We start from the raw sequence: 49,842 nt of genomic DNA, 5'->3' as shown, positions 1-49,842 counted from the left end.
AATAATGTGAACACGAAAGAATCAAAAGCATGAATCGAATCTAGATCAAAAAAGTTAGTAGAATTGAGATCTAGAACTGTAGCTTATTCACTATCTATTTTTTGTCCAACCCTACGGGTCCATCTCACTCATGTGCCCAGGCTACGGCATACCAGTAGTTGGGGTTGATGCCAATCTCGCGCACTTGCCCTTTGAGTCTGTGTTCTGACAGTGCAGGTGTAAGCTCTATCATGCTCTTGTTAAGAATACGATTGTTTGTCTGTGGTAGTCAGGTCGTCTATCAGGACTATCCTGCAATAAAATCTAATGCAATTCCGTTGATGCAATAGCGTTTACCTGTAGGTCGAGGCCCGTCTTGAAATACATGCCCCAGATGCCCACCACAGCGACGACAATGAACTTCTGTGCGAGCAATAGAAATCGTATAATCAGGTGATGTCGCGATCGCATTTGCAATCGGCGTGTGAAAACTGGGCCACCCTGTTCCACTATTGAATTTTGTTTCTGAAGTAAAGAGCGGAAGTTTACAGGCAGCACAGACATAGCTTCCCTTGCTGTACTGTTTATCAAGTGGGCTTGTTCCTGCTCGTTCTGTGCCATGCTTGCGGAGGACATAAAACTGCTCTGGTGTTAGCAGATTGCGCCACTCTGTTTCAGTTTTGATGATTTCAAATGAACGTTCTGGCATATTTTTTGGATTCTGGCGGAGGGTATGGGATACCCAAACGGTTCCTGCAAGCGCTAAACCTGCTTGCACAAAATATCGTCTCTTCATCGTTCGGTCGTTCGGGGATTCGTACATTGAACTATTCAGGACTGAGAAACTTCTGAAGTGAAGGTTTAAATTCGATAAAGCTTGCCTGAGAAAACAATGAGAATAAATATTTGAGCGTAAAAAGCGGCGACAGAGTTCAGATTAATTAGAGCTTCTCAGCTTGTTTTCAGAATTCTTTCAGATATAGCTCAGGCTTATATTCTATGCTCAATTCCTAGTGATAGCAGCTTATTGTTTACCGCTATGGCGCATATTCTTTTAGTCGAAGATGAAGTTGCACTTGCACAATTTATTTCACTTGAGCTAAGTAATGAAGGATATCAGGTTAGTACAGCCTACGATGGGATGACTGGACTTGCTATTGCACGGCAATCTCTGCCAGATCTTGCCATTCTGGATTGGATGCTACCGGGACTGTCTGGGATAGAACTTTGCCGCCGATTGAGAACCACAGGAATCAAGATTCCAATCATCATGATGACAGCAAAAAATGAAGTAGAAGACCGAGTTGATGGACTAGATGCTGGAGCAGATGATTATATTACAAAGCCGTTTAGTGTAGAAGAACTGTTCGCACGAATTCGTGCTCATCTTCGCCGAACTCAAGAAGTGTATGAAAATATCTTGCAAGTAGGTGAGCTAAAATTGGATCGACTGACTCATCAAGTGTTACGGGGAGATCGCTTAATCGATTTAACGGTCAAAGAATTTGATCTTCTCGCTTACTTAATGCAGAATCCTCAACAGGTTTTTACGAAAGAGCAGATTTTGGAAAACGTCTGGGGATACAATTTTGGCGGGGATTCAAACGTGATTGAAGTCTACATTCGGTACTTGCGATTAAAACTCGAGCAGCAAGGTGAAACACGCATCATTCATACCGTACGTGGAGTGGGCTATGTTATCCGAGAATCATAATCAATCCTCTTTGCTCAACTTCGTAGCATGGGTAACGTAACAATGAAGGTCGTACCTATGCCGGGTTCAGAATCAAGGGAAAGCGTTCCACCCATTTTCTCAACTAAAATTTTGACGATCGCCAGTCCTAATCCGGTTCCTCCTGTGGCTCGACTGCGCGAAGGATCAATGCGATGAAAAGGTTCAAAGATCAACACTTGATCAGACTGGGGAATTCCTTCGCCACGATCGCTCACCTGAATGACAGCACAACCATTCTCTTGAGTTAACTGGATCACAATTGGTAAATCGGGTTGAGAATATCGAATCGCATTCTCAATCAGGTGATCTAGCACTTGCATGAGGTGATCCCGACGTGCTTGAACGCGAATCGGAATCGGCGAAATTTCAAGCTGAATATTCGGATGATCAAACTTACCCCGCATATTTGCGATATTGCGCACAAACTCATTGAGAATCAGAGGCTCTTGAGGAAGCGAAACATCTAAGCTCTCTGCTCTTGCAAGATCGATCAAGTCTTGTAGAATCAGGGTCATTCGCTCTGCTTCTTCGGTTACCATTTTCAGGCTCTCTTCCTGACTGGGAGACATAGGAATACGCTTGACGGTGCGCTGAAGGTATCCATAAATCACACTGAGAGGAGAGCGCAGTTCATGAGCAACATTGCTAATAAATTGCCGCTGCTGCTGCTTGATGGCGGCTTTCTGACTGAGCGTCTCGCTCCATGCTTGAGCAACGGCTCGAATCTCGCTTGGCATTGCTCTAGTTGTAAAGGGATTGGATTGGGAATTTGTTGCTGTGGTCTGTATCCAGTGCTGCAATTGATTGACGGGACGCAACAAGAGCCAGGTTACTGCTAAAGTTGCGATCGTCATTCCAATCATCACAATCAAGCTCAGGTTGACCAACTGACTAGAGATCGTCAGAAATTGTGCTTCAGTCAACTGATCGGAGTACATCATCAGTACAGTCTGAATGCTCCAATGACTCAATTGCTGATAGATCGCAATCGCGATCGCACAAATTCCAATTACAGTGACAGCAAGCCGAAACTGCAATGAAGCGAAATCAAATCTTTTCCGCCTGTTCTGCCCATTTGAAACCTGCCCTAGCCGATTCATTAACTTTACTCATATGTAGAGGGAGTTCGTTTTAGATTAGAGAGCGTTTGAAAAGTTGATTACCTCACCCGTCCCGACTTGCAAATCCAGGTCTAACTGTGCGAAGTCTGTTGCAATAAACCGAAGAAATAATGATAGTCGGCTTCTAAGTCTTTCAGTAGACTTCGTTCTACTAGCATCAGACTGGAAGATGGCAACCAGAGTGAAGAGATTTCTGAGACTTTTCAAACATCTTCTTAAATTGAAATTCTAAATATATATTTTTATTGATCTCACAGTCCTCCAAACCACTCGTATCCTTGATCTTCCCAATATCCTTTTTGAGGCATCAGTTGCGCTGTGAGGATAATTTGAGTCACCCATTTACTTTGCTTGTATCCTAACTTGACCGGAGAAGCTAAACGTAAAGGAGCACCATGCTCGACTGAGAGCAGGTTTCCATTATGCTGATATGCCATCAAGGTTTGAGGATGCATTGCTGAGGCAAAATCCCAACTTTCGTAGTAGCCATCAGCCGACTTAAAGTAAACATAGCGGGCGTTTAATTTTGGTTGTGCTAGCTTCAACAAATCCTGAAGCCGCACTCCACCCCATTGGACAATTGCAGCCCATCCTTCTACACAGACATGCTGAATCACCATTGAGGTAAAAGGTAATGACCGGAGATTAGCAAGGCTCAACTGCATCGGATGGTTTACTTCCCCTGAAATTTCTAATCGATATTGGGCTGGATCGATTTTTGGCGTTTGATCAAAGGTATTGATGAGTAATTTATCAGGTTCAACTTGACGGATAGAAAATTCAGGCACAGGCTTTTGGCTGAGCAGCAAAGATTGTGTCGCTTGGTTCAAAGGTTCAATGACCTGTCCGATTTCTTGTGTCCCAAAATTTGAACCGCAACTGCTGAGCAATAAACCTGCTCCGGATAATCCAGACCACTGGAGTAATTGACGACGAGAAATCGGTTTAGACATCGTTCGATCACTCCTAGATAAACATCGATTTCACAAGCCGAATTGTGCCAACTTTGAGTGCCAAAATTGAATGCACAGCTGTGAATACAACAACAATTGGAACAGTAATAAAATGAATTGTTCGCAGTGTTTGCCAATTGATAAATAAACTGTACAAACCGTGAAACTGAGCAGGCTTATACATCGCTAAACCCGATGAGATCGACAAAATGAGAATGGGAACGATCGCAGTGTAAACTACTCGATGCAGCGCATAATTTTTACGTTTTGCATTTTGACTAACGCGCAGTGCTTTAACATCACTACTGCTAGCATATCGACGCTGCCAACGGCGAGACAAACCAACATAGATCCCGTATCCCAAAAGATTGAGTGAGTAAATCCACATCGCTGCAAAATGCCAATTCCGTCCCCCTGCTAGCCATCCACCTAGCGTCAAAAAACTAGGAAAATGCCACCCGCCTCGTCCCCCAAACACCGGATTCGCGTTATAGATCTGTAATCCACTGAACAGCATAATGAATAGGCTAATCAAATTTGTCCAGTGGAATATCTTAGCGAGTAAAGCTTGAGAAGGAGTCGGAGGAGATTTTTGGCGTTTTACAGCATCCATGATCGCAGTGCCTCACAGTGAAGTTTTCGGGAAAAATGGTGCGAGCCAGAGTTGAACTTGCACATCCCAACCTAGTAGGATTGCGATCGCACTCAAAATCACAATGCTTCCACCAATTTTTTGCAAGGTCATACTCTGCGATCGTAAGTTCAACAAGTGCTGAGTCAACTTTCGCCCACCATAAGCAATCATCAGCAAGGGTAGAGCAGCTCCCAATCCATATGCCAACAACAACCAAAAGGCACTCATGGCTTGATGTTGTACAGCCGCCAACACTAAAATCCCGCCGAGTACGGGACCAGCACAAGGTGTCCACAACAATCCTAACTGAGTCCCCAACCAAAATTCGCCCCACAATCCAATGCGTGGGGAATTCTGAACCCATTTCAGATTGGGGAAATAGCTCAAAAGAGTATAGCTCCATCTTGGGCATAGGGTGAGAAGTCCAAGCCCTAATAAGATTGCGATCGCAGTGTATCTCAAGAAGTTCGCAATTCCTGTTAGCCAGCTTGTACTGATTCCCAGTAAACTTCCAGCTACAGCGAATCCTCCAACTAAACCGAAAATTAGAGCAATTGGACCATAGCGATGAGATTGCAGCGATCGACCAATAAGCACTGGAAGAATTGGCAATATGCAAGGAGAGAGGATCGTGAGGATCCCTGCCAAAATTGCAATCTGAATAGAAAGGGTCGATGGATTCATAACACTCTCTCTTTAAGGAGGGTTTGAATCATCTGCTCGGTCGTGTCATATGCACCTTCGCCGATATGGTCGTACCGCATTAACCCACGTCGATCAGCTAAAAACAGATGAGGCCAGTACTCATTTTGATAAGCTTTCCAGGTTTTGTACTCATTATCAACTGGAACTGGATAGGTAATTTGATGCTTTTCGATAGCTTTCCGAATATTGTTAGGCTCACGCTCAAATGCGAATTCTGGGGTATGAATCCCAATGACTTTTAAGCCTTGTGCTGCATACTGGCGATGCCATCGAGTAATGTATGGGAGAGTTCGTTGGCAATTGATACAGGCAAATGTCCAGAATTGAATCAGAACCACATTGCCCTTGAGATCTGCGATCGAGAGTGGAGTTGAATTTAGCCACTGCTGAATTCCCTGGAAGTCGGGTAATGGATTGCCAGATGCTTGCACACTGACAAGATCTTGCTTGGGATCTAGGATGGGTTGTGCAATGAAAGATTGCTTATCTTGGCTAGGCTTGAGTTTTAGGGCAGTAGCTCCAGCACCGACCACACCCAATCCTAAGTAAAGAAGAAGCTGACGACGCTGACGGAAAATTCTGCCCATAAAACTTACCAAAAGTGAGAATTGATCGCTCTGATAACACTATGGCTTTGTCGCATCACCTTGTTTCATGGCATCACCATCTTTCTTCATGGCATCGCCATCTTTCTTCATGGCATCACCTTGTTTCATCGCATCGCCCTGTTTCATCGCATCGCCATCTTTCTTCATGGCATCACCTTGTTTCATCGCATCGCCATCTTTCTTCATGGCATCACCTTGTTTCATCGCATCGCCCTGTTTCATCGCATCAGGCTGAACTGGGTTAGTTGTAGCGGGCTTTTGACTGTTGGGAGTAGAGCAAGCGACAAGCATACCCACTGAAGCTAGAATAATCAGAGAAGCAATTGTTTTCATGGTTTTCACTACCCATATGATATAAGTTCTAAACTGTGCTATTCACTCGAATGGCAAACACTCAAGCACCTGCTACTCTTTGGAGTATGGGGGACTAAACTAAGCTGTGCATGAATATAGCCCTAAAATTTGCTGAGTTTAGTCTGAGAATTGGCTGAGAATAGAGGACTTATTCTCAATATAATCTCGCCATAGTTGTGCAAGGTCTTGTGCTTTCTGTTGTTTTTCTGAAACAACTTGGTAGATTCGTCGAGGACGACCGCGTTTTGCTGGCTTCTTCCAATAGCTTACGACCATTCCTTCACGTTCTAGAAATCGTATTGAACTTTGTAAGATTGTGTCAGACAGTCGGTAGCCTACATGGTCATCCCTAAGTTTCTGGACAAGCTCAGCCCCGTAAGATTCCCCTTTTGACAGTAACACTGACAGCACATAGCAAACTGTTAGCTCCTGATTGAGAAAGATGACTGGCGGAGCCTGAAAAAATTGATAAATATCTTGCAAGGTCAGGGATTGCTGAGTGTTTGACATTTGGAGATCAATACGAATGTTACTGCTTAAGTACTGTTGTTGCTGCATTACTTTGGCGATTAGCAGAATGAGTCGCGGTGCTGCTGTAAATCTCTGTGATTGAATCAAGTAATTTTAAGGCTTCAGGATACGATCGCTGAAATGAATTTCGCCCAATGATCGAACCAAATCCATTTCCTGCATAAATAGCATGAATTTCATCGAGTAAGGCACGATCGCTGTCGAACGCACCACCTGAGAAAATCACAATGCGCCGTCCGTTAAACGTGCATTGCACCACATGCCTGACTCGCTCTTCCAGCGTTGTAATAGGAATGTTTTGTGCTTGATAGATTTTACGCGCTTCATCTTGCTCGATATGCTCTGAAGGGAGCTTAACTTTAATAATGTGTGCGCCAAGTTGAGCCGCAATATGAGCAGCGTAGGCAGTCACATCGATCGCAGTTTCTCCAGCCTTACTCAGTCCTGCTCCACGCGGATAAGACCAGATAATAACAACTAAGCCGTAGCGCTTTGCTTCTTCAGCTAAAGCACGGATTTGTCCATACATCTCTAAACGATGAGATGAGCCTGGGTAAATAGTAAATCCGATTCCAACACAGCCCAATCTCAAGGCATCTTGAACACTGCCTGTTATGGCTTGATCAGGATCAGTTTCATTCAGAAGCAAATCGTGATCGTTGACTTTGAGAATCAATGGAATTTGACCCGCAAATTCGCGCGCACCTGCTTCTAAAAAACCAAGGGGTGCAGCATAAGCATTACAGCCAGAATCGATCGCGAGCTGAAAATGATAAAGCGGATCATAAGCAGGTGGATTGAGCGCGAAGCTGCGAGCAGGTCCATGTTCAAAGCCCTGATCAACAGGTAAAATTACGAGTCTCCCTGTCCCTGTAAGCTTACCGTGATTGAGCAAACGAGCGAGATTGGTTAGTGTTCCAGGATTGTCACTACCATACCAACTCAGAATCTCTTGGATGCGTTGAGTCATTGGAAGTTCCTTAGTAGGTTTGAGGTATTACAGTCTATGCTTGCAGCATTTGTTCGTAAAGTGTCAGAGTTGCCTTGCTGCCAATGATTAACGGCGATCGCTGATGAATTGATAGAGGTTGAAGCTCTAAAACACGCTTTGTCTCGGTCATTGCCATTCCCCCAGCTTGTTCGACAATAAAAGCAAGGGGCGCACATTCATAGAGCAACCGGAGTTTGCCATCAGGATAGTCAGGAGTTGATGGATAGAGATAAACCCCGCCCTCAATCAAGCTCCGATGGACATCTGCAACCAGCGCACCGCTATATCTCAATGAGGTATGTTGCTGATTGAGATGAACAATAAGTTTCTGAATGTGCGGTTGCCATTCTTGGGCATAGCTGAGATTTGCGCTGTAGTATTTACTTTCACTTGGGCATTGAAGGTTCAGGTGAGAGAGTAAAAATTCGCCCAAGCTTGTATCGAGTGTAAATCCATTGACCCCATGACCACAGGTGCAAACCAAAACTGTACTCGTACCATAAAGAATATAGCCTGCTGCAACCATCTCTGTGCCTGAGCGCAAAATATCTTGCTCTACGCTACAGCATCCATTGTAAGTTTTGCGCTGATAAACACCAAAAATGGTTCCCAAGGCTCCACTACTATCGATATTAGAGGAGCCATCCAGCGGATCAATACACAGAACATAAGGCGTATGATTGCGACAATCCATAAATTTTGCCATTTCAAGCTCTTCAGAAGCTAGAGCCGCTACTAGCCCTGTGTCTGAGAAGGCTTCAATGATAGTTTGATTGCTGAAAACATCGAGTTTTTTTTGAGCGTCCCCGGTTGCATTCTTATCTCCGACTAACCCTAGCTGTCCAACCAAGGCGGCACGGCTAATTTCACGAGTTAGAATCTTTGCAGTATAACCGATCTGGCTGATTAGAATCGAGAGTTCTACTGGAATATTGAAGGCTTTTTGCTGCTGCCAAAGATATCGATCAAGGGTCATTGCTTGTGTAATCATGTCCCTATCTCCCACCAATGTCGCTGATCCTGTTGCAGTAGAGCGTCTGATTCCTGTGGTCCCCAGCTGCCTGCTGTGTAGTTCGGGAAATTGCGTGGGGGCAATGATTGCCACACATCCAGGATTGGTGTGATCACATCCCAACTAATTTCAACCGTATCAGCACGCTGAAAGAGTGTTGCATCTCCAATCATGCAATCATAAAGTAAAGTTTCATAGCCTGTACTTGGAGAGGTTCCAAAATGCTTGGCATAGCAAAAATCCATTTCAACCGCGCTCGTTTTCATTACAGGGCCAGGAACTTTAGCACCAAACTGGACATGAATCCCTTCATTCGGTTGAATTCTAAGTCGAATTAGGTTAGGTGTAGGTTGTTCCATTGAAGTTTGGCGAAAAAATACTTGAGGAACTTGCTTGAACTGAACGACTATCTCACTAACTCTTTTTGCCATTGCTTTCCCTGTACGAAGATAGAAAGGGACTCCTGTCCAACGCCAGTTATCAATGAATAATTTCAGAGCGACAAACGTTTCGGTGACTGAATCTGAAGCAACTTTAGGGTCATCCTGATAGGCAGTTAGAGATTTGTTTTGCACAGTTCCTGCTTGGTACTGACCTCGGACAGTATCGGTAAGAACTTGCTCTGGTTGAAGTGGACGAATCGATCGCAGAAGCTTAGTCTTTTCATCTCGGACTGCATCTGCTTCAAAAGAAATCGGCGGCTCCATTGCAATCATTGCGAGTAACTGAAAGAGATGGTTTTGAACCATGTCTCGCAATGCCCCTGTCACATCATAGTAACCCCCTCGATTCTCGACTCCAACTTGTTCAGCTACGGTAATTTGTACATGATCGATGTAGCGATGATTCCACAGCGGATCAAATAAGCCATTACCGAACCGAAAGACGAGAATGTTTTGAACCGTTTCTTTGCCTAGATAGTGATCAATGCGATAAATCTGATGTTCTTTTAGAGCCTTGCTCAAAGTTTGGTTGAGCACGCGGGCTGAGATGAGATCATGCCCGAATGGTTTCTCGATAATTGCACGTCGCCATTGACCTACTGTTTCGTCAACAAGTCCTAAGGAGTGAAGTTGCCAGATGATTTCGCAGAAAAACTCAGGAGCAGTCGCAAGATAATAGAGATAGTTACCCTGAGTATGATGGGTGTGGTCAATTTGATCTAGGAGTTGTTGTAGTCGATCGTAGGTTTCAGCCTGCTTGAATTCGCCTGAGAGATAGTAGAGTCGCTTGCATAACCAATCTCGCTGCTCAGATTCAAGGTAAGGAGCAAGCTCTTGCATTGCAGAGTTCATCGCTTGACGGAATTCTTCATGATTCATGGAAGCGCGCGCGACTCCAACGATCGCAAAGTTTTCCGGTAGTAGATGACCCTTTGCTAAATTCCCCAAAGCAGGAATAAGCTTGCGTTTGGTCAAGTCTCCGGCGGCTCCAAAAATGACGATCGTACAAGACGGAATAGATGGAGGAGATTTCGTCATGGCGATAGCTCCACAACTGGCTCAACATGCCCTCCAAACTGCTGACGCATAGCAGACAGCATCTTTTCAGCAAAGGTATGATCTTGTCTGGAGCGAAATCGAGCATACAATGCAGCAGACAAAACTTCTGCTGGAACGGCAGATTCGATCGCTGCCATAATCGTCCAACGTCCCTCTCCAGAGTCTTGGACATACCCAGTGTAATTAGAGAGCGATGGATTTTCAGTTAATGCGATCGCAGCAAGATCTAACAGCCACGATCCCACCACACTGCCGCGTCTCCAAACCTCTGCAATCTCAGAAACATTGAAATCATAGCTATGAGATTCAGAGATTTCTGGAGAATTTGCATTTCGTAGAATGTCAAAACCTTCGGCATAAGATTGCATCAAGGCATATTCAATACCGTTGTGAACCATTTTTACAAAATGTCCTGCTCCATGCGAACCGCAATGTAAATACCCTAACTCTGCTGTAGAATTTAGCTGCGCTTGTCCAGGAGTCCGAGGAATACTACCGATTCCAGGTGCAAGAGATGCAAAAATTGGATCGAGCTTCTGAACGATAGAGGTTTCTCCACCAATCATCAGGCAGTAGCCTCGCTCTAGCCCCCAAATGCCGCCACTTGTGCCAACATCAATATAGTGAATACTACGATCGTGAAGCCATTTTGCTCGACGCACATCATCCTTGTAGTAAGAGTTGCCTCCATCAATGATGATGTCTCCAGGAGACAACCTTGCGGCGACCTCTAAAAGGCTTTCTTCAGTCACAATGCCTGATGGCAACATCAACCAGATCACGCGCGGAGTTGCTAATTGCTCAACGAATTCGTCAAGCGTATTTGCTCTTTTCGCCCCTTCAGTAACAAGCTGCTTCACTTTGTCCAAACTGCGATTAAACACCACACATTCATGCCCATGTTTGAGCAAGCGGCGGACAATATTTGCGCCCATGCGTCCCAGCCCGAAAACACCAATTTGCATTCTGTTCTCCTATCAAAGACTTCAATATCAACTAAATTAATGCGATACGTACTGCGGTCTGTAAAAGCTCTAAATCTGCCTGTGTATTCTGGCTCAGATGCAACCTAAGTAATCGACGATTGCGTTCTGCTAAAACCTGAAAATCACCCTGTGCTTGAGCTGCTTTGACGACTCCAAAGCTATAGTTCTGTCCAGGAATGTCAAGATCATTCTCAGGCTCGTTCGTAATTTGTAGAAATACCCCTGTATTTGGGCCACCCTTGTAGACTTGCCCTGTGGAATGGAGAAATCTTGGTCCAAAGCCTAGACAAGTTGCGACTTGTTTAGCATCCCGAATTGCATGGCGAATCGCTTGCAAACACTCGTAATACACAGGATTCATTTCGATGTAAGCCAAGAGCGCAAAATAATCTCCAGGTTTCAGCCGATTCAAATGCGATCTCAGATAGCTTGTTAAAGAGTTCTCGATCGCTGCTTTTGCGAAGGCATCCTTGTCATGTGGAGCCGAATATATCTGAATTTCTAGTTGCGTAGTGAGCGGCTCTGCTGTAGAAAGAATCCTAGTTTTTTCATAGTCTAGCATGAGCTGCTTTGTTGCAATTTTACTCGCTTCTACATCAGGCTGGTCAAAAGGATTGATCTCTAGAATTGCTCCTGCTACTGCGGTTGCGATTTCCCATCGGAAAAATTCTTGTCCTAAATGCTCAGGAGTCGCGACTGCGATTCTGACCACTGGAAATCCTGATTGTTCTAAAAGAGCGATCGCAGCATCTTGAGCTAAATTGGGTGCAGATTCCAAGCGAATGTAGATGAATAATCGATCTCTACCATACTTTTCAGGTGTAGAGAGTGCCTCTTGATCGATTGGAATGATTCCTTTCCCAATCTTGCCGGTTGATTCTGCTAGAAGTTGCTCTAACCAAGCCCCCAAACTTCCAATGCTGGGAGAGGTCGTCAAAGTAACTTTATCGTATCCTTGATTAGCAAGCACCCCTAAAATTGTTCCAAGAACGACACCTGGATTATCTTCAGCAGGAACAGAAGGCGCACAAGAATGTACCATTTCTTCCGTTAGGCGTAAAAATCTTGCAATATCGACTCCCATGAGTGCAGCAGGAACCATACCAAAGTTAGACAGCACAGAATAGCGTCCACCAATGCAAGGTAATCCCAGGAATGTTTGATAGAAGCGATCGTTGATTGCAATCTGCTGAAGTTGAGAACTAGGATCAGTAATGGCAATGAACTGTTGTCCTGCTGCTTCTACTCCAACAATTTGTTGCACTCGGTCGAAAAAATACTGCTTGAAAATATGAGGTTCCAAAGTACTGCCAGATTTACTAGAGACAATAAACAGTGTTCGCGGCAGGTTAATTCTGCTTTCAATTGCTCGAATTTGGGCAGGATCAGTCGAGTCGAGTATATGCAATTCTGGGAAGTTTGGAGTCTTGCCAAATGTCTGCTTCATCACTTCAGGACCAAGAGAAGAACCGCCCATTCCCAACAGTACAACATGGGTAAAATCGCGCGATCGCACAGCCTGAACAACTTGCTTCAGAGGATCCAGATGAGCCAGTTGATCATCTGTAATTCCAAGCCAGCCGAGCCAGTAATTTTCATCCGTATCTGTCCAGAGTGACGCGTCTTGCGCCCACAAACGGCGAATTTTTCCACTCTGCCGCCATTCAAATAGATGCATTTGAACCGCTTCATCAAGTGCAGGAGGCAGACGATAGGTCATGCGATCAATTTGATCTCCTAGTATCGTCTCGCGCTTTCGAGCGACAGCACTAAGAAGTGCATCAAATGCGTCTTGAAAAAGCTTTATGCCTTGCTGGAGCAGGTGATCTGCAATTTGTGAGAGTGAGATTCCCACCTGTTCTAACTTCAATAAAACAGCTTCTGCTGCTTCAATCTGTTCTGGCAGACTCAAGCGAGGCTGACCATGATCTAGAAATGCTGCCAATGTAACAGGTGGTACTGTATTGACTGTATCTGCTCCGATCAGTTCTTCAACATAGACCACATCTCGATAATGTGGATTTTTACTGCCTGTACTGGCCCACAGCAGTCTTTGAGGATGAGCGCCTTTCTCTGCTAGTTTTTGCCAACGAAGACTGGTGTATAACTGCTGATACTTGCGATAAGTCAATTTTGCATTCGCGATCGCGCTTTTTCCTAATAGACCTCTTAGGAAATTGCAGGTATGAGAATCTGAATTCGCGCTGAGTTGAGCATTGAGTAACCCATCGATCGCGGTATCGATTCGACTAATAAAAAAGCTGGCAACACTCGCAACCTGGCTGACATTTCCTCCTTGCGCTGCAAATCTCTCTAATCCTGCCAGATAAGCATCAGCGACTTTTTCATAAGCCGATTGAGAAAATAGCAAGGTTACGTTAACATTTATGCCATTCCCAATCAGTGCTTCGATCGCAGCAATTCCCTCAGGAGTCGCCGGAACTTTGATCATCAAATTAGGACGTGCAACCGCTTGCCATAGTCGATGCGCTTCTGCAATTGTTTCAGCAGTCTTGTCAGCAAGATAGGGAGAAACTTCCAAGCTCACGTAGCCATCTTGCTTTTGAGTACGAATGTAGGTTGGAAGTAAAATATCAGCCGCCGCTTGAATGTCAGCAATCGCAAGTTCTTCGTAGATTGATAATGCATCGCGATCCTGAACCTTTTCGAGCACATTCAAAACTTGATCATAATCAGTGCTTCCAGCGATCGCCGTTTGAAAGATAGCAGGATTAGAAGTCACACCCTGAACTTTACCAGAATCAACTAATTCTTGAAGTTCGCCACTGTTAATGAGACTGCGACGAATGTAATCTAGCCAAATCGATTGTCCATAATAATGTAGAGACTGGAGCGAGGTGATGGGCTGATTGTCAGACTGTACGAGAGAGCGAGTCATACTTAAAATTCCTCTTAGCTTAGATCAATAAGCGAACAATGATTGTTTGAATTAGCCTGAAGTATTGTTTCCTTGAGGTATCGTGTGGCCCCTATCAAACCAACATAGGGATTTAAGACGATGTGGATAGGAATTTGCTCTAGTAGTGCACTCACTCTGCCTTTTGCAAGAAATGCTTTAAGGAAAGTTCCCTCTTGCATGAGGGGCAAAATCTTAGCGGCAATCCCCCCTGCAATATAGATACCTCCATATGGCAAAAGCTTTAGCGCCAAATTTCCTGCTTCTGCACCATAGGCTTTGACAAATATCTGTAATGCTTTCTCTGCTAACGGGTCTTGTGCATTCAGCGCTGCTTCAGTAATCTTAGAGGTTAAGTCGATATCTTCTTCAGGGAGAAGTTGGTCTAGCCCAGTGTGATATCGCAGAAATTGATAGATTGCTAAAATTCCATTTCCAGAAACGACCTGCTCAACAGAAACATGCTGAGTTGGAGATCGCTTGAGTAAATATTGCAACATTTGACATTCTAGTTCAGTTTGTGGAGCAAAGTCTGCATGTCCACCCTCTGACGCATAGACTTGACGGTTGCTCCTAGTATGATGGAGCAAAAAGCCTTCTCCTAAGCCAGTACCTGCACCAATGACTGCAATTGGTGCGCAAGGTCTTGATTGCCCGACTTGAATCGTAGATAAATCAGCCTGAGTAAGCTCAAGTAATCCATAGCTGACGGCTTCAAAATCGTTGATCAACGCAATATTTGGAATGCCCGTTTCTTGAGTCAGGCGAGACACCTCCAGAATCCAACCGAGGTTTGTGAGATGTGACGTATTGTTGATCACAGGTCCTGCGATCGCAAAACAAGCTGCATCCGCTCTGATCGGTCGATTCAGCTTTGCGATCGCTTCTGCTGAGAATTTGGAAATCACTTCAGTCAAATCTGAAAAATCTCGACTGCGATATCGACCTTCACATAAAATTTGGGACGATTGTGAAGTAACTTCTGAGAAGCGCAGAATTGTCTTTGTCCCTCCGATATCTCCGGTTAGGATGATCACGGCATTTACCTCGAATAAAAGCTGGATAGCTTGATTTGATCTCGATAGAGTTCAGGAAACTGCTTCTCAAGTCGTTTAAGCTTGGGCAAATCATGAACTACGACATAGGGATAGTTCGGATTATGCTGGACGAAATCCTGATGATAAGTTTCAGCCGCATAGAATTTCTGCAAAGGCACAACTTGAGTTACAATCGGTTTTTGAAAGCGCTGTGCTTGATCAAGTTGCCGAATGTAAGCCTGTGCAACCTGTTGCTGCTCATGAGTTGTGAAAAAGATTGCGGATCGGTATTGAGATCCACGATCGGGCAATTGCTGGTTCAGTTGAGTCGGATCATGTGCGACAGCAAAGTAAACTTTCAGCAGTTGACCATAGGAGATTTGAGTCGGATCGTAGGTGATGTTTACAACCTCTGCGTGTTGCGTTTTACCTAAACTAACTTGGCTGTAAGTTGCAGTTTCAGCACTTCCTCCTGAATAGCCAGACACGACCTGAGAAACTCCCTTTAACTGCTCAAAGATTGCTTCTATTCCCCAGAAGCATCCACCTGCTAGCACGATCGTCTGCTGATTTAGGTTGCTTGGAACAGCAATATCGATCTCTGGATCAGGAAGTGCAACAAAGTTGGTGTCGGATGGAAGACTTGAATTGAAAGACGGCGTTCGGAGCGTTATTCGGCTACTGAGTGAGATCGCGATCGCGGCAAGCAACACGACAGAGGAAGCAAGTATTAAAGGGCGAATCCACGAAAGCGGTTGATATCTCATATCATTAACATTCTCTGTCAGGTATGTTCGGGATAGTGTTTATCTTGCACGACTTGCCTGAGAATTAGATGAATATGACCTGATAATTTCTACAGATTTTCCTGAGATGTTTCAATCTACTTTCAGGTTATTTCTTACGCTATTCTGCCACCAAAAATCAGTAAAAAATATGCTTTACAAATGAAATTGATCGTCTACTATTATATTGGTCTGTTCAACGGTAATGTCCTCAGACAGCGCTTACTCGAAAGTTTCAAAATTGCACTATAGTCACTCTAAAACAGACTGCAAGAACTGAGAAGTTAGAGGTAAGAGAGTATGACTCTTCTCTGTGACATTGGAGTTAGAGATCGAATATTGGAAATCCCATTGGAACATAGAAAACTAGGAGAGAATGTATGTCAAATTTTTGGCGAAACTGGATGACCGTCTGGTGCATCGGAATCGGTTTATTTGGAGTCACTTTAGCAGCAGGTGCTTTAGAAGCAACTAGCGAACCGACTCGGATCGTATTTCAACTGCTGAATGGTCCTGGAGAACTCAATCTTGATTCACATATGCGCTTTAGTTTAGCAGTACTCGGAGCCGTGTCAATCGGTTGGAGCATCACTTTGTTTGCCGCAATACAAGCCGTAAACCAACTTGACAAAGCTGCGAGCAAGCCAATCTGGATATTAGTCATCGTTTCAGTGTTGACCTGGGCAGCGATCGACACCGCTTTATCGATCTCCACAGGGTTCTGGCGCAATGCGATTCCTAACCTTGCATATGTGCTGACTTTTTTATTGCCAGTGTCGCAGAGCGGTGTACTGAAAGACTGAAAAAACTGTACAAAAGCAGTAGTGTAGATTACACGACTGTTTGCTAGGTTAAATCGATTTGAGCAAGAACTATGAACAACCGATTTTCATTTGTTGGGGGTAAGCAGGGCGGATGGCGCGTTACTGGAATGCAAGGAATGATCGGGAACAGCTTAGCTCCTGTTGAACGGATCAATGTTGTAAACGATGCCATTACAGAACTTCCCTTAGATAGCGTGTGGGTGCTACAGAGCTTTACTAGCAATGTCCGGTATGCAAAGCGCGACGAGCTTACTATGCTTCAAGCGGTACAGCCCGGATTGAATCGAGCAGAAGCTGCGATCGCAGTACTCATTCCCATTAAGAAATCGGCTCAGTGGTGGGAAATGGCACAGGATGAACGACGTGCCATTTTCGAGGAAGAATCTCATCACACAGCAGTTGGATTGGAGTATCTTCCGGGGGTTGCTCGTCGGTTAATGCACTGCCGAGACTTAGGAGAACCGTTTGATTTTTTAACTTGGTTTGAGTTCGCGCCAGAACATACTCAGGCATTTGATGAGTTACTGGTGCGGATGCGGGCAAGCAAAGAATGGGAGTATGTAGAACGCGAAGTTGAAATTCGTCTAGAACGTGATCTGGAGTGAAATGGAAGCAGAGATTAAGATCGCGACGATCGCGGATTTAGAAATTTTGCTGCCACTGGTTCAAGAGTTTCACGCAGTTGCAGATTTGCATCTTGCAGACTATCAAAGAGAGAATTCCGTCAAGATGCTGCTTACACATGCGGAACTTGGCGGAATTTGGTTGATTTGTTGTAGAAGTCAAGTTGTCGGTTACATTGCACTCTGTACTAGTTATAGTATTGAATTTGGCGGAAAAGATGCCTTTATTGATGAGTTTTATATTAAACCTCTTTTTCAAGGTAAAGGACTTGGCAAACAGACCTTAGAGCAAATCAAAACGATTGCAAAAGCGCTTGGTATTTATGCAATTCACCTTGAAGTCTTGAAATCGAATCTGAGCGCTCAGAAGCTCTATAATCAGTCAAAATTTGAGAATCGCGAGCAATATGTTTTGATGTCAGTTAGCTTGTAGCCAATTCATAGGTTCATCGGGAGATACACACTTACTTTGGTTCCTGATACAGATGATTCAATTATTAGTTCCCCTCCATGTGCTGCGATAATTCGCTTTGAAATTGCTAGTCCTAGTCCTGTTCCAGAAGGCTTTGTCGAGCAAAATGGAGTTCCAATTTGAGACAATAGCTCTGGTGGAATCGGAGCGCCACCGTTGTGAATCTCAATGCAAATCGAATTTACATTGATGCCTGGACGAATTGAGCAATCGACGGCTTCCTGGGGAGCGATCGCTTCAAATGCGTTCCGAAATAAATTCAAGAATACTTGCTTTAACTTATCAAGGTCTGCCATCACTGCAACTTCTGGAAGGCTGTTAGTATATTTGATTCGGCGGTCAACTGCTTCGGGTACATCTTGAACCTGAAGCAGAAATTCATCTAGAAACAGACTGAGATTGAGTCTTGAGAGTTTTAAAACTTGCGGCTTTGCGTAATACAGAATGTCATTGAGAAGATGCTTCAGTCGTTCAGATTCCTTTAAAGCAAGGTTAAGACGCTGTTGGTCAGAATCAGGCTGCAATACTTTTTGAGCGTATCTCAAGCCCAGTTCGATCGTAGTCAGTGGATTTCGCACTTCATGGACAATCATTGTTGTAAACTCACCAATTGCGGCTAACCGTTCTTGCTCAATCAGTTGACCTTGCGATCGCTTCAAGTCAATTGAGCAAGCTGCTGCCTCTTGAGAGAGTTGATGATTAACTTGTAGCTGATGTTGATAGAGCCAAAAATTCTCGATCGCGGTTGCTGCTCGCTCAGCAAATAATTCAACCATCTTTACTTCAGCTTCTGTAAATGAGCGGGGGTGACATAAAAACGAGCAAATCGTGCCAATTGCTGCTTGGTTCCTCATTTTTAGCGGCACTCCCAGATAGGCGTGATACTCACTTGCAAGATTGTGATCCCGCATATCTTGGCGGTTTTCGATGACCAGAGATCGCACGGATTGAACCACTTCTGCTGCCAGGGTGCGATGAACGCTGAAGCTAGCACTTTCCCGCCGCATCTCAAGATTGCTTGCAATGATTTGCCCGGTCTCCCCTTGGCAAAGCGTCACGATCGTCCAATCCGACTGAATCAATCGACTCACGCTCCGTGAAATTTCAGTTAAATAGGCAGCCAAATCGCCCGATCGATAATTTAACGTCGTCAAATACTCCATTTCTAATTCGGGAGAGACAGTAGACATAAAACTAGCAGAATTCACGGGTGGCTGAGACTTAGACATCATCTGTTACCTCAATTTGAATAGAGCAAGTGCGCTTCAACAGTTGCGCTCAGCTTTTACAACTGCCTCTAACAGCGTTTCCAAGCGATCATCATCTCCATGCTTTATCCCATTAATAAAGAAAGTCGGAGTTTTGATCACGCTACTTTGGATGCCACTTTTAATATCTTCCTGAACGCGCGCCATATGGCAATCACTAGTCATTTCTGCCAGAAATTGATCGACATTGAGGCAAAGCGCGATCGCATACCTGACTAAATCACTATCTGCCAATTGCGCTTGATGATGAAATAAATAGCTGTGCATTTCCCAAAACTTACTTTGTGATGCAGCGGCTTCGGCAGCTTCGGCAGCATGGTAGGCTTCTGGATGCAGACTCGATCTCGGAAAATGACGAAACACAAATCGAATCTGTTCTCCCAACTGCTGCTGAATCAACGGAATAATCTGCTGCGCTGCCCAACAGTGAGGACATTGATAATCGCCATACTCGACCAAGGTGACTTTTGCGATCGAGCTGCCTTGGCAATGATCGCGATCGCTCACAGGGAGGGTAAGACAATTAGGTTCTCTGGATGATGCCATTAGATAAAGACTCACAATATCTTAAATTCAAGTTGTGGCTTCGCCATCGCTAAACATCATCACTTGAGCCAGCAGCGAATTGTTTCTCAATCGCTTTGTGATCTTGTCTCCAAGCTGCATAGAATTGAGCAGACATAGGATCTGGAAAAATATCCTCGTGACCTGCTTCAATCCCTGCTAGCACAGCCACTGCAACATCCGCAGGGCTTGTTTTGCTAAATTCAATGCCCGCAGCCATATCAGTATCTACAGGACCAGGAAAAACAGCATGAACCATAATCCTTTTTTCTGCAACACTAGCTCGTAGAGATTGAGTCATTGACCAAGCTGCCGATTTAGAAGCATTATAAGCAGCTAATGCAGGCATACTTACAAGCGATACGACCGACAACAGATTCACGATCGCTCCTCCATTGTTCTGCTCAATCACTGGAACCAGCGCACGAGCTACATTTAGCGAGCCGTAAAAATTAGTATTGAACTGACTAGCGATTACCTCCATTGGCACATCAAGGATACTTCCAAAAGCGAGAATCCCAGCGTTATTGATTAAGAGGTTAACATCAGGTGATTGTGCAGGCAGGGTATTGATTAGGCAGGAGTCTGTGACATCAAGTTGGAGAGGGATGACTCGGCTAGTATCCAAACTCGTAACATCTTTGAGCGTATTGATATCACGGGCAGTGGTATAGACTTTCTGAGCGCCTGCCTGTAGCAGAGCGTTGACGAATGCGTAGCCAATACCACGATTTGCGCCTGTTACCAATGCCGTTGCATTTTGGATTTGCATGATCCTATTCCTGTATATAGGTATTCTGAGTCATCACGGTTGAGACAATGATGATGAACTAATTGACGCGATAAACTACTGGACAATTGACAATGAATCCAACGGCTCGAAGGCTGCCACCGTCGAGAGATCGAATATAGCCTTTAGCACCCATATCTTCGATGTGGATGGCATCGCTCATGCGAGCACGGTAGCCTTTTTTGATCGCTTCTTCTGTCCAGACTGCCGGAAAAATCCGCCACATCGGACTGTAATCTAAGTTAATCGTCGGAATGCCACCTAATACATTCAACGGCCCTCGTCTGTCAGTTAATGCACTGTACAAACCTTGTCGATGCGGATTGTCTAAGCCAGTTGCTCCATTGACAAAGACATAAATGCGTTCAGCAGATTCACCAGGAAGTGCATCTTCATGGGCAAAGGGTAAGTCTTCCATGGCAGGGGCGTAGGTTGCAGTCTCCAGCGTAGCGACGACTGAATCGTTGGCTTCAGTAGAGAGATAGAGAATCGGTTTGCTGAAGGTAAATCCGATCGTTAGCTCTAAAGTCACCGTTCCTTCACGCGGACAGATTGCAACCACTTTGTCATGAACTAAATCATGATTCGGCTTGCCATTACAAAAGGCATTAAGCTGATCTTCCGTCTGATTGAATGCCACCATTGGAGCATTGAACAACACATCTTTCGTCGCATTCGTAACTTTGACTAAAGGCGTGTAATTGTTATCGCCTACTGATCCAGGTTGAGCCGCTTGAGGTGGAAAAGGAGCGTTAGCAGCACCTGGTGTAATGCTCAGTTTTGGCTTGAAGTCTACTTTGCCTCGGTTGAATACCCAAGTGCCATCTTTACTGATCGTTGCCGTTCGTTGATTGCGTCCTGTAAACCCGTAGGCAAGTTTGGGTGAATAGTTTACCCCATGCAGGTTAGACAGATTTTCATCAGTTGCATCGGTGATGATAAACCAGGCTGTTTCACCTGAAGCGAGTTTTCCCTTGTGTAAGGGGAGTTTAGCAGTTCCTTTGACCAAATCAACCTGAGCAGATTTCATGAGCAGCACAGGACCTAGAAACGAAGGATTCACTTCAGATGGAGAAGGCTGCCCAACGACAATCTTGACATCAGGTTGGAGAAAATCGGGCGCGGGGCGTGCTTCGTGGTAGGGACCAGATTCAATGCCTCGATTAATCACTTCAGCCTGAATTGGAGCAGCATTCAGAGTGACTAAACTTCCGAGTAGTAGAGCAATGCGGTTAGCCCATCTTTGTTTTGACATGATTGGGTTTCCTCAATTTGTGTAATGCTGAGATAACATTTGAAGATAATTCATACTCTACAGAAACTGTTCTGATTCTTTACTACGCCAGACAATGATTGTTTCCCCCCTCAGGCGTTGAGTATTTTCCCCACCCAAATGGGTAGTTGACAGACCAAAGGACTATCCTTCAAGAATTTTTGGAGTTTTTTATGAATCATGAAACCCTCGTTAAAACGATTAACCTGATCATTGCTCCCGTCGTCATGATTACCACTTGTGGGATTATCTTGAATGGGATTATTGCGCGGTATACCTGGCTAAGCGATCGCATTCGTTCTATTCATGAGGAACAGCTTAGCTTGCTAGAGTTGGATCTGACTCAACATCAAGCAAAAGCTGAAAAACTTCACCATCTTGACCATTTGCTACCCAATCTACTCAAGCACCATCATCAGGTTCATCATGTTTTGGTGCTCGTTTATCTTGCGATTCTGGTCTTTATGCTGGATATGTTGGTGATTGCTTTCGCGATCGCTAACAATAGCGAATGGCTCCAGCAAATCGTCGTGATTGTTTTTTTACTTGGAATTAGCGTTTTGCTCTTGGGGATGGCTCTGATTGCTGATGAGCTAAGATCCTCTCATCAGTTGATTCAGTTGGAAGTTCATCATCAATGTCAGTCCTGCAAAATTAACTTTCGCAAGTAACTACAATTTGATCAATCCTTGCTGAAGAGCATTGACGACTGCGTGAGTTCGATCGCTAGCACCCAGTTTGAGCAGAACATTTGTCACATGGAATTTGACCGTGTTTTCAGTAATCGATAGTTCAGATGAGATCGCCTTGTTATTTTTACCTTGTGCCATCAGCTTCAACACCTCAAACTCACGATCGCTCAAATTTGGGCGTTCCATCCGCGCTGCTAACTTCGTCCCAATTCCTGCTGGCACATACCGCTGTCCATCGTTCACCGCTCGAATCACCTCTAAAATTTCAGGACAAGGGGTGTCTTTGAGCAAATAGGCTTTTGCTCCAGCCCGAAGTCCCTGATAGATATCTTCATCCGTTTCATAGATCGAAAACATGATGATTGCAGCATTGGGAAATTCCGATCGAATCGTCGCGATCGCTTCTACTCCCCCGACTTGTGGCATCCGTAAATCGAGCAGCGTGACATCGGGCTGATGCAATCGGAACTGTTCGATCGCTTCTTTCCCGTTGGTTGCTTCAGCAACGACCTTCATATCCGGTTGGTCATTCAAAATTGCAACTAAACCTTGACTCACAATGGGATGATCATCGGCAATCAGAATTCGGATGGTTTTGGTCAGCATAGGTGAAATAGAGCGTAGATTTAGAATTTATGGAATCACAGGATTGCTCAGAGTGACGGTAATCGTCGTTCCTTCGCTAGGGCGACTGACAAGATGCCAGGATGCACCCATTCGGGCTGCTCTTTGCTGCATCCCCAGTAACCCAAATCCAGCGGTAGACGATTGGGGATCAAAGCCACAGCCGTCATCTTGGATCGTGAGTTGTAAAGTCTGAGGGCAATAGCTGAGGTAAATTTGCACCCTTTGAGCATGGGCATGTCGCAGAGCATTTGTGAGCGATTCTTGGGCAATACGGAGCAAATTTAGTCCTGGATCAGGATGGAGACGATAAGGTATACCATCGATTGTCAGATTAATTGATACGGATGGATCAGAGGGAGTTTGTTCAATAAATTTAGCGATCGCTTGAGCGAGATCCTCATATTCAGTGGTTTCGAGGTAAAGTGTCCAAACCGATCGGCGTGCCTCAGCCAGCCCTTCTTGAGCGATTTTTTGAGCAACCAGCAAATGTGACTGAGCTTTTTCAGGCTGACTGACCGCAAAGTACTGAGCGGCTTGTAACTGCATCAAAATCCCGCCAAAGGCTTGCGCCAAAGTGTCGTGAATTTCCTGTGCCATGCGAGTCCGTTCTTGTAATAGAGCGGTCTGCTGAGCTTCCTGTGCAAGACGGGTCAGTTCTAGAGCGAGGGTGAGCTGTTGTGCTAAAGCATGAGCGAGTTCAATGGTTTGTCCAGGAAAGTGACGATGGGCAAGCAAGTAAATCGACAGCGCTCCAATATTGCTATCTCCGACACTGAGGGGAATATCGAGAAATGGAATCAATCCTGATGAAGTGACATTCAAGATGGAAGCATTGGCAGCACTAAGCACTTGACCTTGCCAGTATGTCAGATGAACTGAAGCTGGCTCTTCTGACTGAGAATAAACCCAGTATTCAATCAAGGGAGAATCGAACTGCTGAGCAATCGCTTTGAGTGTATTTCCAATGAAGCGATCGAGATCTGAATCAGCAGCAAAAGTATCGAGAGATTGCTTCAGGGCTGTATTTGCCTGAGCTAACTCAGTCACTCGTGTTTGTTCAGCTTGCAACATTGTTTTCTGAGTGCGATCGCGTTGAATCGCGCTACCGATACAATCTGCGATCGCCATCAGCACTGAAATTTCAGCAGTACTCACCTGTATCGGCGCTCGATAATAATCCAAACTCAATGCTCCCCACCACTGCCCATTCACGCGAATCGGAACCGCGTAGGTAGACTGGACTTGAACAGAGGCTAACGCGCTGCGTAAAGGCTCGTCCCAGACTTCAGTGAGTCCCCCAAAGCCATCCCCCTCCAGAAAGTACTGTCTCATGAAGTCCAATCCTAGCAAGTCAGCCGGGAGCGAGGTTGAACCAAAAGCAACGCTAATAGGCAGAAACCCAGGGGCAGCCCATTCGTAAATGAATTCGCAGGAATTCGGCAAGGGAGATGAGGACTCAAATCTATTTTCCAGAACTACGACACAATCACAGTCAGTGCCTTCTCCAATAAACTGAAGGGCTGCGTTAACAGCTTGGTCAAAGTCTTCCAATGTCAGTAAAACATTTGCGGCTTTCGCTGTCGCTTTAAACAGGCGATCTCGTTCTCGCTGAGTGAGATTGCGCTGAATTGCACTACCAAGACAGTCAGCGATCGTTCTCAAAACCGCAACTTCACCAGGGCTGAATTGAATGGGGGCGTGGCAGTAATCAAAACACAATATGCCCCACCAATGACCATTAACCCGAATGGGAACCGCATAAGTAGACTGAATTTGAAGCGTCGCTAACCAGCTTCTCAGCGGTTCATCCCACTCCGCCAACACTCCACCAAAGCCATCCATCTCCAGGAAATACTTCTGAAAGAGATCCTTTAGCTCGAGGGCTTCGACAGATTCAATGTTGAAGGAGCTAATTTCAAATCTGGAGTCGAGGCACTTATGAGCTGTACTGAGGTAACGAATCGGCATCGGAGATGAGGCTTCGTAGACATTTTCGAGAATCTCCAAGCGATCGCAACCGATTCCCTCAATCAAAACTGTGAGTGCAGAATCAATCGCCACGTCAATGTTATCTAGCGTTAGCAACACATTGGCTGCTCTGGCAGTCACCTCCAATAGTCGATCGCGCCCTTGTAGCATTCGATTGTATCCTTCTAGGTCAGCAACTCTTTGTTGAGAAGTTTGTTGGTGTTCGTGCTTCAGGCGATTTTGTTGAATCGCGCTGCCAATACAATCTGCGATCGTCATTAAAACTGAAATTTCGGCACTACTCACCTGAATGGGCGAGCGACAATAATCAAGACATAAAGTTCCCCACCACTCGCCATTCACGCGAATCGGAACCGCATAAGCTGACTGGATTTGAACAGAAGCTAAGAGACTGCGAAAGGGTTCATTCCAGACTTCAAGCAGCCCTCCAAAGCCGTTTCCTTTGAGAAGATATTTCTCTAAAAATTCTATTCCTAGCAATCCCACCGGAAGAACCGTTGCTCCAAAGGTCTTGCTGAGCAGTAGAAAGCCAGGGGAAGCCCACTCGTAGATGAAATTGCAGATTTCAGGGAATGGAGATGAAGACTCATAAACATTTTCTAAAACAATGGCGAAATCGCAACCGATCCCTTCTCCGATGATGCTCAGCGCAGTATTCACCGCTTCGTCAAAATTATCTAGAGTGAGTAGAACATGAGTCGCTCTAACAGTGGTTTCCAGAAGGTGATCGCTTCTTTGCGTCATTGAACTAAAAAGGATCGATTAAATCTTAAAGGTACTAAATTCCATCTTAGTTCAATTTTGTAGCTGAAGATGAAAGCGATCGCGCCTAAATTTCAAGCGAGATCGCAATCCCTGTCCCATATCTCTAAAGTTCGCCCGATTTTTCTCGACGTGCGACAAGATAGTGATCATAGGCGGCACAGATCCAAGCCCCGATCAGCATAAACACATTCTTATCCCAGTTCCCCTGATTATTAGGGATCAACCCATCCGGTCCAATCAAACCAAAAGCAATAATAAAGCTGAAGAGCATGAGCATCATCACGATGCCTGTCCAGCGAACAAATCGATTGATCATGAATGATACGCCCACAATCATTTCAACGAGCGGAAGTAGGTACGCATAGGGCAAAGCAATAATCAGAGGTAGAGGGCCAATTCCTTCAAATCCCCATCCCCAGAGCTTGAGCTTGAGTTGTGTCACTGTTTCAAAGAAGCCACCCGGCGCATTGAAGTAAAGATAGTTCGCGATGCCCGACAGCACAAAGAAAAGCCCTAGCAAAAATCGCATTGTCGTCACCGATTGTCGAAATAAACGCTGTTCGCTGCGTAAGCCAGGTTGAGTATGAGTGTCTAAAATCATGAGAGTTCTCCAAAATTTGAGAGTACAAAAGTTTCGTCTCTATCCCTGTTTTTGCTGAAGTCGATCGAGCAATGCGGGCAACTGTGTCGATCGCAAAGTCTGCTCGAACTGGGTCGGTTGAGCAGCACGCCACAGCAAAAGCCCACTACTCATGACCACGATCGCAGCCGCAACATCTCCAACGCGCTGAAGCAATCGCATCGAGGTCAAAGGTTTCGAGCTAGTTCGACTCGGACGCTGAAAGATCTCATCTGTCAGCCAACCTACCGTCGCTTTGAAATTGTGAACATACACGGGGAGTAGTTCTAAATAGGTTCCATGTCGTACTAGATGCCCTGCCCGCCCTGTAATTGGTACTCGATCGAAGAGATTCGCAACGCTCTCGCCTAAACCCAATTTCATCAGTGTTCCTCGTAGCGCGACTGTTGCGGGTTTTGGGGGCTGCCCTTGTGCGATCGCATATAAATTATGTGCGATCGCGGCTCCTTGTTGGTAGGCAACTTGCGCCGTTGCGGGTAGAGGCTTCTCTAACACGGCGCAATCTCCACCAACAAAAACCTCCGGGAAGTCAGGCAGTTGTAGTGTGGGGACAACTCGCAACCGACCTGTGCGATCGCGATTTTCATCCGAAATTGCTAACTGTTGAACTAGAGGATGAAGTCCATTGCCCGCTGTCCAGATCACAGTCGCAGTTTGAAGTACTTTAATCTCATGATTTTGCTCATACTTCAAAGCATCCGGCAATACAGCTTTAACAGCAACGCCTTGAATAATTTCAACAGAAACCTTACGGGTTTGAAGGGCAGTTTGGACAATTTCTCGCAGATGTCCGTTAATGTCATCTTTGAGAATTTCATGGCTACGATTCAACACAACAATCCGAATATCTTTGGGATCACCGTGCAGTCGGTCGTACCATTTGGGCAACAAGTCTGCTAATGTTGCTGCCATTTCTAGTCCAGCAGGTCCTGCTCCTACGATCGCAATCGTCAATAATGTCTGTCGCTGTTCAACGTCTGCTTGAGTTGCCCTTTGCAGACAATCTCGCAACTGTCGCCGCAATGCGAGCGCATCCTCACCTGTGCGAAATGCAAAAGTATGAGCTTCTGCTCCTAAAATGTCAAAGTAAGTCGGAACACTACCAAGTCCTAAAACCAAATTGCCATATCGATAGCAAAGTCCTGAAGTGAGCTTAACCGTTCGCGTTTCTAAATCGATCGTTGCAATATCATCCTGCACAAACGTCACACTATCACACTCAAATAACTCGGCATAACGAGGCTGTACTTGAGTATCGGTCATTTCGCCACTCAGGAGTTCATAGAGCAGAGGCTTAAACACAAACCGTTCTGCTCGATCAATCAGTACAATATGATGAGGGTAGCGGCGATGACACAGGTGCAAGGTTGCAAATAGTCCCGTAAAACCAGCGCCCAAAATTACAGTTGGCAGAGTCGTTTCATCCATCTCGATATCCTGCTGCTGTAGGGTGAAGCAATCTTGTTAGAAAGTCCTTTTTACGAGTTTCATTGAGAGAGACAAGTTCTGAATGATGAGTCGTTAAGAAGTTTTGTAGAACAAGCTGAAAATTTGATAAGTAAATCCTCAGCCGATTCTCAGCATCCTCTCAGGTTGAGGTGAATTAACAAATAATGGCGTGTGGCGAACTTGATCAATGGCTTTGAACAAGTCAGACATACAAAAGGGTTTCATCAGCCAAACCATTTCATTGAGTTCAGGCGATAAGACATGACGAGGTTTGGTATCAACTGTCATTACCACAATTGGAACCTTATTCCCGATCGATCTAAGCTGGTGATACGCTCTTGAAGCAGTTTCTCCAGGTAGATCCCAACTCATGATGATGATGTCAGGACATAGCACCTGAGCCGCGATTAATCCGATTTTGGCATGATGTTCGACAATCACCTGATATCCCTCAGCCCTCAGTTCTAGGGCAATGAAGTGAGCGAGATTGATTTGGTCTTCGATAAGAAGCAGGCGCGTTTTCATACTACATTCGCAAATATTGATTCAGTTTCAATCATCTTGTCTCATCAGCCTTCAGAAGTCCTGAGAAGAAGCTTAAAACTGCCTGAATTTAGAGAACTAAATGATGAGAATAAGCTTTGTTTGCAGATCAACGAGTGACTTTCCTTTTCCTCAGCAAATCATTCAGAAATTCTCAGGTTGCGATCAGCAAGTTCTCAGCTTGAACGGTCAAGATAGTGAGCAAGCTTCCTTGAAGCCTTTCGAGAACTTTGATTCTTAGTACTCAACGAGAAACTTATGAGACGATTCATCTATAGCAGCTTATCTGCATTGCTTCTTTCGGCTTCAATCCTCTCTCCAGCTTTAGCATCTGCTCCCAAAATTGAACTGAGTGCATCGGGTAGTATGGTTTTCGATTTTACTGCTCCTTTTATCAGTAGTTCTGGGTTACTCAACGATAGTCATATCATCCAAGTCATGGTGCTTGGGATGTCTCTAGAAGACTTGACGATTTCGATTCCGCCACAAATGGGCAAATTTAGTCAGGTTCAAGTCACTGATGGAACTGGGAAAGCAGTTGCCGCAAAAATTACCACGAACAAGAAGCAAGTTGCGATCGCATTTGATCAGCCTGTCAATCCAGGGCAACTGCTACAAATCAACATTGTCGGCATCCAGACTGACCAAGAAGAGGGATCTATCTTACTCTACGGATTGACTGGACACCGTGCAGGGATCCGAGACGAAATTCCGATCGGCACTGCCAGAATTCAAGTTCCGGGACGAGGTTAAGACTCAATCTGATCGCATCTCAAAGATACTCAAATTGATTCCTACTCTGAATTTGAACTCATAGACCGCTATCTCCTTGAACGAATCGAGTGTGCAATCAGAACTGCATCAAAGTCTCATGATAGAAGCGTTTTCACCGCTTCTATTGGGGATGGGTGAAAATCCCGATCGAGAACGGCTACTCAAAACGCCGAAACGAGTGGCAAAAGCCATGCAATTTCTGACAAGCGGCTATCAGCAATCTTTGGAAGAACTGATCAACGGGGCAATTTTTGATGAAGGGCACAGCGAAATGGTCTTAGTTCGAGACATTAATATGTTTAGTCTGTGTGAACATCATCTCTTGCCTTTTGTGGGTCGGGCACATATCGCCTACATTCCAAATCAGAGGGTTGTTGGCTTGAGCAAGTTAGCACGAATTGTCGAAATGTATTCACGCCACTTGCAGGTACAAGAACGCCTGACTCATCAGATTGCCGATGCGATTCAAACCGTTCTTGAACCGCAGGGGGTCGCGGTTGTTATCGAAGTAACACATCTTTGTATGACAATGCGTGGTGTACAAAAGTCAGGAGCTTGGACTGTGACCAGTGCGATGGTGGGTGCATTTCAAGATCATGAGAAAACTCGTGAAGAGTTCCTTAGCTTGATTCGTCATCAACCCGCATTTTGGTAATGAAGAGTGAATTCGGTTCAATGTCCATTCTGCGCAAATTTGGTTCTGCGCCATGTTAATAAGCATGGTATCTACTGGTTTTGTCGGCGTTGTTATCAAGAAGTACCGATCCTGAACTTGAATTGTTCTATACAGATGCAAGAGAGAGCAGTATCAGACTCTAAGCCGTTGAAGACCCTTTTTTAATCTTCCAATTCATTAGGTATGGTCAAAATCGCGGCAGAAGAACAGCGACTAGAAGAAGCACGATCTTGCAGGTGCATTGGTGCAGATGGGATTCGTATCTCAGCGATCGTAGTTTTTAGAGTCCTTTAAATCCGATTCCATTCTCAACTTCCATCGGTTCCACCTGCGCTAAATTTCTGCGGTGAGCCATCTGTAAGCTTCCAATTTGACTCAGCAATAACCCAAGCAAAATCACACTCCCACCAATATACTGAGCTTGAGTCGGAGCCTCATCGAGAATCCAGTAAGCCGCAAAAACTCCTACAATCGGTGTAAATGAACTGATCAGTGAGGCAGTCGAAACAGTAGATGCTCTCAAGCCACGAACCCAAAATGATTGTCCTAGAACAACAATAATCACACCATAGATCAGCATCCATCGCCACAAAAATGGAGAGAAGATCTCGACAAAATGATGGCTGCCATATAAAACTAAGGCTGCAAAGAAAAAGACGATCGTGCCTAATGCAGTCCGGAAGATTCCATAAATTGCTGTCGGAACTTCACTCAGCCACTTTTTACTAATAATCGTTGAGATTGCCAGCGAGCTCGCACCCATCACTGCCAAGCTTTCACCTACTCCTGCGAGTCTAAAACTCATCCCCTGTAAGGATGGCTGCAAAAAAATCGTCAAAAGAACACCCATTAATGCCAGGGTTGTTCCGATCACCTCCCAGCGAGTTGAGCGTTCCCGCAGCAGCCATATTGAAAGTGCTAAAGTTAATGGCGGTTCCAATCGCCCAATCAGCACAACATTGTTTACCTGCGTCAAGGCCAAGGCTTGAAAAAATAAAGCGGGCGCGATCGCGCCTGACAGAATCGCAACAAGTGTCAGATTTAACCAGTTTCGCTGCGATAATTGTCTTAGGTTTGCTCGATTCCACTGCCGCCCGTACAGGATCAATAAAACGAGTAGCGCACAGAGATTTCCAACAAACAAGACATTGCACAATGAGATTGGATTGTGCCCATCCATGAAGTGTTGAGCGCCAAGTTCAGTCAGCTTACGAGTCACAGCACTAGAAGCTCCGAAGATCAGCACAGCTAGCCAGAGATAAAGTTGCCCTGGGATTTTACGCTGAGATGGAGTCCTGTTTAAATTTGTCACGATCGTAGTTCCGAATAAAGCACATACTAAAAATCCGGACTAGCGATAAAGCCTCCTACTAGGGATTTTATCACCAGTCCAGACGATGTTCTAGCGACAAGCGGATCATTGGTGCAACGCAACAGAGTGACCCAACATAAAATGCAATTATTTGACTTCGCTAGCCGGAAACTGTGCAACTCTACCTGTTTTTACAGCGACAACCACATCATAAGTTGCACAATAGGAAAAGGTAGTATTGTTTGCCTTGTTGTAGAGATTGACAACCATTCCTGCACCTCCAGGCTGCACTCCCAGGGGTTCTAGATCGCCAAAAAAGTATCGTCTCAGTTCATCGCCACCCCCAAACTGCCCTTTATGCTGGGTCACCCTAGCAATTTTTTGTTGAGCAGTTAACCCAGTACTATCTTTCATTTCTGCGGCAGATGCTTGTACCAATTGAGGACTCAATGTTTTTAGCGGAGCATCCCATAGCGTAACCATACTCATCAAGGTTGCTGTTGTTAACAAAGCGGGAAATTTCATCTTGGTCATTTTGGTGAGTTCCTTATACGTCCACTCAACCTCAGCATAAGTAGCAATCCTGAGTAGAAGCTGAGATTTGCTTAAAAACTCTCTGAGTTTTTCTGTAGAAAAGATTCAACGTTTTTTCTAAGTCCTCAGTCAATTCTCATGGTCTTATCAGACCTCATTCAGGTAGATTTGTCATGCTGATCTGATATCAACCCGTTGAGGATGTCACACAATGAAACGTTTTCTACAAATATCATTCCTGCTGATGCTGTTCTCTAGTTTCTCAGGAGCAAGCGCGATCGCTCAAACTAAGGAAGCGATGAACATGACAATCGCTCAAGAAGTCATTAGACTTACACCCGCCGATCTTGCTACCTTTGCTTATCGAGGATATTTCAAAAGTCAGGGAATCAGTGGTTATGGGGGACTGATTCAAGATCACTCTTCAGGGAAGGTCTCAAACAAAGATATCGTACAAGCTGCGATCGCAATGCATCTACTCCCCGATTCCACGTTAAACAATCGTGGCTACTTGAATGCTTTGGATAATCAACTGCGAGAAATCAATCTGCATTGAGAATGAGTTAGGATGATTTTCAATCTCTCAGCCAACTTTAAGCTGACTCTCAGACTCTCTAAAGCTTCGTACTTCATCCTAGGAAAATGCAATCTTATTACTCTACAGTCCGTTGCATTCAGCCATCCTTTGTATCTGGGAGAATCCTATGAAACGGTTTGCCTTAGTTAGCTTCTCTACGATCGCGTTAACCATTGCAGCAAGCCTTCCTGCTACTGCAACGGCTCCTGTAATTTTGCCTCAGTCTGCGATGTCATTTAGCTTCAATGCTCCTTTTGTTAGTAGCTCTGGGCTTCAGGGTGAACATCACCTGATTCGTGTTATGGTACTTGGAATGTCTCTCGAAGATTTGATGGTGCTGATTCCTCCACAAATGGCAAAATTCAGTAGCATCATTGTCAAAGACGAATCAGGTAAAACGATCCCTGCAAAGATCAGCCGGGCTGAAAGCAGAGTGGCAGTCGTCTTCGATCAACCTGTGGCTCCAGGGCGTACGATCGAGCTTGATTTTACCAATGGAGATACTGCAATGGAACAAGGCGAAATCTTGCTCTACCGTATCACAGCGAAACAGGCTGGCATTAATACGGAAATTCCAATTGGCACAGCCCGAATTCAAGTTCCAAGCCATCAATAATTGAGTTGTTTCCACGTTTGCACCAATATTGGACAAAGCCCTAGACTTATGGCTTTGTCCATTTTTTGAAAATTAGTTCGACACTTTCCGCGGCTCTTTGTATGACTACAACTTTTGTATGATTACAACTTTTCAAGAGCCTGGGCAAGACTTCTGTCATTAGATCTCACTCACCCAGTCTCACACTTAGAATCGTATAGATGATGAGCTAAGCTCATCCATCCTCCCAAAACGTTAGCTCTATCCATTAGAAAAATTACAATATCACTACATTCTAGATGTTTTCAGGAAATTCTCAGGAAACACTCATTTTTGCGCTGCATACTCTGACATATCGCAATCTAAGAGTGAAGTAGAAAGATGAAGCAGTATGCTCGATCGATGTTTCTAGGGTTTAATCGGAACAATCTACAACTCCCCCAATCCGCCACTTTGATCATGCTAAGCGTTGTTGCGATCTCAGCACTCATCGTTACTGCTTGGTTTGCTGGGCAGGGGACAATTCCGACGTTATTTGAGCGGCTAAATCAGATTCAGCAGACTCCGCCGGGTTGGTTGATGGTTCCGATGGTAGCTGGCGAGTATCTTTTGGCTTGGGCAGTACTCTTAACGTTCCTAGTCTTCGCGATTACAAAGATTTCGCCACGTCCTCAGCCCTGGTCGAGAGTGCTTGTAGTGGCTGTTTTGGGGATTTTGATGATTCGCTATTTTGTTTGGCGATCGCTGTCTACGCTCAATTTTAGTAATCCGTTGGATGGTGTTTTTAGCCTGGGGTTATTCTTGTTAGAACTCCTTATCCTGAGTGGCAGCATGATTCAGCTTATCCTGTTGCTAAGAGTCAGAGATAGAAAGCCAGAAGCAGATCAACTGTCGATCGCAGTTCTAAACCAGAGCTATGTGCCTCATGTCGATATCTTGATTCCCACTTATAACGAGCCAGCGTTTATCTTGAGACGCACAATCATAGGGTGTCAAGCATTAAAGTATCCTGCTAAAAGTGTGTATTTGCTCGACGATCGTAGACGACCTGCAATCAGAGATCTCTGTCTCGAACTTGGCTGTCACTACCTCACTCGACCAGATAATCGGCATGCAAAAGCAGGGAACCTAAATCATGCCATTCCTCAAACAAGTGGTGAACTGATCGCCGTCTTTGATGCTGATTTTATTCCGACTCAGAACTTTCTCACTCGTACAGTCGGTTTTTTTCAAGATTCAACAGTCGGCCTAGTCCAAACCCCACAGACATTTTACAATGCTGATCCAATCGCTCGAAACCTTGGATTAGAAGATATTCTGACACCAGAAGAGGAAGTCTTTTATCGGCAAATTCAACCTATTCGGGATGCTGCTGGGGGCGTTATCTGTGCTGGAACTTCGTTTGTAGTGCGGCGCTCTGCTTTGATTGAAGCAGGATATTTTTTTACAGGAGCCTTGAGCGAAGACTACTATACCGGAATTCGATTAGCTGCGAAAGGCTATCGATTGATCTATCTCAATGAAAAATTGAGCGCAGGTCTTGCAGCAGAGAGTATTGCAGCCCAAGCACTTCAGAGATTACGGTGGGCACGAGGGACGCTGCAAGCTTTTTTTGTCGATGCAAATCCACTCACAATTAAAGGATTGCGTCCGATGCAACGGCTTGCTCATTTAGAGGGAATTTTGCATTGGTTTACCAGTCTTTCGCGCGTTGGATTTCTCTTGTTTCCCATTGCTTATGCGTTTTTGCACATCATTCCAGTCAGAGCGACAAATGCTGAAATTTTGTATTACTTTCTGCCGTTTTACCTCGTTCAGATCACAACTTTCTCTTGGCTCAATCATCGATCTCGGTCTGCTTTTCTAGCAGATCTTTATGCTTTGGTACTCGCGTTTCCACTGGCTTTGACTGTGATTCAAGTGATGCTTAATCCTTTTGGGCAAGAATTTCGGGTGACTCCTAAAGGAACGAGTCGCGATCGCTTTCAGTTTAACTGGAGATTGGCTGCACCTTTGATCATCTTTTTCATCGCAACTGCAATGAGTTTGTGGATGAACTTAGGCTATGCGATTCTAATGGGAGCATGGCAGCCGATGACAGACGATATTGCGAATCAGATGAAAGGGGTCGATCTCGGTTGGATCTGGAGCGTTTTTAATCTACTCACGCTCAGCATTGCATTGCTGATTCTAATTGATGTGCCTCGACCTCACGCTTATGATGAGTTCGATCTGCGTCGTACTCTCAAGGTACAGATTGGGGATCAAGTCAGATGGGGCTTTACGACAGGAATTTCAGAAGTTGGAGCAACGATCGCGATAACTCAACAAATAACTCCAAAAGATTCTCGAATTCAAGTAGACTTTCTAGAAGAGGATCTTACACTGCCAGCACAGGTCACTCAAGTAGAAGATCGCCCTTCAAACAGTGAGTTTCCGCTCTTGCACATTCACTTTGAACCCCTTTCACTTGAACAGGAGCGATGTTTGATCCAAATGCTATATTGTCGTCCTGGACAGTGGCGTAGTCAATGTGCTCCGGGAGAACTGCGATCGCTCTGGCTACTCTTTCAGGTTTTACTGAAACCTCGTGTGATCTTCGATCGAACTGCAAGAGCGAGCATAGTTTCTGTGGCTCAAGTATCGCCTTAGCTATCAACTCAGGTTAATGCTTGAAAATATAGTCCTAATGAACATTTGCCCCAACTTTCAGCCCTGAGCAAGTGACTGTGATTAATGATGGGACTTTAATCACGGGTAAATCCTAATCTTCTCGCAAAGCGTAGCCAACTCCTCGTATCGTATGAATTAAGCGGGGTTCGTGCGATCCTTCTAGCTTCAAGCGCAAATATCGAACATACACCTCAATGATGTTAGAGTCTCCAACAAAATCATATCCCCATACTGTTTCGAGAATTTGATCGCGCGTCAGAACTTGGCGAGGATGCCGCAAAAAGTACTCTAGTAAATCAAACTCTTTTGCGGTTAATTCAATCGATCGTCCTCCCCGATAAACCTCTCGTGTTTTGTGGTTGAGCCTTAACGTTCCAAACTGCAAGACTTCTTCATCCGCCTCTTGATTTCGACGCAAATGAGCGCGAACTCTCGCAATCAATTCCTCAATGCTAAAGGGCTTAACAACATAATCATCTGCTCCAGCATCCAGCCCTGCAACCCGATCACCCACTTCGTCTTTTGCAGTCAAAAAGATGATCGGTGCTTTAAACCCAGTCGATCGCAATCGGCGGCAAAGTTCAATCCCTGATAGACCCGGTAGCATCCAATCGAGCAACGCCAAGTCAGGAGATATTTCACGAGCCAGCATTAATCCATTCATGCCATCGTGGGCAACACTCACCTGATAGCCTTCACTTTCTAACTCCAGGGCAATAAACCGTGCAAGTTGCACCTCGTCTTCGACAATCAGAATGTGGGGAATGCTCATGCTCATCGTCCTAATATCGGTAAGGTCAATGTGAAGGTTGTGCCAACCCCAGGCTCAGAATCGAGAGAAAGCGTGCCTCCCATCTTTTCGATCAAAGTCTTGACGATCGCAAGTCCTAGTCCTGTTCCTCCCGTTGCTCGACTACGCGAGGGATCAATGCGATGAAAAGGTTCAAAAATCATCACTTGATCGGATGGAGGAATCCCTTCACCACGATCGATCACTTGAATCACTGCGAAATTGTCAACTTGCTTGAGTCGAATCAAAATCGGTGAATTGGGATCAGAATATCGAACCGCATTCTGGATGAGATGATCTAGCACCTGCATTAAGTAATCCCGATGCGTCTGCACTCGAATAGGCATCGGAGCGATTTCAGTCTGAATATTCGGATGATCAAACTTTTCTGTCATGCTGGAAATGTCCCGCACAAATTCATTGAGAATGAGTGGTTCTTGAGCAAGAGTACTATCAAAACTTTCCGCTCGTGCGAGACTAATTAAATCCTGTAAAATCAGCGTCATCCGCTCGGCTTCCGAAGTCGCCATTTCAAGACTTTCTTGCTGAGACACGGATAGATTGGGGATTCGTCTGACGGTACGTTGAAGATAACCATAGACCGTACTTAACGGCGATCGCAGTTCATGAGCCACATCGCTGATAAATTGACGCTGCTGCTGTTTGACGGCTGCTCGCTGGCTGAGGAGTTCATCCCATGCCTGTGCTAAAGTCCGAATCTCGCTAGGGGCAGCACGTGCATTAAAGGTCGTTAACTGAGCAACAGTAGTTGTCGTTTGCACCCAATACTGAAATTGCTTCAAGGGACGGAGGAGTAGCCAAATCCCCCCTAGAATCGTGGCAGCCATTGCGCTGATCACAAGCAGACTGAGTGTTGCGAGTTGTTCTGTAATCGTTAAAAATTGCGCGATCGTCAGTTGCTCGGAGTGCATCATTAGCACCGTTTGGATGCTCCAATGACTGAACAATTTATAGCTAGCAAGTGCGATCGCGCAAATCACAATCACTACGACCATCAGCCGAACCTGTAATGAGGCGAAATCAAGCCATTTTCGCCTTCTACTCCACCGATTTGAACCTTGACCCAGCGGATTCATCGACTTCACTCATTACCTAGAGAGGATTCATTCCACATTAAGCTGAAATGCTCAAAATGCGGCTAATGATATGAAATTCTTGAGATACGGTTACTCGACAAAACTCAGCGACTTCTTAAGAATTAGATATTATTTTTTATATTTTATCCAGTTCTTACGTGTCTCTCATCTTGAATTAAGCAATTCTAGCAATAGTAGTTAAATTGCTTACTTAAGCTAATTCGTTCTGTTTTTCAATTCTATGATTTTTTTGGATGTCGAAGAGCTTTTGTCTCATTTTCGCTCGATTGTAACCTATCAGGACTTAGCACTAGGAGACTATCTCTTCTACCAAAATGATCCCGCTCACTCCATCTTTGCTCTACAGTCAGGCACCATTCGACTGCTCCATTACACGAATGAAGGTCAAGAAATCGACCATTATCGAGTTCATGCTGGAGAAATCTTTGCAGAAATTGCTCTGTTTAAGGAATCTTATGTATGCACTGCGATCGTAGAAGAACCAGCACGAGTCGCCCGATTTCCCAAATCGGAGTTTTGGCCAGCACTGCAACAAGATCCTGCACTGTCTAGTGCATTTATGGAACTTCTCGCACATCGATTACACCAAACCAAGATCATGTTAGAAATTCGTGGGATTCGGTCTACGCGCGAACGAATTTTACACTATCTTCGCTACATGACGGATTCAGGTAAAGAAATCATGCAGTTTCATCGATCGATGAGGGTAATTGCACAAGATTTAGGTGTGAGTCCTGAAAGCTTATCTCGCACCCTAAAACAACTCCAGAAAGAGGGGATCATTACTCGAACAAAACGCATGATTCAACTCAACAAGTGAGCGCAGATACTAACGCTTCGCGAAGGAGAAATTCTTAAGACAACCTAAAAATTTCTCAAGCTTGATTTCAATCAAAGACGTAGGCATAGGCTTTGTTCTACGCTCATTAACATCATTTTTCTGGTGTGGAGACGCGCTTATGAATTTACAGAACAGCCAATCAGTTGAACAACAGCGGTATGTTCTGGAATCTTTAGCGGAATTGAACGATCAAGCTTATATCTTAAGTCGCTACTTGCATGGAATTACCTGTGAAGTTTGTCAATTGTTGAACTCAAACTGGACAATTATAACTATCTGCGAGGAAGGAGATTGGCAAATTCTTGCCAGTCACCCGCTTCTCCATGAAGCAGGCCCTGAATCTTCTTTTCATACAGAACTTTCGGCAATTCTACTTCAGCATGGATTGCTTCAGCACATTGATGATGTAGAACACCACCTCGACCATCAAGAGCAACTCGGCAGCTACACTTATTCTCTGGGAGTACCACTGCGAACTATCTATGGCAGAGTCATCGGAACGCTTTACGCATTTCATCAGCATCCTTGTCAACACAGTTCAGAAAAGATCTCGATCGTTCAATCGCTTGCAGAACGCGCAGCAATGGCGATCGAGAACTATCAACTCTATCAGCAGAAACGATTGAGCGATCAACGTTTAGAGCAGGAAATTGCGACTGGGCTGAGAGAACTACAAGCAATCCAATCAAAATTGGCAACACAGGAACGCCTAGCTGAGATTGGAGAATTCACAGCCTTAATTATTCATGAGATTCGCAATCCTCTCACCACGATCGAGATGGGGTTGAACTATGCCAAAAAACGATTGCTTAACACCTCTGATCAAAAACGATTAGCCTTAGCTCTCAATGAATCTCAACGTCTGAAGCAGTTACTCACTGAAATCTTGCTCTACACAAAGCCGCAGGTCTTGAAGCGCTCCAGGTTGAATCTTGGCGACTTTTTGAGCGAGCTGCTCATACAACTTAAGGACATGCCCGAAGCAACTGATCGTCAGATAGAATTAACCTTCACACAACCGGACATTCACATTTCCGCCGATCGAGATAAGCTCAAGCAGGTCTTTATCAATCTAGTTCGGAATGCTTTTGAAGCAATCTCGCCTGGAGAAAAGATCAGGTGTGAGATTAGCTCCCTCCATGCAGAGCGAGTTTGCATCCATATTCATAACAATGGAGAACCCATTCCGCCAGAAATCTTACCTCACCTAACAACACCTTTCTGTTCTACGAAGCCTTCTGGAACAGGATTAGGACTCGCGATCGTAAAGCGAATTATCACCGCACATGATGGAGAATTGACCATTCATTCTTCTGCAGCAGGCACAACTGTAAGCGTTCAATTGTCAATCGTGCCTTAAATGAACCTCATCAAGTTCAATCTCCTTCTGCAATGATTTGAGGCTAAAAGTAACGTGCGATTTAACAGCAATCTCTAGTTTCTCGCTCTTGGCTCAAGCATTGCTTTTGTTTTTTGAGACAAATGACCACAGTTCATCAGCACTGACCTCGCTTGTTTCGACCGCTTGAACTTCCGCATTATGTACCAGTTGCGCTCTCTGACTCGCTGCTCGAACAATGCTGACGACTGTGTTGTAAGCGAGTCCAGTGATCCGACTCACCCCGTGTAGACTGCTGCCTTCACTGTGCGCTTGCAGCACTTGTTGAATTTGCTCAGGACTGATATGGCGGCGATAGTAGAGACTATCAAGGTTTTCTGAAAATGTTTGATTGCAAGTCGGGCAGAGGTAGCGTTGATGACCGTTCGGCATCTTGCCATGTTTGTGGGCTTTCGGGTGTCCGCACAGGGGGCATTCCATTGGTAGGCTCCAGAAGAAATCTGCCTCTACTTTATCAGTCCCACATTAATTTGATGCACTACCAAAAATTGCATTGAGAATGTCCCATAAGTCTACTTCTCGCGGTCGTTCGCCAGGTTTTGCATCAGGTAGCAGGTCGCTCAACAATTCATATTGGGCAGGAGTGAGGTTACTGGGATACGATTTACTCATGTAGCTCTCTCGGTGCTGTGCTTTTACGTATTTACAGCTTATGACCAGAGAGCTTTTTTACAGCCTCAATTGTCTTTTAAAACATCCTCTAAGGTTGTCTGGACTAGGTCAGGAGGGGAAGATGCAATCAGTTGCACTCAAGGTCGGTGATCTCGCAAAACAAACTGGGGTCTCGGTACGGACGTTACATTACTATGACGAAATCGGCTTACTTTCGCCCTCTCATCGCACTGAAGCAGGTTATCGACTGTATGACAGAGAAGACATCATTCGCTTGCAACAAATCGTATCGCTGCGGCAAATTGGCTTCTCCCTCGAAGAAATTCGTGAGTGCCTAGAGCAACACAGTTTTTCCTTCGATCACATTATTCAACTCCATACTGCCCGCCTGCGTGAGCAAATTGAACTTTCTCAAAAATTGCTCAATCGACTGGACGCGATCGCTCAAGCGGTGGGTTCGATGCAAACCGTATCTGTGGAAGCAGTCATCCAAACCATTGAGGCAATGAATATGTTGGAACGATATTACACCCCTGAACAATTGAAATCCCTTCGGCAACGTCAGGAATCATTAGGCGAAGAACGGATTCAGCAAGTTCAAGCTGACTGGCAAGATTTATTTGATCAAGTCCAAGTAGAGATGGCGAAAGGGACTGATCTAACCGCCGCACCCGTTAAAGCTCTAGCGCGACGATCAATTGAATTAATCCAAGCGTTTACAGGAGGCGATCCTGGAGTTGAACAAGCCTTAAACCGGATGTGGCAACAGGAGCAGCCTGAAGTGGTTAGTCGAGGAATGGTCGATGCAGCGATGATGGAATATTTGGCTAGAGCTAGATCTGCTCTGGAGCAATCCGAGTGATAGAAGTGGGCGGTCTGATTTGCTTGCGATCGCCCACTATAGGGCATTAAGAGCGCTGAGTTCATTTCCTCGCCACAGCCCAACTAAACCAGCAACGGGAAAAAACAGGTGGGTAATGAGGCTCAGTCCAATGGCAAAAGACATATTATGCCTCTGTTGAGATTTATCTTTTACTTTGCTCAAGCACAAGATTAAGAGCGATCGCAACAGCTAAACCAATGCCGATTCCAAAAACAAGATTTTCTACGATTAATCCAATTGCAACTCCAATCGATAAACCCAAAGCAATACTCGCACCCATGCTACGTTGTGAATTTCCCATCACTGATTCCTCCGCATTTGAGGTTGTCGATTAATTGTGGTCCTGAAGTTCAAATCCTGGTAGTGATCGCTTGAGTCTTAAAAATTGCTGCTTTATCGATCGTATCGAACTCGTCGGAAACTGCGTGAGAATGGATAAAGTTTCTGGCAAACTCATGCCCTGCTTGCTGACATCGGTGTTACCACATTTGTCTCTTTCAAAACATCAGTTAGATTGAGACGACAGCAGCCCTTGATGAATGATCTGCTTACAGATTGGCAAAATTCCTCCTGTTAGAGAGATGTTGACATAGGCATCGGCTTATAAGTTGGTTTCTTTAGTTAAAGCCATCTGACACAACAGTTCAAACGCCTCACTGGGATAATCTCCAAGTAGGTTCGCTAATGGCTTAAGAATCTGACAAACTATATCTCATCATTCAAGGCTTTAATGCAACCATTGGAAAACCTTCAAAAAATTCGTCCAGAAGCTTAATTTTCTGGATTTTGTCAAGCGATATACTTTGGGAGGTGGCTGACAGTCCTTCGTCGGAGGAGCATTTAATGATCCATCTTGAGCAATTAACAGCCACATTGATGCAGGGGGTGATCGAATATGCAGGAGCCGAAAGGGGCGCTCTGATTCTCTTGGAAGAGGATCAACTCATTGTAGTCGCTCAATGCAGCGGAAATAGACAGTGTGACCTGGAAAAGCTTGCTGTTGCTGATTGTGCAACGATTCCTATCTCCGTCATTCACTCGGTAGAACGCACTCAAGAAACTTTAGTGCTTGATGATGCAGTCACCGAATTGTCTTTTTCAACTGCTCCTTACATCCAACACCACCAGACGCGATCTCTCCTGTGTATGCCAATTCTTCAGCAACGTCAGCTGATCGGCATCCTTTATCTAGAGAACAATCTCAGTACCGGAGTGTTTACCCGCGATCGCTTACAAATCCTTGAACTGTTGATAGCTCAAGCAACAATTTCACTAGAAAATACTCGGCGGTATGAACGGTTAGCAAACTATGCCGAAACACTGGAAAGGAAACTAGAAGAACAAACTCAAGCTCTACAGCAGGAGATCATCGATCGCGAACGAACAGAAGACGCATTACGACAAAGTGAAGCAAATTATCGCAACCTGCTACAAACCGCGAATTCGGTCATCATTCGCTATGATCCGCAAGGACGGATTCGCTACATCAATGATTATGGGATAAAACTTCTGGGCTATGAAGAACATCAGATTTTAGGGCGAACCTTATTTGAAACCATCATTCCAGACATCGAAATCTCTGGACGCGATGTTAAACCCTTTGTCCATGATTTACTTCGCAATCCCAAATCGTACCCGCAAGGCGAGGGTGAAAACCTGTGTCGAGACGGTCGGCGCATTTGGATGGTCTGGTCGAATCAAGCTATTTTTAATGACCAGGGAGATGTCGTTGAAATCTTATCGGTGGGCAATGACACCACTCAGCGTAGACAAGCAGAAGAGGCATTACAACGCAGTGAAGCCAAGTTCCGCAACATCTTTGCAAACTCGCAGGTTGGTATCTACCGTACTCGTATCGGTGATGGATTAATTCTCGATGCTAATCAACGCTTTGCCGATCTGTTTGGCTTTGATTCACCCCAGGAGATGATTGGGATTGAACACACTACAGGCTACTGGGTCAATCTCAGAGATCGCCAACAAGGTATCGAGGTGATGAAGCGGGATGGGGAAGTGCGAAGCTATGAAGCACAGATGCGAAAACGAGATGGGACAGTCTTTTGGGGGCTTTTCTCTTCTTATCTGAATACAGGGGATGACTACATCGAAGGAGTGATTGCGGATATTAGCGATCGTAAACAGGCAGAAGTCGCGTTGCAAGCCTCTGAAGCAGAACTGCGATCGCTCTTTTCAGCCATTCCCGATCCAATGTGTATCTTCAATGGTGAGGGGCAATTGATCTGTGCAATCAAAGGGAATCCGTCCTATGGAGAGTTATATCGGGAGGAGTATATTGGTAAGACACTGCATCGACTCTATGACAGGGAACAAGCCGATGAATTCCTGAGTTATATTCAGCAGGTGTTGAGAACTCAACAAGTACTTACAGTTGAATACAGTCAGTGGATAGCTGGACGAGAAATCTGGTTTTCGGCTCGCATTTCCCCGATTCGGCATGAGCAGGTGATTTGGTTGGCGCGAGATATTACGCCGCAAAAGCAAGCAGAAGCCGCATCGATTCTGGAAGAACGCAACCGTATGGCACGCGAGATTCACGACACCCTTGCTCAGTCGTTTACAGGCATTCTGGCTCAAGTCGGAGCGGCAAACCAGGTGCTAACGGATGATGTAGAAGCAACCCAGGCGCACCTAGACCTGATCAAAGAATTGGCGCGAACTGGACTGACTGAAGCGCGGCGATCGGTCGTTGCACTCCGTCCTCAGCTTTTAGAAGAAGGCAGTCTACAGAACGCTCTACATCGTCTCGTAACTCAAATCAGAGCGGCTGCAAACGATACCACTTTGTATTATGAAGTCAAGGGGACAGCGTATACTCTATCAACTGAAGTAGAGAGTAACCTACTGCGAATTGGGCAGGAAGCATTAACCAATGCGATCAAGCACGCCAACGCTGACGAAATCCGAGTGGAGCTAGTCTACGATCGCGATCAATTTTGCTTGCGCGTGAAAGACAATGGGCAGGGCTTTGGAGTCGGTAGCATTCCCTCCTCTAAGGGGTTTGGCTTACTCGGCATGAGCGAACGGGCAGAGCGCATCGGCGCACAACTCACAATTAGGAGTCAACCTGGACAGGGAACGCAGATGATTGTCACCGTTAATCGGGAGTAGCAACACGATGAATCAAGCCATTCGGGTTCTGATTGCAGACGATCATGCCATTTTTCGGCAAGGATTAGCCACAATTATTAACCGTGATCCAGAGATGAACGTGATTGCCCAAGCGGAAAATGGGGAACAGGCGATCGCGCTATTTGAGGAACATCAACCGGATGTCACGCTGATGGATCTGCGAATGCCAGAAATGGAAGGAGTTGCCGCCATTACTGCAATTTGTGCGATCGCTAAATCCGCTCGGATTATTGTACTGACCACGTATGATAGTGACGAAGATATTTATCGGGGATTGCAGGCAGGAGCCAAAGGGTATCTGTTGAAAGAAACTGAACCGGACGAGCTTCTGAATGCGATTCGCACCGTTCATCGGGGTCAGCAGTATATTCTGCCTGATGTGGGCGCAAAGTTAGCACAACGCCTCAGCAATCCAGAACTGAGTGAAAGAGAGCTAGAAGTACTCCGCTTACTGGCTCAGGGAATGAGTAATGCGGATATTGCGACTGCTTTGGGTATTGGTGAAGGTACAGTTAAATCTCATGTCAATCGAATTTTGAATAAGTTAGATGTGAACGATCGCACCCAGGCTGTGATCGTCGCGGTTAAACGCGGCATTGTCAGTTTGTAAGGTGTACTTTCGATCGAGTTCGGATTCTAACTTAAGTTAGAACCAGCCTTCTACTTTGCGATCGCAGGGGCACTCTATCAATTTGTACTGTAAAAAATTCAACCCACTGTAGACGACGGACTGAAGGCAATTTCCTATATTGAATTTATGCAAACAGTTATACAGTCAGAAAATAAATTTATGACCGGAGTGGCAATGCGCTAATTCAACTGACTGATGTAGCCATCTACTACGAGCCGTCGGACTATTCCTATCAAGAAGGGGCGTTTGAATGATTGCAATCGCAACTCTCTCGTTTAGTTCTAGATGAATTTGCTCGCTGCTAGCAGAACCTACGCTAATGTAAGTTCGAGATAATTCCTGAGCGCTCGGCGGTTGGAATTCGCCAAAGCGTATTGAGTGATTTCTTATCCCGAACTCGCCTTAGATAGACTTTGGGAACTATTGAAATAGGAGTATAAAGGTGCCTCAGGCAAACTTTTTGCAACGTTCTTTGGCTTGGTTGATTGATCAAGCGATTCTTATAATTCTCTATTCGCTAGCGATGTTTGCGATTGGATTAGCTGCTGGAGTCTATAACCGGAGTCAGATACAAATTCCCGACTTATTACTGTCTCTGGGCTTGATCGGATTTTTGCTTGTTCTCTGGCTTGGGCATTTTTTGTACTTTGGTTACTTTTGGAGTCGTCGAGAACGATCTATTGGAATGGGAATGATGAATATCCGAGTTGTTAAAGTTAATTACAGTTCTTTGTCTTTTGTAGTAGCGGGTTTGCGCGGTTCGATCGGATACTATCTGAGTAGTCTGATCTTTTGTTTAGGTTACCTCTGGTTCTTTGTCGATGAACAGCAGCAAACTTGGCACGACAAGATTTTTAATACGGTCGTGCTGAAAGGATAAACGTTGAACCAGGAGATAACGGTGAGTATTAAACTCTGACTGCTGACAAAAGTTCCTCGCGTTACGCTAACGCATCAGTCACCGACTCAAAGTGATTCAGCTAATGTTCAAGTTGCGTACGCTAGGCATGTCCTAAATCATCAGGTTTTTCCCAGCTTTTATAGCAAGGTTCCCTGCTTCAATGCTCTGCCCCTGACTATGTTCCTTTTTTGATCGCACAGGCATATAGACAGAAGCCGTTTAAGATCCTCACCTTTCGGCATCCAACTTGGGATTAGTGCCGAGGCGCAACTCCGAAGGAACCGCAGCACACCTCAATCATGAATTCATCATGCAATATCTTTCACAGGACTTAATCCTTCTTGCACTCAATCCCCAAACTGGGAAAACTCGCTTTTCTTGGTACTCTGCACTCGACTATGGCTTGGTCGGTTCTTTATTACTAGACTTAGTACTGCAAGGCAAACTTGAGATCGACAACGATAATCGTGTGATCGGTGCGATTAGCGCTTTGCGCAACCCCGCAGGAATCACAGGCAACACAGGCAATGAATTCTTAGATCAACGCCTCAGTGAGGTTCTAGCATCGTCTCGTCCTCGAACTGCAAGGTTCTGGGTGACTCGCTGGAGACGAAGATACCTGGGCATTCAAACGATTGTGTTGCAGAACTTAGTTGATTTAGGTGTTTTAGAACGACAAGAGCAACGCATTCTTGGACTGTTCCCAACGCAGCGATATTTTCTCACCGATGAATCCATTCAACGCGAGATTGTCCAGCAAGTTCGTGCAGCCGTATTAGAAGGCATTGGACTGAATTCTCGAATGGCAGCATTGATTAGTTTGATGCAAGCCTCTCACCTGACCGATGCGGTGTTCACGCCTGAAGAACGTCCTGAAGCACGATCGCGAATTAAGGCGATCGCAGAAGGGGAGTTGGTCGGCAAAGCAGTTTCAAAAGCAATTTTCACCGTTCAAACAGCCGCGACTCTGGGTGCAGTCAATGTCAGATGAAATCGTTAGGAGTTTTATAGAACGATAGCCCGGGAAAATTTGACAGGAAAGCTTTTCTGTCAGACTTGTCCAGAGTGTTCTGCTTGATGCAAACGTAGAAAAATGAACGACGATAGTAGTTACAGTCCCTTACTTGTCCCTCCTTCAACCCAAGATTGGATGCAAGGTGTGCTGAGTGCAAAGGTTGTGTTGGTGATGTATGGAGACTATCAAGACCCTAAAAGTGCGGACGCTTACAAGCTGATTAAACGGCTCAAACAAGAGCATAGTGCTTCTCTTGGAGAAGATTATTTATGCTTTGTCTTCCGTCATTTTCCGCAAACACAGATTCATCCTCATGCTCAACGAGCCGCCGAAGTTGCTGAAGCCGCCGCTGCCCAGGGACAGTTTTGGTCAATGCACGATACTTTATTTGTTCATCAACAGAAGTTAGAGAACGGCTACCTTCTAGAATACGCCAACGATTTGGAGCTTGATATTCCGCAGTTTCTCAAAGACTTATCTAAACATGTCCATATCGATCGCATCAATGAAGATATCGAAGGTGGAATACACAGTGGAGTAAAAACGGCGCCAGCCCTATTTATCAACAACATTCGCTATACCAGACGCTGGAAAATGACAGAATTGACGACAGCTATGATTGCTGCAAGTCATTAAGGAATACCCTCAAAACAGGTTCGCTTACACGATGCAAATCATTCATAGCGACAAATAGGAGAAAGATGATGCAATTAACCACAATACGACGATTAACTTCTAGAATCACTGCGATATTTGCTAAAACTACTCTATCAATCATCACGGTGACAGGAGTGATTGGGAGTTCACGAACGCACCCAGCGATCGCCACCCCTCCACCGCAACAATCTCCTATTCTCGTTGCAACCGCCTACACGGATCTGTCGTTGCCAACCCTAAGACGGGGCGATCGCGGTAGAGAGGTACAAATGTTGCAGAAAATTCTCTCGGATAATGGTTTTTTGCATGCTGCCGGAGTCAGGTTAGGAACTCCCAATGGTGCTGCTGTTGATGGTGTATTTGGTGCGATTACAGAGTCTGCGGTGAGAGATTTACAACAACGCTACGACATCTCCGTCACAGGACAGGTCAACCCTACGACTTGGGAAGTGCTAGATATGCGGGAGAATCCCTATCGATCACCGCTTCCCTGGAAATCCTAATTAATCATTCAGAAAAACTTCCGAAAAAACTCATAAGGACACTTCTAATGAATAAGATTCTGTCCAGGCTTCAACAATCCCCGCGAGTTATTTCAGCAACAATACTGGTCAGCCTATTGTTGCTGTTCAGTTTCCCATCTCTGGCTCAAATTAGTCCACAGGTGATTCCCAGAATTGAAGTGATTGAAAGTTCTGAAGGAATTCCACCCGCTTACCGTTTAGTCATTAGCCAACCTCAGGACATTGTGTATGCTTTCTGTCCTACAGATTTTGAGCCTGAGTTGAGCTATCTACGAAATGTGAAAGCAATTCAGTGTAAGCGTTCTCCCACGTAACTAGCGGTCAGATCCAGGCACTACATCCACACAAAAGTTAAGGAGACAAAGATGAGATTCAAAGCAACCAAAGGAACGCCGAGAATCGGAACGGAAGTGAAAGACGCGACTTACGTCGAGGCTGCTGGGTGGGGTAAGTATCGGTGGTGGCGGTATGTTCTGGGGCTGATGATTATCCTCTTTGCATGGATGGTCGTCGCCAACCTTGCCAGTGCGATCGTCGCGCTGGCGCTCGGCGGCAAAGAGGGTGCCGCAGCGCTTGGTCGGCTGGATTTCGCGGCGTTTGGTCCTGTGGGGGGCTTCGTCGTGTCCATGGCGGGTTTTCCGGTGTTCCTCGCAGGAATTCTCATCGCCGTCACCCTCATCCACCAGCGCCATCCCCGGACGCTGATCACGGCGCGGAAGAAGATCAGTTGGACTCGCGTCGGTCACGGCTTCGTGGCTGGATTTGTGCCCTGGGTACTGCTCGGCGGGTTGGGGCAGTACCTCCTCTACCCCGATAGCTTCTCTTTCAACTCCGACCTCAAGACGTTCGCGCTCTTTGTACCGATCGCGCTAATCCTCACTGCGATCCAGACGACCACCGAGGAGCTTTTCTTTCGCGGGTACATTGTGCAGGGTGCAAGCCTAATCTGGTCGAACCGTGTGTTTCTGGCGATCGTCTCAGCCGTGATCTTCACCCTGCCGCACGCCACTAACCCAGAGTCACAGGAGGGTGGCTGGATCGGGATGTTCGTCGGAATCTTCGTCGGCACGGGTCTGCTGTATGCGATCGTTTCATTGATCGACGGCACGACCGAGCTTGCGATCGGCGCACACTTTGCCAACAACATCGCGTATTTTCTCTTGTTCAACTGGTCTGGAAGCTTCTTCTCCGCGCCAGCCCTATTCAGCATCAGTGAGTACCACGCAAGATTCTACGACATCACCTCTCTCGTGCTGATTCCCGTCTTCCTGGCGATCTCTTACAAGGTGTTCAAGCGTGACAAGGCAGCCGAACCCGTCGATTCCTGAACCCATCAGCAACTCGATCAAAGGAGTTCATCACCATGTCCAAAGTGTCTTCTAACCACCCACAAAAGACCCCTGCCGCGATCGCACCAAACCGTGCCTCCCGTCCGGGTTGGTCTGAAATCGCCGTCGGTCTTGTCGTCTTCGCGATCGTGGGAATCGGGGTTGGCTCGCAACTCAAGCGGCTCGGTCTTAACCCCGTGGTTTACGGACTGGTCTTCACCGCGCTCTCTGGTATCGCTGGAATTGCCGGATTTGCAGCAGCAGTGCTACTGCGGATTCGTTCCCTGAACGCCTTTGGTTTGCGTCCGGTCTCTAAGCGCTGGTTCCTCATCGCGATCGGAGTCGGACTGGTTGCCTTCGTACTCAAAGGGCTGGCTGTTCTGGGTTGGATTCAGATCACCGGGAACACTAACAGTGTCCAGAGTGTGTACGCAGAGGGCGGTAGCGGCGGAGTACTATCTTTGGTTTTAGCAACATTTTTCC

Annotated in this window: 51 protein-coding genes and 2 pseudogenes; 22 read left to right on the top strand and 31 right to left on the bottom strand. The window is 45.4% G+C overall.

Going from position 1 to position 49,842, the window contains the following annotated elements; genetic code table 11:
• Positions 1 to 286: 286 nt before the first annotated feature.
• The gene (gene msrB, locus J0L70_RS28670; protein WP_026148316.1) at positions 287 to 775 is read right to left on the bottom strand and encodes a peptide-methionine (R)-S-oxide reductase MsrB; all 489 of its coding nucleotides are present in this window, start codon (positions 773 to 775) and stop codon (positions 287 to 289) included.
• Between the two features lie 243 nt (positions 776 to 1,018).
• Between msrB and J0L70_RS28665 the strand changes: the two genes are divergently transcribed.
• Positions 1,019 to 1,693, top strand: a complete 675-nt coding sequence (locus tag J0L70_RS28665; RefSeq protein ID WP_287456811.1) for a response regulator transcription factor — start codon at positions 1,019 to 1,021, stop codon at positions 1,691 to 1,693.
• A gap of 14 nt (positions 1,694 to 1,707) precedes the next feature.
• On the opposite strand, the gene J0L70_RS28660 is transcribed toward J0L70_RS28665, so the two are convergent.
• The 14 genes from J0L70_RS28660 to msrA all read right to left on the bottom strand — a co-directional run bounded on the left by J0L70_RS28660 (position 1,708) and on the right by msrA (position 15,832).
• Positions 1,708 to 2,814, bottom strand: a complete 1,107-nt coding sequence (locus J0L70_RS28660) for a sensor histidine kinase (protein WP_287456810.1) — start codon at positions 2,812 to 2,814, stop codon at positions 1,708 to 1,710.
• 272 nt (positions 2,815 to 3,086) lie between these two features.
• Positions 3,087 to 3,788: a molybdopterin-dependent oxidoreductase gene (locus tag J0L70_RS28655; RefSeq protein WP_287456809.1), complete on the bottom strand. Its 702-nt coding sequence runs from the start codon at positions 3,786 to 3,788 to the stop codon at positions 3,087 to 3,089.
• A 13-nt stretch (positions 3,789 to 3,801) separates the two neighbouring features.
• Entirely contained in the window at positions 3,802 to 4,401 is a 600-nt protein-coding gene (locus J0L70_RS28650; RefSeq protein ID WP_287456808.1) for a cytochrome b/b6 domain-containing protein, read from the bottom strand.
• Positions 4,402 to 4,413: 12 nt separating this feature from the next.
• Entirely contained in the window at positions 4,414 to 5,106 is a 693-nt protein-coding gene (locus J0L70_RS28645; RefSeq protein WP_287456807.1) for a cytochrome c biogenesis CcdA family protein, read from the bottom strand.
• Entirely contained in the window at positions 5,103 to 5,714 is a 612-nt protein-coding gene (locus J0L70_RS28640; protein WP_268242492.1) for a thioredoxin family protein, read from the bottom strand. Before J0L70_RS28640 ends, J0L70_RS28645 begins: the two co-directional genes overlap by 4 nt.
• A 39-nt stretch (positions 5,715 to 5,753) precedes the next feature.
• Complete coding sequence (locus J0L70_RS28635) at positions 5,754 to 6,068, bottom strand: hypothetical protein (RefSeq protein WP_287456806.1); 315 nt, start codon at positions 6,066 to 6,068, stop codon at positions 5,754 to 5,756.
• Between the two features lie 138 nt (positions 6,069 to 6,206).
• Positions 6,207 to 6,599 carry a PadR family transcriptional regulator gene (locus J0L70_RS28630; RefSeq protein WP_287456805.1) on the bottom strand — a complete coding sequence of 131 codons (393 nt, stop codon included), beginning with the start codon at positions 6,597 to 6,599 and terminating at the stop codon, positions 6,207 to 6,209.
• 19 nt (positions 6,600 to 6,618) lie between these two features.
• Positions 6,619 to 7,590: a class I fructose-bisphosphate aldolase gene (locus J0L70_RS28625; protein WP_268242489.1), complete on the bottom strand. Its 972-nt coding sequence runs from the start codon at positions 7,588 to 7,590 to the stop codon at positions 6,619 to 6,621.
• Between the two features lie 34 nt (positions 7,591 to 7,624).
• Positions 7,625 to 8,602: a class 1 fructose-bisphosphatase gene (fbp, locus tag J0L70_RS28620; protein WP_287456804.1), complete on the bottom strand. Its 978-nt coding sequence runs from the start codon at positions 8,600 to 8,602 to the stop codon at positions 7,625 to 7,627.
• Positions 8,599 to 10,104: a glucose-6-phosphate dehydrogenase gene (gene zwf, locus J0L70_RS28615; protein ID WP_287456803.1), complete on the bottom strand. Its 1,506-nt coding sequence runs from the start codon at positions 10,102 to 10,104 to the stop codon at positions 8,599 to 8,601. The genes fbp and zwf overlap by 4 nt, the downstream gene beginning before the upstream one ends.
• Positions 10,101 to 11,090 (bottom strand): phosphogluconate dehydrogenase (NAD(+)-dependent, decarboxylating), encoded by a 990-nt coding sequence (gene gnd, locus J0L70_RS28610; RefSeq protein WP_287456802.1) that lies wholly within the window; start codon positions 11,088 to 11,090, stop codon positions 10,101 to 10,103. The genes zwf and gnd overlap by 4 nt, the downstream gene beginning before the upstream one ends.
• A gap of 31 nt (positions 11,091 to 11,121) precedes the next feature.
• A complete protein-coding gene (locus J0L70_RS28605; RefSeq protein ID WP_287456801.1) occupies positions 11,122 to 14,010 on the bottom strand; it encodes a bifunctional transaldolase/phosoglucose isomerase in 2,889 nt (962 codons plus the stop codon).
• Positions 14,011 to 14,024: 14 nt separating this feature from the next.
• The gene (locus tag J0L70_RS28600) at positions 14,025 to 15,065 is read right to left on the bottom strand and encodes a glucokinase (RefSeq protein ID WP_287456800.1); all 1,041 of its coding nucleotides are present in this window, start codon (positions 15,063 to 15,065) and stop codon (positions 14,025 to 14,027) included.
• 5 nt (positions 15,066 to 15,070) lie between these two features.
• Complete coding sequence (gene msrA, locus J0L70_RS28595) at positions 15,071 to 15,832, bottom strand: peptide-methionine (S)-S-oxide reductase MsrA (RefSeq protein ID WP_268242484.1); 762 nt, start codon at positions 15,830 to 15,832, stop codon at positions 15,071 to 15,073.
• Between the two features lie 398 nt (positions 15,833 to 16,230).
• Here msrA and J0L70_RS28590 point away from each other — a divergent pair, with 398 nt between their 5' ends.
• The 3 genes from J0L70_RS28590 (at position 16,231) to J0L70_RS28580 (ending at position 17,730) form a co-directional block, all read left to right on the top strand.
• A complete protein-coding gene (locus J0L70_RS28590; RefSeq protein WP_287456799.1) occupies positions 16,231 to 16,653 on the top strand; it encodes a hypothetical protein in 423 nt (140 codons plus the stop codon).
• Between the two features lie 71 nt (positions 16,654 to 16,724).
• Positions 16,725 to 17,279 carry a chlorite dismutase family protein gene (locus tag J0L70_RS28585; RefSeq protein WP_287456798.1) on the top strand — a complete coding sequence of 185 codons (555 nt, stop codon included), beginning with the start codon at positions 16,725 to 16,727 and terminating at the stop codon, positions 17,277 to 17,279.
• Position 17,280: 1 nt separating this feature from the next.
• Positions 17,281 to 17,730 carry a GNAT family N-acetyltransferase gene (locus J0L70_RS28580; RefSeq protein ID WP_287456797.1) on the top strand — a complete coding sequence of 150 codons (450 nt, stop codon included), beginning with the start codon at positions 17,281 to 17,283 and terminating at the stop codon, positions 17,728 to 17,730.
• A 5-nt stretch (positions 17,731 to 17,735) separates the two neighbouring features.
• On the opposite strand, the gene J0L70_RS28575 is transcribed toward J0L70_RS28580, so the two are convergent.
• The 4 genes from J0L70_RS28575 to J0L70_RS28560 are packed head-to-tail and all read right to left on the bottom strand — an operon-like array spanning position 17,736 to position 21,646.
• Complete coding sequence (locus J0L70_RS28575; RefSeq protein ID WP_287456796.1) at positions 17,736 to 18,998, bottom strand: GAF domain-containing sensor histidine kinase; 1,263 nt, start codon at positions 18,996 to 18,998, stop codon at positions 17,736 to 17,738.
• A 36-nt stretch (positions 18,999 to 19,034) separates the two neighbouring features.
• Positions 19,035 to 19,583 carry a DsbA family protein gene (locus J0L70_RS28570; RefSeq protein ID WP_017285537.1) on the bottom strand — a complete coding sequence of 183 codons (549 nt, stop codon included), beginning with the start codon at positions 19,581 to 19,583 and terminating at the stop codon, positions 19,035 to 19,037.
• Positions 19,584 to 19,632: 49 nt separating this feature from the next.
• Positions 19,633 to 20,373 (bottom strand): SDR family oxidoreductase, encoded by a 741-nt coding sequence (locus tag J0L70_RS28565; RefSeq protein ID WP_287456795.1) that lies wholly within the window; start codon positions 20,371 to 20,373, stop codon positions 19,633 to 19,635.
• A gap of 58 nt (positions 20,374 to 20,431) precedes the next feature.
• On the bottom strand, positions 20,432 to 21,646 hold the full coding sequence (locus J0L70_RS28560) for a hypothetical protein (RefSeq protein WP_287456794.1): 1,215 nt from the start codon (positions 21,644 to 21,646) through the stop codon (positions 20,432 to 20,434).
• A gap of 191 nt (positions 21,647 to 21,837) precedes the next feature.
• On the opposite strand from J0L70_RS28560, the gene J0L70_RS28555 reads away from it, so the two are divergent.
• The gene (locus tag J0L70_RS28555) at positions 21,838 to 22,335 is read left to right on the top strand and encodes a DUF2721 domain-containing protein (protein WP_190650024.1); all 498 of its coding nucleotides are present in this window, start codon (positions 21,838 to 21,840) and stop codon (positions 22,333 to 22,335) included.
• Here the strand turns inward: J0L70_RS28555 and J0L70_RS28550 are convergent, their stop codons facing one another.
• The 5 genes from J0L70_RS28550 to J0L70_RS28530 all read right to left on the bottom strand — a co-directional run bounded on the left by J0L70_RS28550 (position 22,336) and on the right by J0L70_RS28530 (position 28,351).
• Positions 22,336 to 22,962, bottom strand: a complete 627-nt coding sequence (locus J0L70_RS28550) for a response regulator (protein ID WP_017285532.1) — start codon at positions 22,960 to 22,962, stop codon at positions 22,336 to 22,338.
• Positions 22,963 to 22,989: 27 nt separating this feature from the next.
• Positions 22,990 to 25,716 (bottom strand): GAF domain-containing protein, encoded by a 2,727-nt coding sequence (locus tag J0L70_RS28545; protein ID WP_287456793.1) that lies wholly within the window; start codon positions 25,714 to 25,716, stop codon positions 22,990 to 22,992.
• Positions 25,717 to 25,840: 124 nt separating this feature from the next.
• Complete coding sequence (locus J0L70_RS28540) at positions 25,841 to 26,338, bottom strand: MauE/DoxX family redox-associated membrane protein (protein ID WP_190650021.1); 498 nt, start codon at positions 26,336 to 26,338, stop codon at positions 25,841 to 25,843.
• A gap of 39 nt (positions 26,339 to 26,377) precedes the next feature.
• Entirely contained in the window at positions 26,378 to 27,805 is a 1,428-nt protein-coding gene (locus J0L70_RS28535; RefSeq protein WP_287456791.1) for an NAD(P)/FAD-dependent oxidoreductase, read from the bottom strand.
• 138 nt (positions 27,806 to 27,943) lie between these two features.
• A complete protein-coding gene (locus J0L70_RS28530) occupies positions 27,944 to 28,351 on the bottom strand; it encodes a response regulator transcription factor (RefSeq protein ID WP_287456790.1) in 408 nt (135 codons plus the stop codon).
• 276 nt (positions 28,352 to 28,627) lie between these two features.
• Between J0L70_RS28530 and J0L70_RS28525 the strand changes: the two genes are divergently transcribed.
• Positions 28,628 to 29,122, top strand: coding sequence for a hypothetical protein (locus J0L70_RS28525; RefSeq protein ID WP_287456789.1), 495 nt, complete (start codon positions 28,628 to 28,630; stop codon positions 29,120 to 29,122).
• A gap of 118 nt (positions 29,123 to 29,240) precedes the next feature.
• Entirely contained in the window at positions 29,241 to 29,798 is a 558-nt protein-coding gene (gene folE, locus J0L70_RS28520) for a GTP cyclohydrolase I FolE (protein WP_287456788.1), read from the top strand.
• Between the two features lie 301 nt (positions 29,799 to 30,099).
• Here folE and J0L70_RS28515 read toward each other — a convergent pair whose 3' ends face one another.
• Together J0L70_RS28515 and J0L70_RS28510 are read right to left on the bottom strand one after the other, a co-directional pair.
• Positions 30,100 to 31,131 carry a DMT family transporter gene (locus tag J0L70_RS28515; RefSeq protein WP_287456786.1) on the bottom strand — a complete coding sequence of 344 codons (1,032 nt, stop codon included), beginning with the start codon at positions 31,129 to 31,131 and terminating at the stop codon, positions 30,100 to 30,102.
• A 147-nt stretch (positions 31,132 to 31,278) separates the two neighbouring features.
• The gene (locus tag J0L70_RS28510; RefSeq protein ID WP_287456785.1) at positions 31,279 to 31,665 is read right to left on the bottom strand and encodes a hypothetical protein; all 387 of its coding nucleotides are present in this window, start codon (positions 31,663 to 31,665) and stop codon (positions 31,279 to 31,281) included.
• Positions 31,666 to 31,876: 211 nt separating this feature from the next.
• Here J0L70_RS28510 and J0L70_RS28505 point away from each other — a divergent pair, with 211 nt between their 5' ends.
• The 3 genes from J0L70_RS28505 to J0L70_RS28495 all read left to right on the top strand — a co-directional run bounded on the left by J0L70_RS28505 (position 31,877) and on the right by J0L70_RS28495 (position 35,489).
• A complete protein-coding gene (locus tag J0L70_RS28505) occupies positions 31,877 to 32,221 on the top strand; it encodes a hypothetical protein (RefSeq protein ID WP_190653403.1) in 345 nt (114 codons plus the stop codon).
• Positions 32,222 to 32,369: 148 nt separating this feature from the next.
• Positions 32,370 to 32,858 (top strand): hypothetical protein, encoded by a 489-nt coding sequence (locus J0L70_RS28500; RefSeq protein ID WP_268242470.1) that lies wholly within the window; start codon positions 32,370 to 32,372, stop codon positions 32,856 to 32,858.
• A 360-nt stretch (positions 32,859 to 33,218) separates the two neighbouring features.
• On the top strand, positions 33,219 to 35,489 hold the full coding sequence (locus tag J0L70_RS28495) for a glycosyltransferase (RefSeq protein WP_287456784.1): 2,271 nt from the start codon (positions 33,219 to 33,221) through the stop codon (positions 35,487 to 35,489).
• 112 nt (positions 35,490 to 35,601) lie between these two features.
• On the opposite strand, the gene J0L70_RS28490 is transcribed toward J0L70_RS28495, so the two are convergent.
• Both J0L70_RS28490 and J0L70_RS28485 read right to left on the bottom strand, forming a co-directional pair.
• The gene (locus J0L70_RS28490; RefSeq protein WP_353736673.1) at positions 35,602 to 36,288 is read right to left on the bottom strand and encodes a response regulator transcription factor; all 687 of its coding nucleotides are present in this window, start codon (positions 36,286 to 36,288) and stop codon (positions 35,602 to 35,604) included.
• Positions 36,285 to 37,316 carry a sensor histidine kinase gene (locus J0L70_RS28485; protein WP_287456782.1) on the bottom strand — a complete coding sequence of 344 codons (1,032 nt, stop codon included), beginning with the start codon at positions 37,314 to 37,316 and terminating at the stop codon, positions 36,285 to 36,287. Before J0L70_RS28485 ends, J0L70_RS28490 begins: the two co-directional genes overlap by 4 nt.
• 322 nt (positions 37,317 to 37,638) lie before the next feature.
• Between J0L70_RS28485 and J0L70_RS28480 the strand changes: the two genes are divergently transcribed.
• Both J0L70_RS28480 and J0L70_RS28475 read left to right on the top strand, forming a co-directional pair.
• Entirely contained in the window at positions 37,639 to 38,238 is a 600-nt protein-coding gene (locus J0L70_RS28480) for a Crp/Fnr family transcriptional regulator (RefSeq protein WP_268242467.1), read from the top strand.
• Between the two features lie 139 nt (positions 38,239 to 38,377).
• A complete protein-coding gene (locus tag J0L70_RS28475; RefSeq protein ID WP_287456781.1) occupies positions 38,378 to 39,619 on the top strand; it encodes a GAF domain-containing sensor histidine kinase in 1,242 nt (413 codons plus the stop codon).
• Positions 39,620 to 39,686: 67 nt separating this feature from the next.
• On the opposite strand, the pseudogene J0L70_RS28470 reads toward J0L70_RS28475, so the two are convergent.
• A pseudogene (locus tag J0L70_RS28470) lies at positions 39,687 to 40,078 on the bottom strand (IS1/IS1595 family N-terminal zinc-binding domain-containing protein); the annotation flags it as partial.
• Between the two features lie 45 nt (positions 40,079 to 40,123).
• Positions 40,124 to 40,270 (bottom strand): transposase, encoded by a 147-nt coding sequence (locus J0L70_RS28465; RefSeq protein ID WP_502711035.1) that lies wholly within the window; start codon positions 40,268 to 40,270, stop codon positions 40,124 to 40,126.
• 121 nt (positions 40,271 to 40,391) lie between these two features.
• Here J0L70_RS28465 and J0L70_RS28460 point away from each other — a divergent pair, with 121 nt between their 5' ends.
• Positions 40,392 to 41,132, top strand: coding sequence for a MerR family transcriptional regulator (locus tag J0L70_RS28460; protein ID WP_017285499.1), 741 nt, complete (start codon positions 40,392 to 40,394; stop codon positions 41,130 to 41,132).
• A gap of 163 nt (positions 41,133 to 41,295) precedes the next feature.
• Here J0L70_RS28460 and J0L70_RS28455 read toward each other — a convergent pair whose 3' ends face one another.
• Complete coding sequence (locus J0L70_RS28455) at positions 41,296 to 41,454, bottom strand: glycine zipper domain-containing protein (RefSeq protein WP_154660816.1); 159 nt, start codon at positions 41,452 to 41,454, stop codon at positions 41,296 to 41,298.
• Between the two features lie 542 nt (positions 41,455 to 41,996).
• On the opposite strand from J0L70_RS28455, the gene J0L70_RS28450 reads away from it, so the two are divergent.
• The 9 genes and pseudogenes from J0L70_RS28450 to J0L70_RS28410 all read left to right on the top strand — a co-directional run.
• Positions 41,997 to 44,282, top strand: a complete 2,286-nt coding sequence (locus J0L70_RS28450; protein WP_287456780.1) for a PAS domain S-box protein — start codon at positions 41,997 to 41,999, stop codon at positions 44,280 to 44,282.
• Positions 44,283 to 44,289: 7 nt separating this feature from the next.
• The gene (locus J0L70_RS28445) at positions 44,290 to 44,913 is read left to right on the top strand and encodes a response regulator (RefSeq protein WP_287456778.1); all 624 of its coding nucleotides are present in this window, start codon (positions 44,290 to 44,292) and stop codon (positions 44,911 to 44,913) included.
• 463 nt (positions 44,914 to 45,376) lie between these two features.
• On the top strand, positions 45,377 to 45,814 hold the full coding sequence (locus J0L70_RS28440; RefSeq protein ID WP_287456776.1) for an RDD family protein: 438 nt from the start codon (positions 45,377 to 45,379) through the stop codon (positions 45,812 to 45,814).
• A 331-nt stretch (positions 45,815 to 46,145) separates the two neighbouring features.
• Positions 46,146 to 46,826 (top strand): GOLPH3/VPS74 family protein, encoded by a 681-nt coding sequence (locus J0L70_RS28435; protein WP_287456775.1) that lies wholly within the window; start codon positions 46,146 to 46,148, stop codon positions 46,824 to 46,826.
• Positions 46,827 to 46,928: 102 nt separating this feature from the next.
• Entirely contained in the window at positions 46,929 to 47,486 is a 558-nt protein-coding gene (locus tag J0L70_RS28430; RefSeq protein WP_287456773.1) for a DsbA family protein, read from the top strand.
• Between the two features lie 68 nt (positions 47,487 to 47,554).
• A complete protein-coding gene (locus tag J0L70_RS28425; protein WP_287456772.1) occupies positions 47,555 to 48,010 on the top strand; it encodes a peptidoglycan-binding domain-containing protein in 456 nt (151 codons plus the stop codon).
• 47 nt (positions 48,011 to 48,057) lie between these two features.
• Entirely contained in the window at positions 48,058 to 48,345 is a 288-nt protein-coding gene (locus J0L70_RS28420) for a hypothetical protein (RefSeq protein ID WP_026148303.1), read from the top strand.
• A 51-nt stretch (positions 48,346 to 48,396) separates the two neighbouring features.
• Entirely contained in the window at positions 48,397 to 49,359 is a 963-nt protein-coding gene (locus J0L70_RS28415; protein WP_287456771.1) for a CPBP family intramembrane glutamic endopeptidase, read from the top strand.
• A gap of 35 nt (positions 49,360 to 49,394) precedes the next feature.
• A pseudogene (locus J0L70_RS28410) lies at positions 49,395 to 49,842 on the top strand (CPBP family intramembrane glutamate endopeptidase); the annotation flags it as partial.

This window comes from Leptolyngbya sp. UWPOB_LEPTO1 (assembly GCF_017302695.1).
Classification (GTDB): domain Bacteria; phylum Cyanobacteriota; class Cyanobacteriia; order Leptolyngbyales; family Leptolyngbyaceae; genus Leptolyngbya; species Leptolyngbya boryana.
The sequence above is the reverse complement of the archived record's forward strand: the minus strand, read 5'-3'. Positions and strand labels throughout refer to the sequence as shown.

What these genes read in the sequence shown, in the direction of transcription:
- J0L70_RS28585 (WP_287456798.1), top strand. Translation starts at nt 16,725, where the DNA reads ATGAACAACCGATTTTCATTTGTTGGGGGTAAGCAGGGCGGATGGCGC.
- J0L70_RS28550 (WP_017285532.1), bottom strand. Translation starts at nt 22,962, where the DNA reads ATGCTGACCAAAACCATCCGAATTCTGATTGCCGATGATCATCCCATT.
- J0L70_RS28420 (WP_026148303.1), top strand. Translation starts at nt 48,058, where the DNA reads ATGAATAAGATTCTGTCCAGGCTTCAACAATCCCCGCGAGTTATTTCA.
- J0L70_RS28450 (WP_287456780.1), top strand. Translation starts at nt 41,997, where the DNA reads ATGATCCATCTTGAGCAATTAACAGCCACATTGATGCAGGGGGTGATC.
- J0L70_RS28485 (WP_287456782.1), bottom strand. Translation starts at nt 37,316, where the DNA reads ATGGTCGTAGTGATTGTGATTTGCGCGATCGCACTTGCTAGCTATAAA.
- J0L70_RS28415 (WP_287456771.1), top strand. Translation starts at nt 48,397, where the DNA reads ATGAGATTCAAAGCAACCAAAGGAACGCCGAGAATCGGAACGGAAGTG.
- J0L70_RS28475 (WP_287456781.1), top strand. Translation starts at nt 38,378, where the DNA reads ATGAATTTACAGAACAGCCAATCAGTTGAACAACAGCGGTATGTTCTG.
- J0L70_RS28445 (WP_287456778.1), top strand. Translation starts at nt 44,290, where the DNA reads ATGAATCAAGCCATTCGGGTTCTGATTGCAGACGATCATGCCATTTTT.
- J0L70_RS28575 (WP_287456796.1), bottom strand. Translation starts at nt 18,998, where the DNA reads ATGTCTAAGTCTCAGCCACCCGTGAATTCTGCTAGTTTTATGTCTACT.
- msrA (WP_268242484.1), bottom strand. Translation starts at nt 15,832, where the DNA reads ATGAGATATCAACCGCTTTCGTGGATTCGCCCTTTAATACTTGCTTCC.
- folE (WP_287456788.1), top strand. Translation starts at nt 29,241, where the DNA reads ATGATAGAAGCGTTTTCACCGCTTCTATTGGGGATGGGTGAAAATCCC.
- J0L70_RS28655 (WP_287456809.1), bottom strand. Translation starts at nt 3,788, where the DNA reads ATGTCTAAACCGATTTCTCGTCGTCAATTACTCCAGTGGTCTGGATTA.
- J0L70_RS28570 (WP_017285537.1), bottom strand. Translation starts at nt 19,583, where the DNA reads ATGGCATCATCCAGAGAACCTAATTGTCTTACCCTCCCTGTGAGCGAT.
- J0L70_RS28605 (WP_287456801.1), bottom strand. Translation starts at nt 14,010, where the DNA reads ATGACTCGCTCTCTCGTACAGTCTGACAATCAGCCCATCACCTCGCTC.
- J0L70_RS28625 (WP_268242489.1), bottom strand. Translation starts at nt 7,590, where the DNA reads ATGACTCAACGCATCCAAGAGATTCTGAGTTGGTATGGTAGTGACAAT.
- gnd (WP_287456802.1), bottom strand. Translation starts at nt 11,090, where the DNA reads ATGCAAATTGGTGTTTTCGGGCTGGGACGCATGGGCGCAAATATTGTC.
- J0L70_RS28650 (WP_287456808.1), bottom strand. Translation starts at nt 4,401, where the DNA reads ATGGATGCTGTAAAACGCCAAAAATCTCCTCCGACTCCTTCTCAAGCT.
- J0L70_RS28630 (WP_287456805.1), bottom strand. Translation starts at nt 6,599, where the DNA reads ATGTCAAACACTCAGCAATCCCTGACCTTGCAAGATATTTATCAATTT.
- J0L70_RS28435 (WP_287456775.1), top strand. Translation starts at nt 46,146, where the DNA reads ATGCAATATCTTTCACAGGACTTAATCCTTCTTGCACTCAATCCCCAA.
- J0L70_RS28525 (WP_287456789.1), top strand. Translation starts at nt 28,628, where the DNA reads ATGAGACGATTCATCTATAGCAGCTTATCTGCATTGCTTCTTTCGGCT.
- J0L70_RS28495 (WP_287456784.1), top strand. Translation starts at nt 33,219, where the DNA reads ATGAAGCAGTATGCTCGATCGATGTTTCTAGGGTTTAATCGGAACAAT.
- J0L70_RS28635 (WP_287456806.1), bottom strand. Translation starts at nt 6,068, where the DNA reads ATGAAAACAATTGCTTCTCTGATTATTCTAGCTTCAGTGGGTATGCTT.
- msrB (WP_026148316.1), bottom strand. Translation starts at nt 775, where the DNA reads ATGAAGAGACGATATTTTGTGCAAGCAGGTTTAGCGCTTGCAGGAACC.
- J0L70_RS28540 (WP_190650021.1), bottom strand. Translation starts at nt 26,338, where the DNA reads ATGATTTTAGACACTCATACTCAACCTGGCTTACGCAGCGAACAGCGT.
- J0L70_RS28480 (WP_268242467.1), top strand. Translation starts at nt 37,639, where the DNA reads ATGATTTTTTTGGATGTCGAAGAGCTTTTGTCTCATTTTCGCTCGATT.
- J0L70_RS28590 (WP_287456799.1), top strand. Translation starts at nt 16,231, where the DNA reads ATGTCAAATTTTTGGCGAAACTGGATGACCGTCTGGTGCATCGGAATC.
- J0L70_RS28580 (WP_287456797.1), top strand. Translation starts at nt 17,281, where the DNA reads ATGGAAGCAGAGATTAAGATCGCGACGATCGCGGATTTAGAAATTTTG.
- J0L70_RS28565 (WP_287456795.1), bottom strand. Translation starts at nt 20,373, where the DNA reads ATGCAAATCCAAAATGCAACGGCATTGGTAACAGGCGCAAATCGTGGT.
- J0L70_RS28545 (WP_287456793.1), bottom strand. Translation starts at nt 25,716, where the DNA reads ATGACGCAAAGAAGCGATCACCTTCTGGAAACCACTGTTAGAGCGACT.
- J0L70_RS28555 (WP_190650024.1), top strand. Translation starts at nt 21,838, where the DNA reads ATGAATCATGAAACCCTCGTTAAAACGATTAACCTGATCATTGCTCCC.
- J0L70_RS28505 (WP_190653403.1), top strand. Translation starts at nt 31,877, where the DNA reads ATGAAACGTTTTCTACAAATATCATTCCTGCTGATGCTGTTCTCTAGT.
- J0L70_RS28465 (WP_502711035.1), bottom strand. Translation starts at nt 40,270, where the DNA reads ATGAGTAAATCGTATCCCAGTAACCTCACTCCTGCCCAATATGAATTG.
- J0L70_RS28645 (WP_287456807.1), bottom strand. Translation starts at nt 5,106, where the DNA reads ATGAATCCATCGACCCTTTCTATTCAGATTGCAATTTTGGCAGGGATC.
- J0L70_RS28665 (WP_287456811.1), top strand. Translation starts at nt 1,019, where the DNA reads ATGGCGCATATTCTTTTAGTCGAAGATGAAGTTGCACTTGCACAATTT.
- fbp (WP_287456804.1), bottom strand. Translation starts at nt 8,602, where the DNA reads ATGATTACACAAGCAATGACCCTTGATCGATATCTTTGGCAGCAGCAA.
- J0L70_RS28530 (WP_287456790.1), bottom strand. Translation starts at nt 28,351, where the DNA reads ATGAAAACGCGCCTGCTTCTTATCGAAGACCAAATCAATCTCGCTCAC.
- J0L70_RS28535 (WP_287456791.1), bottom strand. Translation starts at nt 27,805, where the DNA reads ATGGATGAAACGACTCTGCCAACTGTAATTTTGGGCGCTGGTTTTACG.
- J0L70_RS28560 (WP_287456794.1), bottom strand. Translation starts at nt 21,646, where the DNA reads ATGTCAAAACAAAGATGGGCTAACCGCATTGCTCTACTACTCGGAAGT.
- J0L70_RS28460 (WP_017285499.1), top strand. Translation starts at nt 40,392, where the DNA reads ATGCAATCAGTTGCACTCAAGGTCGGTGATCTCGCAAAACAAACTGGG.
- J0L70_RS28510 (WP_287456785.1), bottom strand. Translation starts at nt 31,665, where the DNA reads ATGACCAAGATGAAATTTCCCGCTTTGTTAACAACAGCAACCTTGATG.
- J0L70_RS28660 (WP_287456810.1), bottom strand. Translation starts at nt 2,814, where the DNA reads ATGAATCGGCTAGGGCAGGTTTCAAATGGGCAGAACAGGCGGAAAAGA.
- zwf (WP_287456803.1), bottom strand. Translation starts at nt 10,104, where the DNA reads ATGACGAAATCTCCTCCATCTATTCCGTCTTGTACGATCGTCATTTTT.
- J0L70_RS28490 (WP_353736673.1), bottom strand. Translation starts at nt 36,288, where the DNA reads ATGAGCATGAGCATTCCCCACATTCTGATTGTCGAAGACGAGGTGCAA.
- J0L70_RS28425 (WP_287456772.1), top strand. Translation starts at nt 47,555, where the DNA reads ATGCAATTAACCACAATACGACGATTAACTTCTAGAATCACTGCGATA.
- J0L70_RS28430 (WP_287456773.1), top strand. Translation starts at nt 46,929, where the DNA reads ATGAACGACGATAGTAGTTACAGTCCCTTACTTGTCCCTCCTTCAACC.
- J0L70_RS28500 (WP_268242470.1), top strand. Translation starts at nt 32,370, where the DNA reads ATGAAACGGTTTGCCTTAGTTAGCTTCTCTACGATCGCGTTAACCATT.
- J0L70_RS28455 (WP_154660816.1), bottom strand. Translation starts at nt 41,454, where the DNA reads ATGGGAAATTCACAACGTAGCATGGGTGCGAGTATTGCTTTGGGTTTA.
- J0L70_RS28640 (WP_268242492.1), bottom strand. Translation starts at nt 5,714, where the DNA reads ATGGGCAGAATTTTCCGTCAGCGTCGTCAGCTTCTTCTTTACTTAGGA.